Below are 48,931 nucleotides of genomic sequence, written 5' to 3' on the forward strand. Positions count from 1 at the left end.
ATGGTCACCACTTTTCCATAAAAAACTAACTTATTGGAGCTTAGATGTTAATGTTGCTTGGGCAAAAAAAATTGGTTTAAGTCATGCTTTTCGCGATTTCGCTACACCAGCTGATCTCATTGCTAGCTTCCTTTCAGAACAATATCATAGTACACAGCCGATTTATTTATCAATTGATAAAGATGTATTGAGTGAGGAAGTCGTACATACCAATTGGGATCAAGGTAAACTACAAACTTATCATATCCTTGATACTATCACATCAATCAAATCACGGCTTATTGGTAGTGATATTACAGGCGAACTTTCTATATGGAGGTCGTCAAATTGGTTTAAACGTTTTCTTAGTTCACTAGATAAACAACCAATGATATCATCTGATGATCTTTCCAATTGGCAGCAAGAGCAACATCAACTTAATCTAACGTTATTAGAAGCCCTTTCAGGATAAACTATTGTAAAAAAGTTTGAGAAAATATAGGTGTTTGAGTATAAAACTCAGACCTACTTTTCCAATATTCTAAACAAATCTAAGAATGGTGATTAGAAGAATTCTGTTTAGATAATTTGCTTTCCGCTAATGCTAAAAACAAAATACCAGAAACAATTAAAATTGTACCAATTAATTTAAATAACGTAATTGGTTCATTAAATAACCAAATTGATACAATCATTACTGTTACTAGTTCAAAGTGAGATGCGGCAAATGCTGGACCTACTGGTGCTTTTTTTAATAGCGTCATCCAAGTAAAAAAAGTGAAAATATATCCAGTAATTGAGATATAAATCCAAGGATTAGTAAAAACACGTACTAACCAATCAATACTCATTTCTAAAGGTTGTGCATGGATAGCTGTTAATTTAAAGCTGCATTGTGCAATAGTATCAAAAAAAAGTAATATTGAAAAACCAATAATATAGAATCTCGCCATATTAAGACATTCCTACAAAAATGACGCCAGCTGTAATTAATAGCATGCCAATTAAACGATAAAAGGTAAGCAATTCTTTGAAAATAATACGTCCAACAAGCATAATAGTAATAATATTAAATGAGGCCAGCAATACACCTTGTGAAAGTGGAACTAAGGTTAAAAACGCCAACCATAATAAAAATTCAGCAACATAAGATATAATGCCAATCCAAATCCAATGATTTTTTGATAAATCTAGCCAATAATACCAACCATCACGATTATTCGGTGAAGTAGCCGCAAATTTAAAAGCGACTTGCCCTAAGGTATCAAAACAGATGTTACTAACCCAAAGTATGATTACTAACGGTGACATTATGCTTCTATTCCTTCTGCTATGTTATTGAAGAATGTGATGCACTCTTTAATCACTTCTCGACGTTGACTATCAATTGTTATTAAATGATAACTCTCATTTAAGATCACTAGTTTTTTTGAGCCAGAAACGTGTTTTTCAACTAGTTTTGCATTGGTTTCAATATTGGCGATATCATCATTACCTGAATGCATAATTAAACATGGTGAAACAACTTTTGATAGCTGTGCTCGCACATTCTTGGCGAGTAATTGCATTTCAGCAAGTGCTGGGAATGGGTTTCCTGCAAGTCCTGCTGAAGCAGCATCACCATTTAACATGCTTTCAGATACGACGGCTCGAATTCGTTCATCTTTAAGTCCATAAGGCGGTTTTTCAATAAAAGAAACTTTTTGAAAAATCCCTAATTTTTTAAAATAGACTAACAAAAAGAAGAATTTTTTTGCCCAAAAAGGCATACTCCAGCCATCATAATAAAAAGTTGGTGCTAAAACTCCAACCCCCTTAATCTGATCAGGTCTGTCAGCAGCTAGTTTGAGTGCTAATAGCGCACCCATTGATAACCCAGCAACAAAAACATTATCAACATGTTGGGCTAAGTAATTAGCACCTTCTTGTACGCTTTGGTACCAATCTTGCCAAGATGTTTTACAAAGATCAGCTTCCGTACCACAATGACCAGCTAGTTGAATAGCATAAACTGTAAAACCAGCCTTGTGTAAACCATTAGCTAAGATTCGCATTTCATTAGGAGTACCTGTTAAGCCATGAATTAGTAATACACCATTTTTATTACCAGGTAAAAAATAAGATAAATCTTGCATTGTACTCATTATTCTTCCTTTATTATTTTACTATCATGATGGGAATTAAAGAATGTTGTGCTTGTTTTAACGCTTTGGTCACATCAGCAAAACTATTGATAGCACAGTGCATAATCTTATTTTTTTCGCAGTAGTTCACAAGCTTGTCTTTGGCAAAAACATAATCAACATTATGTGATACACAGTAATCTGAGGTACCATCTCCTACATAAAGTATTTGGGGAAAATATTGTTGTTTTTTAACATGATTGCATTTGCAATTACCACTTTGTTTAATACAATCCTTATTGGCATAAGGAAATTCAAGTCGCCAACTACGAGCATTATTATGAAGTAACTTATTGGCAAAAATGGGTAAATTTTCAATACTATGACGCTTTAATACAAACTGGATTGCGTAATCTAACCCATCACTCACCACGTGCACAGGAATATTATTTTGTTGGGTATAATTTATAAAAGATTTAAACATTGGGTCAATTTCAATTTTGGAAAGAACTTGATTGACTTCTTCTAAGCTAGCATCCATTAAAGCAATTTGTTTGCTCATGCATTCTTGAGAACCAATTTTGCCATTAACCCACAATTCTTCGAGCTCATCACAACCATCTTGACCGAAATAACTTAGTAATGTATCAGTTACATCTTTAACACTGATGGTTCCATCAAAATCACATAAGACGATAGGGGTCTGATACTGAGTATAAGATGGATGAAAAAGATGGGTAGCAATTGATGAAAAAGTATTCATTTTAAAATTAAAATAGTCTAATTATAGATAATGACATAAATTCTCTCATAAAGAAGATTTAAACTTTGTGGGCTCTTTGTATATATTTTGTAACGAGGGTGAAATTGTCTGTATAATGAGGTTTCACTAGGTATAAGCTATAGTAATGAGAACCTATAATGAGCGAACGTATATTAATCATTGAAGACGACCCAAGATTAGCCAACCTCATACAAGTATACCTTGTTCGGCAAGGGTATATCGTTGACTGGCATAATAGTGGCGAAGGTGCAGAAGAAAAAATTCACCAACTCAATCCAGATTTGGTCATATTAGATGTCATGTTACCAAAAAAATCAGGTTTTGATATTTGTCGTGATATACGTGGGTGGTTCGCCAACTTTATTTTGATCATGACAGCCAGTGAAGATAACATTGATGAAATTGTAGGACTCGAACTTGGCGCTGATGATTATTTGGCAAAACCAGTTGAACCAAGGTTATTGCTTGCTCGAATTCGCGCCTTATTACGACGAAAACAGATAGAAACTGAAAAAGATAATGGCAAAGAATTAGTTATACCTTTAAATAATAAAACCCTTATTTTTGATAATTTAGTTATAGATGGTGAAAATAGGAAAGTAATATTACAAGAGCAAGAGATAGATTTAACTACCGCTGAATTTGATCTTCTATGGTTATTAGCCAATAATGCTGGAAACATTCTATCTAGGGATGATATTTTTTCACAAGTTCGCGGTATTGATTTTGACGGTAGCGATCGTTCAATTGATTCCCGTATATCAAGACTTCGCCGTAAATTACTTGATGATCCTGACAATCCATCACGAATTAAAACAGTTCGAGGAAAAGGTTATTTATTTATGCGTGAAGGGGACAGTCATTGAGCCATTTATTAGCCAAACCACTATTTTTCAATCGACGAATTGTATTTTATCTGGTTATTTTACTTTCTTTGCAATGTATTATTGCTTATGGCGCTTTATTGGTGTTTGACTCTTTACCTTCCTCGTTAACCGATATGCCTGATGACCATGTTGTATTTCGTGAGTCACAACGAGGTACTGTAAACTTGATTCGGATGAGAATTAACGAAAATAAAAATCGACCTTTGCAAGAAGTTGTTGACGAGTTACAACCTTATTTTGGCTACTCAATAGAAATTTTACCAATCGATATTGCTTTGCCCCATTCAGTTTCTCACGAATTAAAAAATCTTGGTTTTTCTTATGATAGTGATAAAGAAGTCGTCTACATTGATTTAAATGATGGTAATTTATTACAATTAGGCCCTATCGTGATGCGCGATATTTTACAGTCTAACACTATGTCATTAAGTGTTTTTTTAATTATTTGGGCGCTATTTAGTGCGATAATCTTTTTCATTCTAATCTATTTCGCTTTTAGTGCAGTTTGGAAAGATTTAGTAAACATAAGACAAACTGCAGAACAGCTTGGGCTGGGCAATTTGAAAGCTAGAACTGAAAACGTTAAAGGTTGGTTATTTAAACCGCTAGCAAATGTACTGAATAATATGGGAACACATATAGAACATTTAGTTAGTACTAATCAAACTATTTCTCATGCTATGGCGCATGAATTGCGTACCCCGCTTGCCCGTATGCGATTTGAGCTCAGTATGCTTGAAGAATCTAATGATGAACAAGAAAAATTGCTTTTACAAAAAGGGATGAGTGATGATATTAACGAACTGGAAACCTTAATTAGTGCCAGCTTAAATTACTTTAAAATGCAACAAAGTAATATTGAGTTAAATTTAACACAAGTTTCATTAAAACAATGGGGTGAAAAAGTTTGCCAATCTTTAGCACTATTTAAACCTAAAGGATTTGAGTTAACATGCAATAGTCAAGATGTTTTAGCTATAATTGATACTAATTTAGCAGAAACAATTGTTAAAAATTTACTTCTTAATGCATTTAAATATGCAACACATAAAGCAGTTTTAAATATTACAAAACAAAAAAATAGTGTAATAATTGAAATTGATGACGATGGTCCAGGCATTCCGTTTGAAGCGCGTGAAAAGATTTTTATGCCTTTTGCCAGACTTGATACCAGTCGAACACGTTCTACTGGTGGTTATGGTCTTGGATTAGCTTATGTCAAATTAATGGCAGAGTTTCATAATGGTAATGCTTTCGTTGTTACCAGCCCTCTTGGTGGAGCAAGGTTTGTGGTTTCATTGAAGTCTAGCTATCCTTAATTATTTTTTTATAATTAATCCGTTATTATTAAAATTAATCATAATTGTGAAGTTCCTGTAATATATTTATAGGAAGCTATCATAAGATAATATTTACTCTATTGAACTGTGAGGTAAATATTATGATCGATGGCTCAAAGCATTCAACTCCTAAATCTTATTGGATTAGATTAGTTGTTATTTTCTTTTTGGGTTGGATTGTTATTTATGCCGGAAGATCTGTTTTAAGTCCTTTAGTAGGTGAGTTACAAACTCAGTTTGGTTTAACTAAAGCCCAAACAGGGGGCATTATGAGCTTGTTTTTTCTTGCTTATACATTGTTTCAAATACCATCAGGCGTTCTTGGTGATAGAATAGGTCGTAAACGTGTTTTAGTTACAGGATTTTTTCTCTATGCTATCTTTATAGCTTGTGTATATTTTGCGTCTTCATTCTCAACTTTCCTTATACTTTGGATATTAGCCGGTGCGGCACAAGGATGTTATTATGGACCACAATATGCCTTATCTACCGAAGCAATCCCCAAAAAATGGATAACATTAGGTAGTGCAATTATTGGTAGTGGTATGTCATTTGGTATCGCGATGGGATATTATCTTTCAAGTGTGATGATTTCGCTTTTCAATACTTCATGGAAAATACCGTTTGTGATGGTTGCAATTCCAATAGTAATAGTTACTCTTTTAATGATTTTTTGTATTAAAGAAAAAGGAAGTGCTTTAGTTGAAATATCAAGTTCTCAAAAAACTAATTTTTCTCAACTTTTTAAAAATCGTAATCTTGTTTTAGCTTATATCACCATCTTTTGTTCTATTTATGCTTTCTTTGTTATTATTACTTGGTTGCCAAACTATCTTGAAGTAGAAAGGGGCATGAACAAAATAGAAGCCTCACAAATTGCATCAATTGTGCCTTGGATCTCAATTATTGGGGCAATATTATGTAGTTATATTTCTGATAAATTAGGTCGTCGCAAACCTGTAATATTATTTATGATGCCATTATCACTAATTGCAATTTTTTCAATAGTGTATTGTCATTCTTATATTGAACTTATTGCAGTGCTTGTATTATATGGTTTTATTGGTAAAATTAGTTTAAATCCCGTACTAATAGCTTTAGTTGCTGATAATGCTCCTAAAGTATCATTAAGTACTGCATTTGGACTGTATAATTTTTTTGGCATGACTGCATCGATTTGTGCTCCTTATTTTACAGGTTTGATTGCCGATAAAACAGGAAGTTTAAATAGTGGTTTTTACTTAGCGGCAGTTATTACAATGGTTGGAATAACCGCAATGCTATTTGTCAGAGAAAGACAAACTGCTAACTAAATTTAACATATCGTAATGATATTATCTATTTTTAATCATCGTTACTTGCAGGTTATCTTATCAGAAATCACAGATATGCATAAATTGTAATAAAACATATTGTTTTATCAATATAAAAAGTCTGTTTTTTCCATTTCCGAAAAACAAAAAATTTGTTATATTCTTTGGTCAAAATGATAAAAAGTGATCGAACAAATTTTTAAATTCGTCGTTGAAATATATAATCAGAGGTTTTTTTATGAGCGGTTCACTACCGGCTGAGACTGATAATCGTCCAACAAATTTTATTCGCCAAATTATTGATGCAGATCTTGCAGCAGGAAAATATAAAACAACGCATACTCGTTTTCCACCGGAACCAAATGGTTATTTACATATAGGTCATGCTAAATCAATATGTTTAAACTTTGGTCTTGCTCAAGATTATCAAGGTAAATGTAATTTACGTTTTGATGATACTAATCCAGCTAAAGAAGATATTGAATATGTTGAGTCAATTAAAGAAGATGTGCGCTGGTTAGGTTTTGAATGGGATGGTGAAATTTGTTATTCATCTGATTATTTCGACCGTTTATATGAGTATGCTATTGAGCTTATCGAAAAAGGTCTTGCTTATGTTGATGAATTATCAGCTGATGAAATCCGCGAATATCGAGGAACTCTAACCCAACCAGGTAAAAATAGTCCCTACCGTGACCGTAGTGTTGATGAAAATTTAGTGCTTTTTAAACAAATGAAAGAAGGTAAATTTGCAGAAGGGAAAGCTTGTTTACGCGCTAAAATTGATATGGCATCCCCATTCATCGTTATGCGAGATCCTGTTTTATATCGCATTAAATTTGCAGAGCATCACCAAACAGGTAATAAGTGGTGTATCTATCCAATGTATGACTTTACCCATTGTATTTCTGATGCGATTGAAAACATTACTCATTCTCTCTGTACACTTGAGTTCCAAGATAACCGTCGTTTATATGATTGGGTATTGGATAATATCACCATTGAAGCACGGCCGCATCAGTATGAGTTTTCACGTTTAAATTTAGAATATGCAATAACTTCTAAACGTAAATTGACACTGTTAGTCACAGAAAAGATTGTTGATGGTTGGAATGATCCACGTATGCCTACTGTTTCAGGTCTACGTCGTCGTGGGTATACACCCGCTTCAATTCGTGAATTTTGTCGTCGCATTGGCGTAACAAAGCAAGAAAATACTGTTGAGATGAGCACGCTTGAGTTTTGCATTCGTGAAGATCTTAATGAAAATGCGCCACGTGCTATGGCTGTGCTTGATCCTATTAAAGTGATAATTGAAAACTTTTCAGAAACAATTGATGAAGTATTAAGCATGCCAAATCATCCTAATCGTCCAGAGTTAGGCAATCGTGAAGTAACTTTTACTCGTGAAATTTATATCGATCGAGCTGATTTTAGAGAAGAAGCTAACAAAAATTATAAACGTTTAGTTTTAGGAAAAGAAGTTCGTTTGCGTAATGCTTATGTGATTCGTGCAGATCGCGTTGAAAAAGATGCAGAAGGTAATATCCAAACTATTTACTGTACTTACGATCCAGCTACGTTAAATAAAAATCCTGAAGATGGGCGTAAAGTTAAAGGGGTGATTCATTGGGTGTCGGCTAAATTTGCTAAGCCAGCTGAAATTCGTCTTTATGATCGTTTGTTTAATACGCCAAATCCTGGATCGGCTGATGACTTTTTATCAACCATTAATCCTAATTCTTTATTGATCAAAAAAGGTTTTGTTGAACCAAGTTTACAATATGCAGAGGTAGGTAAGGCTTTTCAATTTGAACGTGAAGGATATTTTTGTTTAGACAGCAAATATGCCTCAGATGATAATTTGGTATTTAATCGAACTGTGGGTTTGAGAGATAGCTGGAACGATGCTTAAGCTATAATATGTATGATATTCGCCGATTTAGATCGGCGAATTATCAATAATTTTATCTTTAATCTTCAAATTTAAATAACTTTGTTTGTTGATCTAAATAGTTAAACAAATCGGGCATCCTATATTTACCTGCCATTAATTTTATATTTTCCGCAGCCTCTTCTAATGATATACCTAACGCGGTGACATATAAAGGATGCTTACTTTGCCCTCGAGCTACTTCAATTAAATATTCATTATTTTCATAAAAGGGCTTTTTAGCTACTCCAATAACGGGTATTTTCTTATCTAAAGTATTATATAAATAGCCTCCTAACCCTATCTTACCGTTATTCAAGTGTACATATCCATCAATAACAATAGTGGTAATCTTACTTAAATCAATTTTATTTAAAAGTGACATTATGCAAGGTAGCTCTCGTTGATAAAACTGACCTGATTGATAGGGGGCAACATTATTTTGATAGTCAATAATTATTTTTTCAATATCCGATTTATTATCAGTCCAATGATTAAATAAAATACCTACAGATTTTGCTTGGTTATTTATATAATAAACATCAATTGCAAGAATCATTTATCTTATTTTCCCTAAGTTATTTTATAAATCAATAGTATTGATATTTTACAATATCAAAATGTTAATATAGTTTTATCAAATCTGATAATACAATCTTTTTTATTATTCTACCTTTTTCATTTCTTTTAATAATTTCAAAGCTAAAAACATTAAAAATATTGAACCTGCAATTAAAACACCCCAAATTAACAATTTTAATAATATAGGTGATTTAGTTGAAACATTTTCTGTTTTAGATAATACTTTTTTGTTACCTAATTTGACATTATCACCTAAATAAGCTTCAGGCACATTTTGAGGGGATATTGAGTCATTAAGTAGTGCTTTTTCGCTTAATGAAGCGGGTTGAGCATTGGCTGACCCCCAAGCAAGAATGAAAGGTCCATTATTGGCACTGTTGAAAATAACACTCATTCGATAGCGATAAGCAGTCACGAGAGGAGCATCATTTAAAGAAGCATTAATGGCTTTGATTTTTAGCTGTTTAATATTTAGTACTGAATTATCAATTTTAATTGATTGACCTTTATCATCATTTATACGCCGAAAAATATAATCATCAAGTTTATGCCACGTTTTATCATTATCACTAATTTTATAATAGATACTTGCAGGTAAGACAGTTCGCTCATTTTTTAGTTTAATTGAGAGTTCTTTTATTGGTAGTGATGTTGGTAACTGATAAATAGCCTCTTGCTCATTTGCAGAAATTAAATCGAAATTAATAGGATAAAGAGCCTTTGTTGGCATTTGTTTTCTTGATGTAAATTCAACTCCTTTAATACTAGGAACTATTTTCTTATCGGATTTTAATCGTAAAATCCAATAGTTAGATTTGAAATTAATACCGGACGGTAAATCGATAGTATTAACTTTTAATGATTGATTATTGTTGTTATCGGTCAAGGACATTATAGGAATATCATTAATTGCAGTTTGCCATTTTTTTAAATCATTACTATAAAGTAGGTTAGCTGTTGCTTGCCAATTCAGATTTTTGGATGTATCAAAATCAATAGATAAACGACTGAATGGTTGTTCTAACTTAATTTCATTAGGGATTTGTAACAAGTAGGTTGCACTATATTCCTCCTGTTTACTCGTGTTATCAAGGTAAATTTGCACATTTTTATTATTGATATTAATACTGTATTGATCTATTGGAGGCTTATTTTGTTGTTCCTCTTTTTTATAAGATTGTTGAGTATTATCTAATGAGTATACAGTGACAGGAAAGGTGTCATTTTCATCATATTGTTGATAAACATTCACTAAGGCAAAAGGCACTAGTTGACCTTTATGATTGAAAACGCGTACATCATCTAATGTGTTTGATAATGTTTGAGTATAAACTTCACTGGTCAAGTCTATTCGATTATACATGCTAGTATTATCGCTAATTTCTATTATAGCGCCATAAGCATATTGATTAGTTTGATCAGTTGCTTGACACAATCCACTTATTAGCAAAAGGGAGCTGAATAAGATTTTCTTCATAATTTTCTATCCATTAATATAAATAATTATTTAGGAACTTAATTTTCTTTTAACTGCGAACAAATCAATTTTATTTTTCCTGAATTTTTCAAAATAATCACTTAAAGTCATTAAGTTAAATTGTATTTTTAATCTTTTTATATCATTTTTTAATTTTTTATGGCTATATTTTCATCACTTTGTTTTGGCGGTATAGGTGCTAAGTAACCGATTAATAACATTAATAATGCTATGCCAATAAATGCAAATGCACGTAATAAACCATCAGTTTCTTGTATATCAACAAATATTAGTTTAATAATTACGGTGATTTGAATTAACTGTCCGCTATACCATATTTTACGAAAAAAATAACGGTGTCCAATGGCGATTAGAATTACAGCGCTTAGCATCCAGAGAAGCGATGCGGTCATTTGTACAATATTATTGTGCCACAAAGTATGTGTGTTCCAAGTGATATCAAATATTTGACTCAAACAGCGCAATACGACACTATTACCCCAAAGAAATGTTAAGGTTGCTAACGATATTAAAACCCAATTAGGTAATGGAATGTTCCAGCTAACAAAGTCAGTTGTTTTATTGTCAAATTGCACATAATTTGTCATTAATTTTATCCAAACGCTAAACATGAGTAAGCTAAAAATAGCACTTTCTTCAAGTGGATTAATAATTGGAATATAACTCCAATAGATAATTTGACCACTCATGCTTAGACCCGCAACCAAATAGTATGCAATGTATCCAATTAGGGGAAGTAAGCCTACAGCCCAATAACTTTTTATTAATAAGAATGAAGTAATATATTGGCGTTTAATAAGAAAATAAAACAGTAAAATAATACTACATGCGATGGTTGCTATTAAACTCCATTTTATGACTTCATATCCCCATGGTAAGGCATCGAATATATGAATTAATTCTTGAAGTAACCAGTATAATAGCATCCAAAACAGACTAATATGTAGTAAAATTAGACGGTTATTATTTACTAGACTATTATTAATTTTTGCTGAATTTATTTTATATAAATAAACATAACAGCTTATGAACGTTGTGATCCAAGCTAAACTGCAAATCCAATAGTCGGATAAATAATAACATGAGGCGCTCTCACTTTTATATAAGCTTATAATCAGTGCAATCCAGAGTAATAACATCCCATTACATATAATACTCCAATTAATTTTTCTACCTATGAAATACCATAACCATAGTGAAGCAGTTTCACATAATAAAATTAATGAAATTTCAAAAGGAGTTTGATCTAAAAATAGTGGAACACTCAATAAAATCCATAATATCCAACCAATAATAGAAATCGATAAATAAGATAATTTTATCACTCTAGTTATTTCAGTTTTTTGTCCATAATAATGCCACAAACAAGCATTAATAAATAAAATAATACTGCTTATTCCTGAAAGGAAAGTGAATAATATTGGGGTTATTTGATTATATTCTAAAGATATCAGTACCGAAATGATACCTAGTAACGTGATTAATACACCAAACAAAGCTGTTCGGTAATATTTTTGAGACAGCGTAATCCAAGTAATGGCTGTTCCTTCAAACATCCATAATAAAGCGGTCCAATTGGCGCTAAGTGCAAGTGGGATAGATAATGTAATAAATGAAACCCCAATAGCTAGCCAAAATAATGATATTGTTTTAGCTAGTGATTTCCATTTATGTAAAATAATATAGGCACCAGCGAGATAGAATAATCCAAATCCTAATGATGAAAATGCAGGACCAAATTCCCACCGTTGAGTGATAGCATATTGTAATCCAAACCCACATAATGGTGCACCAAACAGTAACAGCAAATCAATTATATTTTGATACTCTTCTCTACGTATGCTTCGGACTGATAATAATACAGCTAAAATCCCGTAGATAACTAAATTAGCAAATATAAATATTTGACATTCAATATAAAATTCTGAGGTAAAATTATTTATTCCCCAAACTAACGAGATGACAAAAGTAAATAAAAATCCTAATAAATTAAGACTTCTCCAAGATTGTGTGATACTGATTACCAATATTGCTGCTGAAATCATTAAATAATAACTAAATAATGCAATATGGTTACCAGAACCGTTAGATAATAAAATTGGTGTTACATATCCCCCAACACAAGCAATAATTGCCAAGCTCATCGCTCTTTGCAATATTGCAAATAAAATACTGGTAGAACATATAACAACTAAAATAGCAAAGGTAAGTAAAGCTGGAACTAACTCGTATAACTTGAAAGCTGCAAAAATAGTAAGATATAAAACAGCAATACCCCCTCCCTGTAAAATAAGGGCATAAATTTGGCGTTTTAAGCGTAATTTCCATCCAGCAGCTAATAATCCAATACCTAATATTACGGCACCTAAAATTCTGATTTCAGGTGACATGTAGTTATGCTCAATACTATATTTAAATAGATAAGATAATCCTAAAAACAGGATCACAATTGCAACTTTCGCAATGATATTACCTTTAATTAACCAATTGAAAAAAACATAACCGATATTGATTTCATTGTCGTCTGATTGTTTATGGTTTGAATTAAATGTATCTTGTGACACCTCTTTAATTTCAGGTTGACTATCTGAGTTGGTTATAGGTATTGATGATGCTTGCTCTGTAACTGTTTGTTTTTCAGAATATTGTTCATTATGTTCAATACCCACTACTTTTTCAGCTATTGGTTCTAAATTAGTTTGATTAACTAAGTCATCTAAAGCTTGATCATTTTTTTCATTAAATGCCAAAGTTGAGAATGTTGATTCTTGATGGTAGTGACTTAAAGGCTGTTTTACTTCTATTTCTGGTATTAATGATTCCGAAAAGTTTTCTGTTTCATCACAATGAGTATTAATCATTGATTGAGTTATTTCGGCACTTTGTTTAATTTCAATAGAATTGTTTTTGTTTTGGGGATCAAGATTGTTATTAACTGTAGGGGTAGAAGATGTTTGATCTGTATAACTTTCTTCTTCTTCAACATTAGCTTTATTTGATACATAATGTTGCTGCGTAAAAGATAAAAGATGTTTTTGTAATTCCGTCAGTTGATTTTGTAATACCCAAATTTGTTCTTTTAAATTAGAAATATTAACAAATACTCCAATAAATAGAGCGATAATAATGAGGAATAAAACAATAAATTCCACTTTAAATTTTCCTTATAATTCATAAAAATGATAATTACTGTTTATAGTTTTTATCAGTAATATGTATTTTATTTTATAGTAAATTAATATTTTTGCATTAATTTACTTATATTTAGTTAATTTTGATATCATTTTTTTAAATTTGTAGTGCTTTAGATATCAGTTTCTATCATGGTGCTATCTATTTAGCTGGTCAAGTAATATTATCTGCAATGTTTGATTACGATTTTCACTTTTTCAAAAGTAGCCTCTTTTTCTCGATTTCCTAAAAATTTTCATTTAAATCAAGTATTTTTTCTCATTAATCGATGTTTTTTTATTGAGTAACTTAGGTTAGATTTTCTAATAGCAAAACAGGTGTACTTCTTTGTCGTAAATTAGGTAGGGCTAACTTTGTCTAGTAGAAATTTATTTAACATATAAATAGAATCTTGTTGATTAACACTGTAACTACTTTGGGTTTAGTTCTGTATAATTAAATAATATGTATAAAGTAGAATAAAGGGTTAATGTTTATTTATAAAAATAATTAAAACATGATGTTGTGAATTTCTCTATTATTTTATATTCAGTGTTTATCAAAAATTTATGTAATTTAATATTTTTTTATCAACTCAATATAAACTGTTTTTAAGATAGCCATAATGTACAGTTTCTTTTATACTATTGTTCTATTTTTTACCTGTTTTGGTTTCAAAAAGAGTAATTAGTATGAAAATTTTAGCTGGTTCTTCTGCTTTATCCGCATTTCGTATTAGTAAAATCCTATCTGTTTGTCATGAAAAATCCATTCCTGTTATTAACCTTGAAGCACAATTTGTCCATTTTATTGATTCAATTAGTGAGTTCACAGTTGAGCAACAATTAACACTTGATAAGTTATTACAATATGGTCCCAAATCTGTTCACATAGATAAAGATTGTAATACCAACAAACAACTTTTTTTAGTCACCCCACGTGCCGGTACGATTTCCCCATGGTCATCAAAAGCAACGGATATTGCTCACAATTGTGGATTAACTCAAATTCATCGTATTGAGCGAGGTATTGCTTATTATGTTGTAACAAGTTCGCCTTTGACGCAGCCTCAGCAAGATAAATTTGCCGAGTTGATTCATGATCGTATGATGGAAACCGTATTAACCAGTTTTGATCAAGCTGAACAATTATTTAAAGTCGATGAACCAGCGCCAGTAACTGTTGTGGATTTATTAGGTCAAGGGCGTCAAGCACTGGAAGGGGCTAATCTTAAGTTAGGTTTAGCGTTAGCATCTGATGAAATTGAGTATTTAGTTGAAAATTTTCAAAAATTAAATCGTAATCCGACAGATGTTGAGCTGTATATGTTTGCTCAAGCAAACTCAGAGCATTGTCGACATAAAATTTTTAATGCAGATTGGATTATTGATGGTGTTAAGCAACCTAAATCTTTGTTTAAAATGATCAAAAACACTTTTGAAAATACACCTGATTATGTGTCATCTGCTTATAAAGATAATGCTGCGGTTATGGATGGTTCTAAAGTAGGCAGATTTTTTGCAGATTATGGTAATCGAATTTACAGTTATCATCAGGAGTATGCTGATATTTTAATGAAGGTTGAAACTCATAATCACCCAACAGCAATATCCCCTTGGCCGGGCGCAGCAACGGGTAGCGGTGGGGAGATTCGTGACGAAGGTGCAACAGGAAAAGGCGCTAAACCAAAAGCTGGATTAGTTGGTTTTTCCGTTTCAAATTTACGAATTCCGAATTTTGAACAACCATGGGAACAAGATTTTGGTAAACCCGACAGAATTGTAAGTGCTTTTGACATTATGATGGATGGCCCTTTAGGTAGTGCCGCATTTAATAATGAGTTTGGACGTCCCGCGTTGTTAGGCTATTTTCGTACCTATGAGGAAAAAGTAAATAGCTTTAATGGTGAAGAAGTTAGAGGTTATCATAAACCTATTATGCTAGCTGGTGGTTTGGGAAATATTCGTCGTGAACATATCCAAAAAGGGGAATTCCCTATCGGCTCAAAATTAATTGTTCTTGGTGGACCAGCCATGAATATCGGTTTAGGAGGAGGGGCGGCCTCTTCAATGGCATCAGGGCAATCTCATGCTGATCTTGATTTTGCGTCAGTTCAACGTGATAACGCTGAAATGGAACGTCGTTGCCAAGAAGTAATCGATCGTTGCTGGCAACTTGGTGATGAAAACCCTATTTTGTTTATCCATGATGTTGGTGCTGGTGGCCTATCTAATGCTATGCCGGAACTAGTTAGTGATGGTGGCTGTGGTGGTCAGTTTGAACTGCGCAAAATATTAAGTGATGAGCTAGGCATGTCACCGTTAGAAATTTGGTGTAATGAATCACAAGAGCGCTATGTATTGGCAATACATCCAGAAAGACTTGAATTGTTTGATGAACTTTGCCAACGTGAGCGTGCTCCTTATGCAGTAATCGGTGAAGCAACAGTTAATAAATCAGTAGTTTTACATGATGAACATTTTAATAATAATCCGATAGATTTACCGTTAGATGTTTTATTAGGTAAACCCCCAAAAATGCTACGAGAAGTTAAATCTCAACAAGCTCATGGTGATAACTTTTCAACAGATGACATTAATTTATATGATGCGGTTAAACGTGTTTTACATTTGCCAACTATTGCTGAAAAGACTTTTTTAATTACCATTGGTGACCGATCAGTAACAGGAATGGTCGCACGCGATCAAATGGTTGGACCTTGGCAAGTGCCTGTAGCTGATTGTGCGGTGACTACAGCTAGTTTAGACAGTTATTATGGTGAAGCCATGTCTATTGGTGAACGTGCTCCAGTTGCTCTGCTTAATTTTGCTGCATCAGCAAGATTGGCTGTTGGTGAAGCAATTACCAATATCGCGGCGACTAACATTGGCGATATTAAACGGATTAAGCTTTCGGCTAACTGGATGGCTGCTGCGGGTCATCCAGGTGAAGATGCCGGTTTGTATCAAGCAGTTAAAGCTATTGGTGAAGAGCTATGTCCTGCTTTAGGGTTGGCAATTCCTGTTGGTAAGGATTCAATGTCAATGAAAACAACATGGCAACAAGATGGGGAACAAAAAACAGTTATTTCACCGTTATCTTTAGTGATTTCTGCATTTGCTCGAGTTGAAGATGTTCGTAAAACTGTCACACCACAATTATGTACAGATGAAGATAATTTATTATTGCTTATTGATTTATCCAAAGGTCATCAAGCATTAGGAGCAACTGCATTAGCTCAAGTTTATCGTCATTTAGGGCAAAGAACAGCTGATGTCCATGATGCTAATGAATTAGCGGCTTTTTATCAAGCTATCCAAACATTAATCGCTGAAAATATGTTGATTGCTTATCACGATCGTTCGGATGGTGGTTTATTGGTTACCTTAGCGGAAATGGCATTTGCCGGGCATTGTGGTATTGATGTTGATATTCATACGCTAGGTAGTGATGTGATTGCTTCACTATTTAATGAGGAACTGGGTGCCGTTATTCAAATTCATAGTAGGGATTTAGATAAGGTAATAGCATGCTTTAAACGCTTTGGACTTTCTCATGCGATTCATACGTTAGGTAAAGCTGAAGCAGGGCAGCAATTCATTATACGTAATAATGCTGCTGTAGTTTATAGTGAATCTCGTTTAACGTTAAGAACGTGGTGGGCAGAAACCACATGGCAAATGCAGCGTTTACGCGACAATCCAGTGTGTGCCGATGAAGAACATCAGGCTAAACAAAATGAGGACGATCCGGGCTTGAATGTACGACTTACGTTTGATCCAACGCGAGACATTGCCGCGCCTTATATTGCAAAAGGAGTGAAACCGAAAGTTGCAATTTTACGTGAACAAGGTGTTAACTCTCATGTTGAAATGGCGGCTGCATTTGATCGAGCTGGTTTTGAATCAATTGATGTCCATATGACTGATTTATTATCAGGTCAGGTGACATTGGATCAATTTAATACTCTTGTTGCTTGTGGTGGTTTCTCATATGGTGATGTTTTAGGAGCAGGAGAAGGCTGGGCTAAATCAATTTTATTTAATGAAAAAGTTAGACATGAATTTGAACAATTCTTTCATCGCAATGATACTTTATCACTCGGTGTCTGTAATGGTTGTCAGATGATGTCGAATTTGAAAGAGCTAATTCCTGGTGCTGATTTGTGGCCTCGTTTTGTGCGTAATTTATCAGAACGATTTGAAGGACGTTTTAGTTTAGTTCAAATTCAATCTAGCCCTTCATTACTGTTTACTGATATGGAGGGTTCACATATGCCAATTGCGGTATCACATGGAGAAGGGCGAGTTGAAGTTCGTGATGATGTTCACTTATCTAATTTAGAAGCATCAGGATTAATTACTGTTCGTTACATTAACCATTTCGGCGATGTAACGCAGCAGTATCCTGCTAATCCAAATGGCTCACCAAATGGTATTACGGCCGTAACTTCAAGTGATGGTCGTGCAACTATTATGATGCCTCACCCAGAACGAGTATTTAGAACTGTAACTAATTCATGGCATCCTGATAATTGGGGTGAAGATAGTCCATGGATGCGAATATTTCGTAATGCACGTAAACAATTAGGGTAAATGTAATATAAAAAAACACCGACATTTGTCGGCGTTTTTTTTGTTAAGTGAAAATGGTTACATTAAACGCTAGCATCTTGTGTTTGTCTTGCTACAAGTGGTTGTGATAACGTACTTGCCATTTTTCGAAGTAATGTTTCTGTTTCATTCCAGTTGATACAAGCATCGGTCACGGATACTCCATATTTAAAGTTTTCTTTTGGTTGCTCAGAAGATTGATTACCTTCAACCAAATTACTTTCAATCATCACTCCAATAATTGAGTTATTGCCATGTTTGATTTGCTCAATAATTGAATCGGCAACAATTGGTTGATTACGGTAATCCTTATTAGAATTGGCATGACTACAGTCGATCATTAAATTTGGTAACAACCCTGCTTTTTTCATCTGTATTTCACATAGTGCGACATTTTCAGCATCATAATTTGGAGCTTTACCCCCACGTAAGATCACATGTCCATGCGAATTACCGACAGTTTGTAAAACCGTCACTTGACCTTGCTGGTTGATACCTACAAAGCGGTGAGGCATAGAAGCTGACTTCATGGCATTAATTGCGACATCTAAATTACCATCTGTACCATTTTTAAAACCGACTGGCATGGATAAACCTGATGCCATTTCACGATGGGTTTGTGATTCTGTGGTTCTTGCACCTATGGCAGACCAGCTAATTAAATCGGCAATGTATTGTGGTGTGTTTGGATCCAATGCTTCGGTAGCGATAGGTAAACCAATTTTAGTGATATCAAGTAATAATTTACGGGCTTTTTTCAGTCCATGCTCAATATCAAATGAACTATCCATATGTGGATCGTTTATCATACCTTTCCAACCAACAGTTGTTCTAGGTTTTTCAAAGTAAACACGCATAACAATAAATAAATCATTACTGACTTCGTCAGATAATTTTTTTAATTTATGTGCATATTCAATGGCTGCTTGAGGATCATGGATAGAACATGGGCCACAGACAATAAGTAATCGCGGATCTTTTCTTTCTAGAATATCAACTACAGTTTTGCGTGATAAGGCAATTTGGTTTTCTAATTCTGTAGAAAGTGGATAAAGTTGTTTTATTTCATCAGGGGTGATTAACATATGCTCATCTCTAATTCGAACATTATTCAAAGTATCTTTTAACATTTTGCTTTCCTTATGAAAATCTTTTAAACATTTTATATGTAAAATATTAATTACATAAACGCCCACTATGTAAACACAGAATTACATAATAGTAAATAGAATTTTTAATTTTTATATCATTATAATGTTTTATACGCTATATAATGGCGTTTTTTATAAATTAGTAAATTTATAAGTTATCCGTTAGTGATGTAATAAAAAGTTTACAAATGATCTGCTTCTTAATTTATCATGGATACTAGACATTAGTAGCGACTGGTTTTTGTTAACAAATAGTTGTAATGTGTAAAATTGTTAATTTAGGAACAATAAGCAATGCATCAACAAAGACGATATATTCATATAATGGGAACTATAATTGAAATATGGTTGTTGGACGATAATGCAGAAGTGTTATTAAATGAAGCTGAAAACCGATTGATGGATTATGAGCGCCGTTTTAGTGCCAACAATCCTAAATCAGAATTAATGAAGATAAATCATAATGCTGGTGTTAAATTTGTGTCAGTGTCAGCAGACCTTTTTGCATTAATTAGGATTGGTAAAATCCAAAGTACTATTGATAATAGTTTTTTAAATATTGCAATAGGGCCTTTAATTCAAACTTGGCGAGTTGGTTTTTATGATGCTAGATATCCTTCTGATATAGAAATACAACAAAAATTAAAGCTTATTAATCCTAATAACATTGTTTTAGATGAATCTAATAATTCAGTCTTTCTTGCTCAACCGGGAATGGCTATTGATTTAGGTGCATTAGCTAAAGGTTTTTTTGCTGATAAAATCATTGAGTTTTTTAAACAACAAAATGCCAAAGCAGCATTTATTAATTTAGGCGGAAATGTTCTAACTTTTGGTGATTGTCCTTTTCATGATGATGGATACTGGCGAGTTGGTATTCAGAATCCTTTTCAACCGAGAGGAAATGTTATCACTGCGCTAAAAATTAAAAATCAGTCAGTGGTAACATCAGGTATCTATGAACGAACATTTAATTATAATGGCAAAACCTATCATCATATTTTTAATAGCCAAACCGGGTACCCCGTAGAAACAGATCTAGCCAGTATCAGTATTGTGTCAAAAAAATCGCTAGACGGTGAAATTTTGACTACTCAGCTTTATGGTGCAAGTGCTCAGTATGTTATATCAGCTATAAATAAAATACCTAACATTGAAGGAATGATTGTTACAGTTAATCATAAGTTTGCTTGCTCAGATGGTTTGCTTACTCAATAAAGTATTTTACAAATTAAATTGGTATTAGTTAAATGACATCGCTTCACGATTAAGGGATGATATAAAAATATCAACAAGTCCCTTTTCCGCTGAATTTAAAGTTTTATTTGCAGAGTATGCAATAAAATAATTAAGCGAAATCAGTTCTAATGGCAATGGTAATAAATTATAAGCTTGATCATTTTTTTTACTACAAATATTGACACTTTCTGGAATAAAAGTGATGCCAATCCCTTTTTTGGCTAACTCAACAAGTGTAAAAATATTACTACTTTCAAGAATTATTTGGGGGTCGATTTTATATTTTTGAATTAGATATTCAATCTGATGACGAATCGCTGAGCCATGCGCTGTTAAAATAAGTTTTTCTTGTAGTAACTTTTTTATAAAATCATCATTACATTCAAGTATTTTAGGATTTTCTTGATAAAGTTTTGAGCTTTGCGGGATTAGCGCATAATAGCAATGTTTGCCACAAGCATGGCTAATTAAGTTTTGTGATATTGTTTCGGGGTTTTGTCCAATAAAAAAATCCAACATATTATTTTCTGTTTTTTCTTCAAGACTTGTTGGCGTATATTCATGTAATTCAATTTTTACATTTGGATATTTTTGCATAAATGCAGGCAAAAATAGTGGCAGTAAATATGTACCTAAACTAGGTAATACACCTATTTGAATTACTGTGTAATTTGTATCCGTGTACTTTTTGATTTTTCGTTTAAATTGTTCTTGTTTGTCCACCAGTGAAACTAGATATTGATGATAAATTTTACCTGCTTCTGTTAATTGTAAAGGAATCGTTTGACGATTAATGATTTCAATACCAATTTGGTTTTCTACTTTTTTTATTGTTTGCGTTAAATATGATTGAGAAATATAAAGATTTTTTGCAGCTTTGGTGTAATTACCATGTTTAAGTAAAACATCAATGTATTGCAGCATATTTAATGAATTTATTTTAGTCATTTTATATCTCATTTCCTGTTTTACTTTGTTATAACAAATTGCTTATAACCCTATAATTAATCAGCTATTTCACAAATGGGTTTTTCTGTTCTAAACTAATTTTTATAAGCAAATTACCCAAATATAAACATACTAAATCTAATAATTAAATATACAACTGTTTTGCGGGATTTCTAAAGAATTTATTTTGAAAAAGTTAGATATTAATAAAATTTGTACTGAAAGGTACTAAGTGAGGTTTTAAAGTGAAATTTATTGGCATAGTTGGCACAAATTCGGATCGTTCAACTAATAGAAAATTACTCCATTTTATGAAAGCGCATTTTGCAGACAAAGTAGAAATTGAAGTCTGTGAAATTAAGTCGTTGCCCGCATTTAATGAACCTAAAGATAAAACGCCACCTTCAACAGTAAAAGAGTTATCAGATAAAATTGAAGATGCTGATGGGGTAATTATAGCCACACCAGAATATGATCATTCAATTACTGCTGCTTTAAAAAGTGCTATTGAGTGGTTGTCTTACACAACTCGTCCACTAATTAATAAATGTGTGATGATTGTGGGGGCTTCTCATGGCTCGTTAGGTTCTTCAAGAGCACAGGCACATTTACGGCAAATTTTAGATGCACCAGAGTTAAAAGCACGAATTATGCCAAGTTCAGAATTTCTTTTAGGGCATTCTCTCCAAGCTTTTGATGAAAATGGTGATCTTATCTACCACGATAAAGTTAAAGAATTAGATGAATGTTTCGATGAGTTCATTTTGTTTGTTACTCTTACTAATGAATTACTCAAGAAAGCAAAATTTAATACGGAACAAAATAAGAAATTTAGTTGGAAACAAGCAGCTGAAGAAGGAGCACTATAATGAAATTAATTGGAATTGTTGGAACAAATGCTCAGGAATCTTATAACCGTATCTTATTACAATTTATGCAAAAACATTTTGCTAATAAAGCTGAAATTGAAATATTAGAATTGATTGATGTGCCAATGTTTAATGAAACAGATGATCAATCTAATAATCCGGTTATTCAGAATTTTAATAAAAAAATTATACAAGCAGATGGTGTAATTATTGCTACTCCAGAACATAATCATTCTATTCCATCAGCACTAAAAAGCATTATTGAATGGCTATCATTTAATTTACATCCATTTGATGGCAAACCAGTGATGATTGTAGGTGCTTCTTATGATGTACAAGGTTCATCAAGAGCACAATTACATCTAAGACAAATACTTGATGCGCCAGGTGTAAATGCCACTGTTATGCCAGGCTATGAATTCTTGCTTGGACGAGCACATGAAGCATTTGATGAAAAAGGTGATCTCAAATCGGAACGTACTATTGATTTTTTAGATAGTTGTTTTTTCCGTTTTATTCGCTTTACCCAAGTTGTTAGCTTACTTAATGTTCCAGAGGAAATCTCTTTTGAACCGGGAAGATATTGTGTTACAGCACCAGGTCATAACGGTGATTTACCAATGGTGGTTGTACTGTCGAATGATCGTATTGAGTCAATTGATATTGATACTGAAGGTGAATCAGAAGGCATTGCTGATGTGGTATTTAAACGTATTCCATCACAAATCCTTGAAGGACAAACTCTTAATGTGGATATTTTATCAGGTGCCTCTGTCACCAGTAATGGTGTGATTGATGGTGTGGCTAAAGCAATTAAGATGGCTGGTGCTAATCCTGATGTTTTACGTAAACGACCAAAAGCTCCAAGTGCGATTGATAATAGCGATGTGCAATATGAAACTGATGTGGTTGTCGTGGGTGCTGGTGGTGCTGGTTTATCCGCTGCAGCAAGTGTTTTACAAGAAGGTAAAAAAGTTATAGTTGTTGAAAAGTTTCCTGCTGTCGGTGGTAATACTGTCCGTACGGGAGGACCAATGAATGCGGCTAATCCAAAGTGGCAAAATACGTTTGCTGCTATTGCTGGTGAGAGTCATACTTTACAAGAAATTGCCACAATGGATGAGTCGACTATTGATTCTGAATATCTTGATGATTTTAAAATATTAAGACAGCAAATTAATGATTATCTGGCTGAAAATAAAGATAAGACTGGTTATTTATTTGATTCTGCGTTGTTGCATCGTATCCAAACCTATCTTGGCGGTAAAAGAACTGACCAGTTAGGCAATGTAATTTATGGCCAATATGATTTAGTTAAAATTTTAACTGATGAAGCATTAGATTCCGTTAACTGGTTGGAAGATATTGGTGTTGAATTTGATAAACATGATGTGACAATGCCTGTTGGGGCATTATGGCGTAGAGGTCATAAACCACTAAAAAGTGAAGGTTATGCTTATGTTTCAGCATTACAAAAATATGTTGAAGAGCATGGTGGTATAATCATTACTGATACAGCAGTAAAAGAGCTATTTGTTGAAAATGGACAAGTTGCAGGAGTGATTGGCAGTGGTTTAAATGGTAAAAAAGTTACTGTGAATGCTGATGCAGTTATTTTAGCTTCTGGTGGTTTTGGTGCTAATACCAAAATGTTAAAAGAATATAATACCTATTGGACAGAAATTGACGATGATATTAAAACATCTAATTCGCCTGCTATTACTGGTGACGGTATTGTTTTAGGTCAAAGTGTTGGAGCTGATCTTGTTGGTATGGGCTTTTCACAAATGATGCCTGTTTCAGATCCTGAAACAGGTGCGTTGTTTAGTGGATTACAAGTTCCTCCTCAAAACTTCATTATGGTTAATAAGCAAGGTAGGCGTTTTGTTAATGAGTATGGTAGTCGAGACAAACTTACCCAAGCTGCAATTGATAATGGTGGGTTATTTTATTTAATTGCTGATGAAGCAATCAAGAAAACTGCTTATAACACTTCTCAAGAAAAAATTGATAAACAAATTGCGGCTGGCACATTATTTTGTGCTAATACTTTAGAAGAGTTAGCACAAAAACTGGGTATGGATGCAAACGTCTTCAAACAAACTATAACTAATTATAATAGTTATGTTGATGCTGGAAACGATCCTGAATTTGGAAAAGATGTTTTTGATTTAAAAGTCCAAATTCCTCCATTTTATGCTACACCAAGAAAACCAGCTGTTCATCATACTATGGGTGGACTAAGGATTGATACACAAACCCATGTGTTAGATAAATCAGGACAAAAAATTAAAGGCTTATATGCCGCAGGTGAGGTCGCTGGCGGTATTCATGCAGGTAATAGGCTTGGTGGTAATTCATTAACCGATATTTTTACTTTCGGGCGAATTGCTGGCAAGACTGCATTAAAGGATATAAATCTAAGAATGGAGTCTAATAATGGTAAAAGCGAAAAATTATGTTAACAGATGGATTATTCTAGTTGCATCAACATCAATATTACTTTGTACTGGTGCTATTTATGCCTTTAGTGTTTTTGCAGGACCGTTGAGTACTGCAAAAAATTGGAGTATGTCAGATGTTATGATTGCATTTGGCATAAATTCCGCCGTTGGGCCAATTCCTATGATATTAGGTGGTTTTTTAACGGATAAAGGTTTAGCTAAATGGTCTAGTGTTATTGGTGGTTTGTTGTTTGGGCTTGGGTTTTATTTGAGTGGTTATGTGACCAGTCCTTTGATGCTTTATATTACTTATGGTTTATTAAGTGGTTTTGGACAAGGATTAGCTTATTCAGGTTGCTTAAGTAATACAATTAAATTCTTTCCAGATAAACGTGGACTTGCGTCAGGCATTATTACTGCCGGTATGGGAGGTGCAGCAATTATTGCTGCACCAATCGGTAACTATTTGATTGAAAGTTTTGATGTGCTGTATGCATTTAAAATTTTAGGTTGTACCTATATCGTGGTTGTTATGGTTGCTAGTTTTTTTATCAAAGTAGCACCAGCTAATTATCAATCTGAAGGTTGGGTTCAAGCAAACAGTCAACAAAGTAAACCTATCATTAATAAAAACTGGCAAGAGATGTTAAAAACGCCATATTTTTATCTAATTTTCTTTATGTTAGGTACTGGCGCTTTTTCCGGATTGATGATTGCTTCAAATGCTTCTGGTATTGGGCAAAATATGTTTGGATTAACATCTGCCCTTGCTGCTTTTTATGTCAGTTTATATTCACTAAGTAATTGTGCTGGGCGAGTAGTATGGGGCACTGTATCAGATAAATTAGGAAGAAATAAAACATTAGATATTATCTTTTCGGTAATTATATTTGCTTTTATTTCTTTTTTATTTATTCCATCACAAGCAGGATTTGCCATTGGGATAATCGCACTTGGCTTATGTTTTGGGGGCGTAATGGGTGTTTTCCCACCAATGGTGATGGAAAATTATGGTCCTGCCAACCAAGGTGTAAACTATGGCATCATCTTTGTTGGTTACTCTTCAGCTGCATTTTTTGCGCCAAAACTAACTGCTGATATTCTAGTCAATAATGATGGTGATTATACTAAAGCATTTTATATTGCAATTGCGGTGGCGTTCTTGGGGCTAATATTAAATCTTATTTATAAACAGATTAAAAAAACAAAAATGTAAAATTAAGTTATTTTTATTATAAAAAATGAAAGGCGTAATGTATCACGCCTTTTATTTTATAACAGAAATATTTAATATTATTAAAAATAGAGATTTAAACTTGTTGTATAGATTCAAATACTATCTCTTTTTTAATTCCATCAATAATTTCAGCATGTCCAATTTTAGTTGGTATTACCAAGCGTAATTGTCCTGATAGGACTTTTTTATCGCGCATCATATGTGGAAGGTAAGACTCTATGGACATTTGTTTAGGTTTTATTACAGGAAGTTTAGCTTTAATTAATAAGTTTTTTATACGATCAATATCATTATCTGTTAATTTATTTAATAATTTAGCGGTTTGAGCTGCCATGAGTATACCAACACTGATAGCTTCACCATGTAACCAATTGCCATATCCAAGTTCAGCCTCAATTGCATGCCCATAAGTATGGCCTAGATTTAATATAGCGCGCATATCTTGTTCAGTTTCATCTGCTGCAACTATTTGGGCTTTAAGTTGGCAACAGCGATAAATACAGTAACTGAGTGCTTTGACATCTAGATTGAGTAACTCTTCAATATGTATTTCTAACCAATTAAAGAAATCTTCATCTAAAATAATCCCATATTTTATGACCTCGGCCAGACCTGCGGAAAATTCACGTTGAGGTAGAGTTTTTAAGCAATTTAAATCAATAACAACTGATTGAGGTTGATAAAAGGCTCCAATCATATTTTTGCCTAATGGATGGTTAATAGCTGTTTTACCACCGACTGAAGAATCAACTTGTGATAATAGTGTGGTAGGCACTTGAATAAACTTAATTCCTCGTTGGTATGCCGATGCCGCAAAACCTGCAACATCACCTATTACGCCACCACCTAAAGCAATAATTATGCTGTTACGTGTATGATTATTAGCAAGCAAAGCAGTTAAAATAGTATTCCATGTTTCCATAGTTTTATATTTTTCTCCATCTGGAACAATAATGGAATCGGTTTTCACACCATTCTTTTCTAGCATATCAATTAATGGTTGTAAATAAAGTGGAGCAATAGTTTCATTGGTAGCGATTAACACGCGCTGACCTGCCTGAAGTTTAAAATGGTGGAATTCATTTAGTAAATTTTCACCAATAATTATAGGATAACTACGTTTGGCTAGTGCTACATTTAAAATCTTTTGCATAATAATTTCCAATCCAGTCAAAGCTAATTTATTACTTCATGTTAACGATAAAAAAGTGGCAGCGCAACTTAGAATCATTTAAACTTAACGCCAATTTTTATTTGTGATTTTGAATTTTATATGTCTTTATCTACTGTTTTAGCACAAAAGAATTGGCGAGTTGGCGATATAGAGGGTAATACTGAACAAATTGTTGAGTTAATACATTGCCATTCATCTAATGACCTTATTATTTTTTCGGAACTTGCTATCTGCGGTTATCCGCCAGAAGATTTAATTTATCGTGCTGATTTTAAAGATCGGTGTGAAAAAGCGCTATCTTTAGTTCAACAGGCTAGCACTGATTGTGCTGTAATTATCGGTCATCCGCATTGGCAAGATGGACATATCTATAATGCATTATCCTTTTTTTATGCAGGAAAGTTATTAACGCGATATCACAAACAACAGCTACCTAATTATGATGTTTTTGATGAGAAACGTTATTTTACCGCAGATAATCAGAGTTGTATTGTCGATTTTAAAGGTAAAAGAATTGGATTATTAATCTGTGAAGATCTTTGGCAAAATCAGCCTATCGATCAAATTAGTGCCCAGAATGCAGATTTAGTAATAACTATTAACGCTTCTCCTTATGACTATGAAAAGCAGCAGCGTCGACACGATTTAATCAAAGCCCATGCCATTCGAACCCGATTACCTATTATTTATGTTAATCAAGTTGGTGGTCAAGATGAACTTGTTTTTGATGGTGGGTCTTTTGTTTGCAATGAATATGGTGATATTGTTTGCCAACTAAAATCTTTTGTAGAACAAGTCACTTGTTTTGAATTAGGTGTACCTAACCAAACTACCCTTGCTGAAGATGAAAATCATCCTTTAGCGTCTATATATGATGCATTGGTACTTGCAACACGTGATTATATTACCAAAAATGGTTTTCAAGGCGCAGTATTGGGTCTTTCTGGTGGCATTGATTCAGCGTTAACATTAGCTATTGCGGTTGATGCACTAGGCAAAGATAAGGTGCAGGCTGTTATGATGCCATTTCGTTATACGGCTGACATTAGTATTGCTGATGCCAAAGAAGAAGCTGAAATATTAGGCGTGGAATTTGATATTATTTCGGTTGAACCAATGTTTGATGCGTTTATGTCATCTTTAAAACCTATGTTCGCAGGGACACAAAAAGATACTACAGAAGAAAATTTACAAGCACGTTGTCGTGGCGTTATTTTAATGGCTTTATCTAATAAAAGGCGACGTCTGGTATTAACAACTGGTAATAAAAGTGAGATGTCAGTAGGTTATGCTACGCTTTATGGAGATATGGCTGGGGGCTTTGATGTGCTCAAAGATGTACCTAAAACTATGGTGTTTGCATTATCAAAATATCGAAATACCCGTTCATATGTTATTCCTGAAAGGGTAATTACCCGTCCTCCTTCAGCTGAATTGGCTCCAGATCAGAAAGACGAAGATAGTTTACCGCCATATGATATTTTAGATGGAATTTTGCGTGGTTATGTTGAACAAGATCTTTCTGTTGAACAACTCATTGAGCAAGGTTATGATGATATTACAGTTAGACGTGTTATTAAATTGGTTGACATTAATGAGTATAAACGACGTCAATCAGCAGTTGGTCCAAAAATCACAATACGCAATTTTGGAAAAGGTAGACGTTATCCAATAACATCTGCATTTGGATTTAAAAATTGGTGATCTCGAATTGAGGAAAAAATAAGTATGAAAAAAATTGAAGCTATTATCAAACCATTCAAATTAGATGATATTCGAGAAGCGTTAGCCGATCAAGGTATAACGGGTATGACCGTTACTGAAGTTAAAGGTTTTGGTCGTCAAAAAGGGCATACAGAACTTTATCGCGGTGCTGAATATATGGTAGATTTTTTACCAAAAGTAAAAATTGAGCTTGTAGTTTCTGACGATATTTTAGAAACGTGTATCGAAACCATTATGAAAACTGCTCAAACTGGCAAAATCGGTGATGGGAAGATTTTTGTTTATAATGTCGAGCAAGTTATTCGTATTCGTACTGGAGAAATGGATGACTCGGCAATTTAGTTAAATTTATTTGATATCAGGGCGTTCTTGTTTAAGTAATTCTACTGTGACAATACCTTGAATTGAACAAATTAGCAGATTCATATTTGCTCCTTTTTCAAGTAATAATAGCTTTTCAGTTGTATCCGGGGCAGGAATGGTTTTTACACCAACTACTGTACCGGTATTTTCATTCCATACATGTATTTCATCATTAATATTACGAATCATTGGATTAGCAATATAAAGCAAATTGTCTTCCATATTTTTCCAATCAATGAAATCCAACGTATCTTTAATTTCGTTTATATCATTGTCAATAATAAATCCCCAAAAATAATATTTCCCCATTTTTCCTAGATCCATGGCACTATCGTAATAACCTTTAATTATTAAATTTTTATAAGTCATAGGAATTTTGAAATAAGTATAGTTTTTATTGGTATCTGTACGATTTTCGACAGAAATATAAGCTTTATTCTTATCAAAGGTTTGGATATTTGTATATTTTTGCAATTCACTTTTGTTAGCATAAACTTCTTTGAAAAAATTAGGATTACAAAGAGTCAATGATTGTATTAATGCAAGTTTATCTGCAGTTGCAGCAGATGAACACAACAAAAAAAACAAAATAACAGCAATTTTGACCATGTTAATGTGAATTGACAATGATTGAAACCATATAATTCTTAGTACGTTGATTGTATAATTTTTACAACATAATAACAATGTTAAAGCATCTTTTCTTTTTAAAGAATTATTAAGATTTGTTTATTTATAATTAGTTTTATTTTAGAAACGAATATTAGAAATATAAAAATATATTTTATCAAGTATTAATCTCATTTATGTCTATTTATGGAAGATAGATCTCAAAAATATGAATTTATTAAAAAAAATAGTTTAATTATTAAATTATTTACTATAACTTAATTTAAGTAGTAAGTTAATTATGTTATTCAATTAATTAAGTTAAGTAGAGATAAATTATGAGTTCAACATTTACAAATAAAATCCTTAAGGATTTATCTTCCTTTGATGATATTTCAATCAAAACTTTTTTTGGGGGATTTAGTATTAATAGCAAAGGAGTAATGTTCGGTTGGATTGGCGAACAGGAGTTTTATTTAAGAGGTCATTCTCATTATCGATCTGTTTTTATCGAGTTAGGTATGACAACTTTAACCCTACCTTCAGGTATTTCGACAAAATCGTTAGATTATTACAAGGTAAGTGATGAATTATTTGAGGATTCACAAACATTTCATTCCATGGTTAAAATGGTTATTAAATATGCTCAGTTAGAACAAGATGAGAAACTCAAGTTAAAAAAGCAGCGAATTAAAACACTCCCTAATATAACACTATCATTAGAAAAATTACTATTTAGTGTTGGTATTACCAATATAGAAATATTTTATAAAGTAGGATATTTAGAAGCATATCACAGGATGAAAAATAAAAATTCTCGTATTTCAAATAATGTTTTATTTATTTTATATGGCTCATTGAATCATCGTCATGTTGCATCATTATCTAATGCAACTAAAAAACAGATTGAATTAGCATATGAAGATTTTTTAAAAGACAAAGAAGAAAATTAATGATTTAATTGTTAATTAATTTTGTTAACAGTTATCTTAATTATGGTTAATATTTTAAGATAACTGTATTTGATTATATTAATATATGTAAATTATATATTATTGTGTTATGTAGATGACCTTCTACGAGGTGCGCGTTTAAAAGTTTTTGGTGAGGGTAAATCAACTAATAATGCAGATGGATCATATTGACTAACGGGAATGGTATGATTAATTGCTTTTTCAATTGCCGGTAAATTTTGAGAATAACGTTCACAAGCAAGTGAAATTGAGTAACCTTCAGCCCCTGCACGTCCAGTTCTTCCAATTCTATGACGATAGTCATCACAATCATCCGGCAGATCATAATTAAAAACATGGGTAACATCAGGAATATGTAAACCACGTGCGGCAACATCCGTTGCGACTAAAATATCTAGATCGCCACGAGTAAACTGTTCTAAAATTGACAAACGTTTTTTCTGAGCAATATCGCCGGTTAATAGCCCTACACGATGACCATCTGCAATTAAATGTCGCCATATTTTTTCACAGGCCACTTTAGTGTTAGCAAATACGATGCAGCGATCGGGCCATTCTTCTTCAATAAGTGTTTGTAGTAGGGCAAGTTTATCTTCATTGGATGGAAAAAATAGCTCTTCTTTGATACGGTGACCAATTTTTTGCTCAGGCTCAACCTCAACATATTGTGGATTATTCATATGCTCAAAAGCTAATTCACGTACATTATGTGTTAATGTTGCTGAAAATAACATGGTCAATCGTTTTGAAGGGGGAGACATGTGTTTAAAAATCCAGCGAACATCGCGTATAAAACCTAAGTCAAACATACGATCGGCTTCATCCAAAACGGCAACCTGAATTGCTTCTAAATTTATATAATTTTGTTTGGCATAGTCGATTAATCGCCCTGTGGTAGCAATTAAAATATCTACGCCAGCTGATAACATTTTTAATTGTTTATCATAGCCATCACCGCCAAAAGCTAATCCTAATTTAAGACCTGTTTCTTCAGATAATACTTCTGCATCGTGATAAATTTGTACCACAAGCTCTCGAGTTGGGGCTATAATGATTGCTCTAGGTTGGTTTGCTTTATGATCCGGTAACGGTTCATGATTTAATAAATGATTAAACGTTGAGGCCAAAAAAGCAATGGTTTTACCTGTTCCTGTCTGTCCTTGCCCAGCTATATCAACTCCATTTGTTGTTAACGGTAATGTTTGTTCTTGAATTGGCGTACAATAAGTAAAGCCTTTCTTATCAAGTGCTTTTATCACTAGAGGATGCAATGGAAATTGACTAAAAGTTGTTTTGGTAAGATAAGATGGAATCATTGTGGTTTCAAATGTAATTATCAAAGTTTAAGAATTATAGCATATTAGTCATACAGACATCACTAATAATTATGTCCTATTATACTAATTACTAGTGGAAAAACAGAAAATTTATTAATATTATAAATATAAATATTTATTGGGGGATAAACAAATGAGTAATAATATTGTTTCACTTTCTGAAGCGACATTTGACAAACAAATCAATGATGCTGAAAAACCAGTATTGGTTGATTTCTGGGCCGAATGGTGTGGACCTTGTAAAATGATAGCACCAATTTTAGAAGAGGTTGCACAAGAATATGGTAATAAAGTGATCTTTGCTAAAGTAAATATTGAGGAAAATCCTAAAATAGCCCCTAAATTTAATATACGTGGAATCCCTACATTATTGATTTTCAAACATGGTAAAGTTGTTGCAACACAAGTTGGAGCCTTATCTAAAGCACAGCTTAAAAGCTTTATTGATGAGCAACTTTAATTGTGTTAAATAGTTATTACAAATAATAAGAGTAATGAAAATTACTCTTATTTTTTATTTTAAATAAATACATCTCTGTACATAAAGTATAATTAAGTATAGACATAGTACCTTTTTTAGTGTACATTGCTAACCTCTTACAAGAACTCCTTTCTGCAATCCATTGTTTTTATTGATTAAGTGGGTAAACAGTTTATATCTAAACGCATATTATCATAAGAAATTAATAATTGATTGCGTTTGTTTATTGCCAGAAAGAGGTTTTTATAAGTAAATTAAAAAATATACAAAAAATAAATAGCGGTAATTGCAAACATATCAATTTTATCCTCAAGAATTTTTAAAATTATGAATTTAACTGAATTAAAAAACACTTCTGTCTCCGAGCTTGTAACGCTTGGCGAAAAAACAATGGGTCTTGAAAATCTTGCTCGTCTTAGAAAACAAGACATTATTTTTGCAATTTTAAAGCAGCATGCTAAAAGCGGTGAAGATATTTTTGGCGATGGCGTACTTGAAATTTTGCAAGATGGGTTTGGTTTCTTACGTTCTGCCGATAGTTCATATTTAGCTGGACCTGACGATATTTATGTATCACCAAGCCAAATTAGGCGATTTAATTTAAGAACAGGTGATACAATTGCTGGTAAAATCAGACCACCAAAAGAAGGCGAACGTTATTTTGCTTTACTTAAAGTTAACGAAGTTAATCATGATAAACCTGAAGATGCTCGCAATAAAATCCTCTTTGAAAACTTAACCCCACTTCATCCAAACTCTCGATTACGTATGGAACGCGGTAATGGTTCTACTGAAGATATTACTGCTAGAGTACTTGATTTAGCTTCACCGATTGGTAAAGGTCAACGTGGTTTGATTGTCGCACCTCCGAAAGCTGGTAAAACCATGCTTCTACAAAATATTGCACAAAGTTTGGCTGTAAACCACCCTGAGTGTGAACTTGTGGTATTGATGATTGATGAACGTCCAGAAGAAGTCACTGAAATGCAACGTTTAGTAAAAGGTGAAGTAGTTGCATCAACTTTTGATGAGCCTGCTGCAAGGCATGTTCAGGTTGCTGAAATGGTTATTGAACGGGCTAAACGTTTAGTAGAACATAAAAAAGATGTTATTATTTTGCTCGATTCGATTACCCGCTTAGCTCGAGCCTATAATACGGTTGTTCCATCATCAGGTAAAGTATTAACTGGTGGTGTAGATGCAAATGCATTACATCGTCCAAAACGTTTTTTTGGTGCTGCGCGTAATGTAGAAGAAGGTGGTAGTTTAACTATTATTGCAACTGCACTGATTGATACTGGTTCAAAAATGGATGAAGTTATTTATGAAGAGTTTAAAGGTACTGGTAATATGGAGGTACATTTATCTCGTAAAATTGCAGAGCGACGTGTATTCCCTGCAATTGACTTTAATCGTTCTGGCACACGTAAAGAAGATTTAATGACTTCACCAGATGAATTACAGAAAATGTGGATTTTGCGCAAAATTCTTAACCCAATGGGTGAAATCGACGCGATGGAATTTTTAATTGATAAACTTGCCATGACTAAAACGAATGATGAGTTTTTTGAAATGATGAAGCGTTCATGATTTGCGTAATGAATACTAAATATCATTAAAGTTGCTAAAAAAGCCGTATTATATCTGATACGGTTTTTTTGTGGAAAAATATAACGTAATTTAAAAAACTTAAATAAGTTTTAGGTATTGTTAAAAAGCCTTAGTGTTTAAGGTTATATATAGATTTAATATAGGAGCCAAATCATGTCTAAACAACAAATCGGTGTTATTGGAATGGCAGTTATGGGGCGCAATCTTGCTCTCAATATTGAAAGTCGTGGATTTTCTGTTGCTATCTATAATCGTTCTAAAGATAAAACAGAACAAGTAATGGCGGAGCATTCTGATAAGCAATTGGTTCCTTACTTCACTATTGAAGATTTTGTAAATTCATTAGAAAAACCTCGCCGTATCCTTATTATGGTTCAAGCCGGTAAAGGAACAGATGCCGTTATTAATGAGTTACGTCCACTATTAGATAAAGGTGATATTATTATTGATGGCGGAAATGCGTATTTTGAAGATACCATTCGCCGAAATAAAATGCTTTCCGAAGAAGGTTTTAACTTTATTGGGGCCGGTGTTTCTGGTGGTGAAGAAGGTGCATTAAAAGGTCCTTCAATTATGCCTGGAGGTCAAAAAGAAGCATATGCATTAGTTGCACCTATTTTAGAAAAAATAGCCGCTAAAGCTAATGGTGAACCATGTGTTGCTTATATTGGTCCAAATGGTGCGGGTCATTATGTCAAAATGGCGCATAATGGGATTGAATACGGTGATATGCAGCTTATAGCTGAAAGTTATTCAGTTTTAAAACATGTTGTAGGCCTAACCAATGATGAATTAGCTAATGTTTTTTCTGATTGGAATAAGGGTGAATTAAATAGCTATTTAATTGAGATTACGGCTGATATTTTTAAATTTAAAGATGAAGAAGGCAATTATCTTGTTGATGTGATTTTAGATGCTGCAGGTAATAAAGGTACGGGTAAATGGACAAGTCAAAGTGCTTTAGATCTTGGAGAACCTTTATCATTGATAACTGAATCGGTATTTGCTCGTTATCTTTCTGCAATTAAAGATCAACGTGTGGCTGCATCGAAAGTATTAAAAGGTCCTAAACAGAATCCTTATGCTGGTGACAAGAAAGAGTTGATAGAAAAAGTGCGTAAAGCACTGTATATGGGTAAAATTATCTCCTATGCACAAGGGTTTGCACAGTTAAAAGCTGCTTCTCATAAATATCAATGGGATTTAAATTATGGAGAAATAGCCAAAATCTTTAGGGCTGGATGTATTATCCGTGCACAATTCTTGCAAAAAATTACAGATGCCTATGCAGATAATAATGAGATTGATAATTTGTTATTAGCACCTTATTTCAATCAAACTGTCGAAGTTTATCAACAGTCATTGCGTGATGTAGTCTCGTTAGCTATCCAACAAGGTATTGCGGTGCCAACGCTTTCGGCAGCTATAGCTTATTATGATAGTTATCGTTCTGCTGTATTACCAGCTAATTTAATTCAAGCACAGCGAGATTATTTTGGTGCTCATACTTATCAACGTATCGATAAAGAGGGTGTTTTCCATACTGATTGGTTAAACATTGAGTCATAATTATTTTTAATGTAAGCAATAATTTTTTTTAAAAGAGTGTAAGATTACCTTACACTCTTATAAGAATTGTTTTCTTATCATCCAATAAACTCATTCAAATTTTTTAAGCTACCTATAAAAAGACTTGTGGTGCTTGATCTTTGCTTTGTCAAGTAATTTTATTTACTAAAAAATCTGGAAAAACACAATATATGGTGTATAATTCAATTATATTTACTATATGTAGTATCATCTAAGCAATGTGAAAATTCCGGTCTATATCAAATAACGTCTAATATTCTAATAAAAAAATCAATTGTTTTAATCATTACAATTAACATGAGTATTAATATTGATATAAATCCTATGCTAACTACTATTTATTAATGAATGTTGAGGAGTATATATGCCTGTAGTAATTAAACGTGATGGTTGCCAGACCTCATTTAATGAAGGTCGAATCAGAGATGCTATCGTTAAGGCAGCAGTTGCTGCTAATGTTAATGATCCAGATTATTGTGCTGCTGTTGCCCAAGAGATTACTAAGCAAATGGCTGAGCGTGAGAGTGTCGATATTAACGAAATTCAAAACGCAGTTGAAAATCAGCTGATGTCAGGCCCTTATAAAAAGTTAGCAAGAACCTATATTGAGTATAGACATGATCGCGATCGAGAACGTGAACAACGCAGTCGATTAACTCAGGATATTCGTGGTTTAATTGAACAAAGTAATGTTGCAATCTTAAATGAAAATGCTAATAAAGATAGTAAAGTTATTCCTACGCAACGAGACTTGCTTGCGGGGATTGTGGCAAAGCATTACGCTAAACAATATCTATTACCTAAAGAAATTTCACGAGCCCATGATTGTGGTGAAATTCATTATCATGATCTCGATTATGCACCATTTTTCCCGATGTTTAACTGTATGCTAATCGATTTAGATGGTATGTTAACAAATGGCTTCAAAATGGGTAATGCTGAAATTGAACCGCCAAAATCAATTGCAACGGCTACGGCAGTAACAGCGCAAATTATTGCTCAAGTTGCTAGTCATATTTATGGTGGAACAACTATAAATCGTATTGATGAAATTTTAGCTAAATTTGTCACTATCAGTTATCAAAAACATAAACAAGTAGCAGAAGAATGGAATATTTCAAATCCAGAAGCTTATGCTGAAAGTCGTACTCAAAAAGAGTGTTATGATGCTTTTCAATCTTTAGAATATGAGGTTAATACTTTACATACTGCTAATGGTCAAACTCCATTTGTTACTTTTGGCTTTGGTCTAGGGACAAGCTGGGAGTCACGCTTAATTCAAGAGTCAATTCTTAAAGTTCGTATAAAAGGTTTAGGTAAAAATCATAAAACGGCTGTTTTTCCAAAATTAGTTTTTGCAATTAAAGATGGAATTAATCATAAACCAAACGATGTAAATTATGATATTAAGCAACTTGCATTAGAGTGTGCAAGCAAACGTATGTACCCAGATATATTAAATTACGATAAAGTCGTTGAAGTTACTGGTTCATTCAAAACGCCAATGGGATGTCGAAGCTTTTTAGGTGTTTATGAAGAAGATGGTCATAAAATTCATGACGGTCGTAATAATTTAGGCGTAATTAGTTTAAATCTTCCACGTATTGCAATTGAAGCGCATGGCGATGAATCGCAGTTTTGGAAAATTTTAGATAACCGTTTAGCTCTATGCAAAAAGGCCTTAATGACACGTATTGCTCGTTTAGAAGGGGTTAAAGCCCGTGTCGCACCTATTTTATATATGGAAGGCGCTTGTGGTGTGCGACTAAAAGAAGATGATAGCGTGTCTGAAATATTCAAAAATGGTCGTGCTTCTATTTCATTAGGCTATATCGGTATTCATGAAACTCTAAATGCACTTTATGGTAATCAAACTCATCCATTTGATAATGAAACTTTACGTCAAAAAGGTATTGCCATTGTTGAACATTTACGTAAAGCAGTAGAACAATGGAAAGATGAGACTGGTTATGGTTTTAGCTTGTACAGTACGCCAAGCGAAAATTTGTGTGATCGTTTCTGTAGACTTGATACTGCTGAGTTTGGCATCATTTCTGGTGTCACTGATAAAGGTTATTATACAAACAGTTTTCATCTTGATGTTGAGAAAAAAGTTAATCCATACGAAAAAATTGAGTTTGAGAAAGCTTATCCACCAGTAGCAAATGGCGGATTTATCTGTTATGGAGAATATCCTAATATGATAAATAATATTAAAGCATTAGAAGATGTTTGGGACTATAGCTATAGCCGAGTACCTTACTATGGCACTAATACACCTATTGATGAGTGTTATGAATGTGGTTATACGGGTGAATTTTCTTGCACCAGTAAAGGCTTTGTTTGCCCAAGTTGTGGTAATCATGATTCATCTAAAGTCTCAGTAACTCGTCGTGTTTGTGGTTACTTAGGTAGTCCTGATGCCCGTCCATTTAATGCTGGAAAACAAGAAGAAGTCAAACGTCGAGTTAAACATTTAAATAATGGTCAAATTGGTTAATCATTGTTTTAAAAAATATGAATTATCATCGCTATTATCCTGTTGATGTTGTAAATGGCGAAGGAACCCGTTGTGTACTTTTTGTTGCTGGCTGTGAACATCAATGTCCGGGTTGTTATAACAAAAGTACATGGGGAGTTAATTCAGGTTCGCCGTTTACACAATCACTTGAAGATCAAATCATTAAAGATTTACAAGACACAGAAATAAAACGTCAAGGATTATCGCTTTCTGGCGGTGATCCTTTACATCCAAAAAATGTTCCTGCAATATTAAAACTTGTTAAACGTGTTAAATCTGAATGTGATAACAAAGATATTTGGTTATGGACAGGGTATAAACTTGATGAATTAAGTGCCGATCAGCAAGAAGTTGTATCTTATATTGATGTGCTAATTGATGGTAAATTTGTTCAAGAACTAGCTGATCCTCGACTATTATGGCGAGGAAGCAGCAATCAAATCATTTATCGTTTTAAGTAAAGCTTTAGAATTATTGTTGTGATTTATGTAAATTTAAAAGATAAGAAATTGCTTCTCGATAATTAATTTCGAGATTTTCACTACTAGATGATGTGATATGTAAATCTGTAATTTTGCCATTATCAATACCATAAACCCAGCCGTGTAAATTTGCTCTTTGACCGCGTTGCCATGCTGATTGAATAATTGTTGAATGGCCTAAATTATAAACTTGTTCAATAACGTTAAGTTCACACAAAATATCTAATCTGATATCTGGTGGAAACTCACCAATAAGAGAACTATTACGAAACCATAAATCACGAATATGCAGCAACCAGTTATTAATTAATCCTATGTCAGGGTTTTCAACTGCAGCTCGTATTCCACCACATCCTAAATGTCCACATACTATAATATCTTCTATTTTAAGCACATCGACGGCATATTGCACAACAGATAGACAATTAAGATCTGTATGAATAACCAAATTACCGACATTTCGATGAACAAACAATTCGCCGGGTTTTAGCTTAATTAATTTTTCAGCAGGAACTCGGCTATCTGAACAACCAATCCATAAAAATTTTGGATTTTGTGCAATGGCAAGTTGTTTAAAAAATTCGGGATCTTCTTGCTCTATTTTTTCTGACCATTCGTGATTAAAACGGATTAAATCATTAACATCAAACATGGCAACTATTCCTTATTTTTTAGATATTTATTATTATTCAGTTATTTAATTGGTATAAATTCTACACTAATTAATTCGTTTTTATATGTTGAATCTTACTTTTCATAATAAGTTTTCGCCAAATTGGAGTAGTTAATATTTTGGCTTTAATAATCTTGCTATATAGTTTAAGGCGTAGTGGTATTGTTTTTTGATAATATCGCTTATTTGGCTTCGGTTGACCACTATTTAATATTTTGCTTAAAATTTCAGCACTGTCAAGTGCATAACTGATTCCCTCTAAAGAACTTGCACTAATAAATCCTGCCGCTTCACCTATTAAAAATATATTTTCATTGCCAGTATAAAAGTCACGGAAACGATTAGGATAGATAACTAAACATTTTTCAGCTTTCACTGGCTCACCAAAGATAAAACCTTGTTGTGTTAATTTTTGTTTTAATTGCTCAAAATGTTTATTGGCATTTTTTTTAGGAAATGCTCCACCAAGTATAAAATAGCCATCTTTAGACAAACTCCAAGCATAGCAATTGGTTAATTGGTTATCAAAAATACAAGAATAAAAAGGATTTGGGTGTTTTTCAGTAAACCATTGTTGAATTGCTACATATTGTCTGATGGAATGATTGGGATAGCGCATTCGTCTAACAACTGAATTTGCACCATCAGCACCAATTACATATTGAGCGGTAACATTCTGTTCTATTTGATTTTCATCGACAAAAGTAATTTGATAACCATCAATGATTCTTCTTACTTCTTTACACAGAGTGTTATGTAAAACTGTAACTGTGGTAGGAATAAGTGACTTTAACCATAGATCAAACTTATGTCTATCAAAACTAATATAGCTACGTTGATAGTTACGGACTAATTTAGTTTGTAAATCTATAGTTTTGACACTGAAAATTTGTGGATTGGTTAAAATATCAGTTGGAATATTTAATTTTTGTCTAATGAAAGATTTTTGAGCATCGTTTGCCAATAATCCTCCACAAGGTTTATGAAAACCTTTATCACCAGTTTGATATTTTTTATCTAAAGCAATAATCTTAAAAGATGGGTTAAGTAAACGCGCTAACGTACTACCTGCAGGGCCAAGACCAATGATTGCAATATCGTAATCCATATTATTATATTACTTACTCAATAAATTTAAAAAAGCTTGTCATATTATCATATATAAAATAAAAAATGACTATTATGGTTATACTCTTGCTAATTTTGGTTTTTGTAAAGATCTTTCAGGTTAACTATACGTTTGAGTATAAAAAAGATGGTCAAATCACCAATAAAAGAAATTATTTTTTATTGTGTTAAACATCTTCTAATTTTTAGCTAGCAATAGTTTTTAAAAATTCTTGATTCAAATCATCAAATGGCAAAATACGACTAATTACGACTAATCGAGATATTTTTTCAGAAGGATCTTGCCATGAAGAACCATAATCGAAACCAACAACTTTATGTACTCCTTGAACAATCAAACGTTGCGGGTTATCTTTAATCGCTAATACACCTTTATACCGTAACATGTCATTACCATATTGCTCAACCAAGTTTTCCACAAATGAACCTATCTTTTTCAAATCAAGTTCACCAGCTTCAAAAAGATAGGAGCAAATATTATCTGTCCATGATTGAGTTTGATTTTGTAATGGAAGAATTTTAAAGTTAGTTTCAATTTTTTTTAATGGATTGACAACAAAAAAACCTTTATTAATGATTAAATCATCATTTAAATCGAATGAATGAATATCAATCCATTGTGATTTTGGTATTTGTCCATTTATCGCAACAATGATTGCAGCTTTATTATTAATTTTATTAATTCTACTAATAATCTCATTTTTTTGCTGTTCATTTACACAGTCGGTTTTAGTAACGATAATTCGATCAGCAAATCCAATCTGTGAAAGCGCTACTCGATGTTCATTTAAGTGTTGCAAAATATGTTGAGCATCAACTAAGGTAATAATAGCATCAAGTTTAATCGTTTCACGAATCAAGTCGTCAATAAAAAATGTTTGAATAATTGGGGCCGGATCGGCAAGTCCTGTTGTTTCAATAATAAGACGATCAAATGTTAATTCACCAGCTATGCGCTGGGCATGTAATTTATGAAGCGCATCGGTAAGCTCACCTTGTACGGTGCAGCAGATGCAACCATTGGTCATCTCAACAATTTGAATATCGCAATGGGTATTTAATAAATCGCTATCAAGATTTATTTGACCAAATTCATTTTCAATAATGATTATTTTTTCGTTACGATTATTTTCTAATAAATAATTGATTAATGTCGTTTTACCTGAACCGAGAAATCCTGTTAATAAAGTAACAGGTAGCGGTTGTAAAATAATTGGGTTTGTCATTTGTTATCTCTAAATTTTAGCAACATTTAAATCCACCTTTACCACCATAACGTGCATCTTGTCTTTCTTTAAAAAATTCCTCATAAGTCATAGGCGTTTGTTCAGGATGGGTTAGTTTCATGTGTTGAACATAATTATCATAATCAGGGATTCCGACCATAAGCTTAGCAGCTTGGCCGAGATATTTTCCTGCTTTGGCAAGTGAATCGAACATGTTATATCTCTTAATTATTTTGAATAAGAATATTAGAAGTTCTAATTTTTTCTCGTAAGCGACTGTATTAATAATTAACACATTTTCAATATAAGGTGCTATCAAAATTGAGTCAATCCTTGATTTTAAGTAATTTATAACATTACATAAAAAACGACAATATTATTGAATAATAATCGATAAAATTTTTCCTAAACTCTTTTAATGAATTAAATATATTTTACTAAATTGATTTATATATTATTAAATAACTTTTATAATATTAACCAATTTATTATTTATTAGAGTTTTATAATGGAAAAGTTTCTCCTTAAAGGTCCAACTTCTTTAAACGGTGAAGTTATTATTTCAGGTGCTAAAAACGCGGCTTTGCCTATATTATTTGCGGCTATTTTAGCTGAAAAGCCTGTAGAGCTAAAAAATGTACCTAAATTAAAAGATATTGATACTACACTAGAGCTATTAAGTCAGTTAGGTGTGAAATGTCAACGCAATGATTCTGTCCACCTTAATGCGGCTCATCTTAATAATTATTGCGCACCTTATGAACTGGTAAAAACTATGCGTGCTTCCATTTGGGCGTTGGGACCGTTGGTTGCCCGTTTTGGTCAAGGTCAGGTTTCATTACCTGGCGGTTGTGCGATTGGTGCAAGACCTGTTGATCTTCATATTACTGGGCTTCAACAATTAGGTGCAACAATTGTTTTGGATGAAGGATATGTTAAAGCTACTGTAGATGGTCGATTAAAAGGCGCTCATATTGTTATGGATAAAGTGAGTGTTGGCGCTACAGTGACGATTATGTCTGCTGCAACTTTAGCCGAAGGTAAAACGGTAATTGAGAATGCAGCATGTGAGCCAGAAATTGTTGATACAGCTAAATTCTTAAATATGCTTGGTGCTAAAATTACTGGTGCTGGAACAATGCGTATTGAAATTGAAGGTGTTGAAAGTTTAGGTGGTGGTACGCATGAAATTGTTTCAGATCGAATTGAAACTGGAACTTTTTTAGTAGCTGCTGCTATTTCAAAAGGAAAAATTACTTGTCGTAAAACTGATCCAAACCTGCTTGATGCTGTCATATCAAAATTAAAAGAAGCGGGTGCACATATTGAAGTCGGTGACGATTGGATTTGTTTAGATATGCAAAATAAACGAGCAAAAGCTGTAAATATTCATACTGCCCCACATCCCGGTTTTCCTACAGATATGCAAGCACAATTTTCATTATTAAATATGGTTGCTGAAGGTACTGGAATTATTAAAGAAACGATTTTTGAAAATCGATTTATGCATGTGCCAGAATTAATTCGTATGGGTGCTAGAGCAGAAATTGAAGGTAATACACTAATTACTCATGGCGTAGAAAAACTCAGTGGTACACAAGTAATGGCGACAGATTTACGGGCGTCAGCAAGTTTAGTGTTGGCTGGTTGTATTGCAGAAGGTTCTACAATTGTTGACCGTATTTACCACATTGATAGAGGTTATGACAATATTGAAGAAAAACTAAGAAGTTTAGGAGCCAATATTGAAAGGGTGAAATAAAATTCATCATAATTAAAACTTAAATAAGTTATTTATTGGTTGAAAGGAGTACAATAATGATGAAACAAGCACTAGTTTTTTTATCTGAAGGTTGTGAAGAAACAGAAGCCGTATCAACAATTGATTTACTCACCAGAGCTGACATTAAGGTCATAACTGCTAGTATTTCAAATTGTTGTGAAGTTAAATGTTCTCGTGGAGTAATAATTTTAGCCCAAAAAACTATTTCAGAAATTCAAAATGAAAATTTTGATGTGGTTATTTTACCTGGTGGTGTGAAAGGAGCAGAAAATTTTCGAGATTGTTTGTTATTAATCGAAATATTGAAAAAAACTCATCAAGCTGGGGGTGTTATAGCGGCAATTTGTGCTTCTCCTGCAATAGTTCTGCAACATCACAATTTATTTCCAAATGCATATATGACAGGTTACCCATCTACTAAAAGTGCATTTAAACTTTGGAAAACGGATAGAGTATATTTTGATGAGCAAAATAAAGTTATTACTAGTCAAGGTCCTGCGACATCAATTGATTTTGCTTTAAAAATTATTGATGTTTTGGTCGGGCAAAAAAAGGCCGCTGAGGTTGCTCAGCAATTAGTCCTTCCAATGGGAGTTGAATCCTATCAATAAAAAGGTACCAAATGTCAAATTCACATTTGTACGAAAAATTAGTTAAAAGAGCAACATTAATTGCTGTTTTAACATCTATCTTTCTAATTTTTATAAAATTTATTACCTGTTGGATAACAGGTTCAATAAGTTTATTTGCATCATTGTTAGACTCAAGTATTGATTTACTTGCTTCTGGTCTTAATTTCTTTTTGGTACGTTATGCTTTAAAACCAGCTGACGATGATCATACCTTTGGTCATGGTAAAGCTGAATCACTTGCAGCGCTAGCGCAAAGTACATTTATTATAGGTTCGGCGACAATTTTATTACTTTCAAGTATTAAGTCTATTGTTCATCCTAGTGAACTACAAGCACCATTGTTGGGAATTACTGTTTCTGCCATATCTACGGTAATTACTTCTATACTTGTTTTATACCAAAGACATGTTGTAAAACTTACTCAAAGTAAGGCCATTCAAGCTGATATGCTACATTATTCTTCTGATATGTTAATGAATATTGCAGTTATCATTGCTCTCTTTTTAAGCTGGTATGGAATTTCTTTTGCAGATGCTGCATTTGCATTCTTGATTGCTTTATATATTTGTTATAATGCTTATAAGATTTCTTACAATGCGATACAGGATTTACTTGATAGAGCATTACCAGAAAGTGATAACGAGAAAATTGCTAATATTGTTGAATCATATCCGAATGTTCATGGTTTTCATGATTTAAAAACTAGGCAAGCTGGCCCCATAAAATTTATTCAATTGCATATAGAACTTGATGATAATATGCCTTTAGTTAAAGCACATGCTATAGCTGATTCAATAGAAAAGCATATTGCTGAGATCTTTTCTCCTGCAACAGTAATTATTCATCAAGATCCAATTTCTGTTGTACCAATTGAAACGACACGGTAGAAAAAAACACCAAAATACCTTTTATCATCTATTGTTAGAAATCTGTTAAGACTCTATAATAATCAAAAGTTAATTATTAGGAGTTATTTTCTATGATAAAAAAAATAGGTATTTTAACTAGTGGTGGTGATGCACCAGGGATGAATGCAGCCATACGAGGAGTAGTTAGAACTGCTTTAACGGAAGGGTTAGAAGTTTTTGGTATTTATGATGGTTACTTAGGTCTTTGTGAAGATCGAATTACTAAGTTAGAACGTTCTAGTGTGTCAGATATCATTACTCGTGGTGGTACATTTCTCGGTTCTGCTAGATTCCCAGAATTTAAAGATAAAGCAGTAAGACAAAAAGCTATTGAAAATTTGAAAAAACATCAAATTGATGCTTTAGTCGTGATTGGTGGTGATGGTTCTTATATGGGGGCTATGCGTTTAACAGAAGAAGGTTTCCCATGTATTGGTTTACCAGGTACCATTGATAATGATATTCGCGGAACCGATTATACGATTGGTTATTTCACCGCACTAAGTACTGCTGTTGAAGCTATTGATAGATTACGTGATACCTGTTCTTCACACCATAGAATATCTGTGATTGAAATTATGGGGCGAGATTGTGGTGATTTAACATTAAATGCTGCAGTGGCTGGTGGTTGTGAATTCATGATTATTCCAGAAATGTCTTATACGAAAGAAGATTTAATCGAAGAAATTAAATTAGGTTTTGCAAAAGGTAAAAAACATGCAATTGTAACCGTTACAGAGCATATGTGTGATGTTAACCAGCTTGCAGCAGACATTGAAGCAGCTGTTCACCATGAGACTCGTGCAACAGTATTAGGTCATGTTCAACGAGGTGGTTCTCCTGTTCCTTACGATCGTATTTTAGGTTCACGCATGGGTGCTTATGCTGTTGAATTATTACAACAAGGTCATGCAGGAAGATGTGTAGGCGTTCAAAATGGTAAATTGGTACATCATGATATAATCGACGCTATTAATAATATGAAGCGTCCATTTGATGTAGATCTTTATAATACTGCAAAACGTTTATTTTAGTTATTAATATTATGTCGATTAAATAATCTACATAACTATAAATAATTATAAAACATTTTTAAGAATTGAATGATTGATAGAACGCATTTTCAATCATTCATTTATTAAATTTTTTCTTAATGTTCAGCTAATTTACATACTATCAATAAACTTAATTTATCTTTTTGATAATAATTTTATATTCACTTATTGATATGTATTTTTTTATTCAGTTTATTAAATTTCAAATTCCAAATAATAGTTTAAATAGCAGGAAAACATTATGTCATTGAGTTATTTAGAAGATAACGAACGCTTTTATGTCTGTGATACAAATAATAAACAGATAGCCGAGATGACTTTTACTCGAATAGGAGAGAATCAAGCTACTATCAATCACACTTACATAGATCCCGATTATCGAGGTCAAGGTATTGCTGAGAAATTATTAGATCTTGTTGTAAAAAAGTTACAACAAGAAAACCGTAAAATTATTCCTATTTGCTCTTTTGCTATTAAAAAATTGAACAAATAAAATTAAATCTACTAATTTAAATAATTTACAGATTTTAATTAACAAATTGTCAAGTTTTATTTTAAATATTATTTTTTTAAATGTTAGTTCCAGTTATTTGAATATGTGGTAATGTATAACTATATATATCTTAGCATAGTATTTTGATTTTAAGATGGAATCTGCCAAACCTCAAAAAATTTATTCTATTCACATATTGCGCGGTGTTGCAATTATTATGATTGTTTTTAGCCACTGTTTAGGTGTGTTTAAAAACTCTAGTCTAATTGCGAATAGTTATTTATTCTCTTTTTTAAATTTGTTTGCATTTAATTTCACAACTTTTTTTGTGTTAATTGCTGGATTTTTGTTTCAACATTTGACGTACAAATATGATACTAAAACATACTATTTATCAAAATTTAAAACAGTAGTATGCCCTTATATTTCAGTGTCTATTTTTTGTTTTTTCTTTTATCACTATCAATATCTATCGGGATTACCATGGTACTCCTCAACTGAACCTAGCATTATCAGCTCAATAATTAAAATGATGTTAACTGGCACGCAGCTTTTACCTTTGTGGTTTATGCCAATGATAATTATTGTATACCTAATGGGACCACTTCTTTTTTATTGGTCGAAAAAGAATTTAATTGTGGCAGGTCTAATAGCTATGTTTTGGGTGGTAATGTTTACCAAACCTGATTTTACAAAGCCACTTCTAAACTTGTTACATTATGGTCCAGTTTATTTAATTGGTATGATGCTTAAACAAAATTATGAAACTATTATGAAGTCTGTGAAAGATAACTTGTTATTAATTATCCTTCTTTTCGGTTTATGTTTTTTTATTCCATTTGCCTATCGTTATATGGATTATTTTGGTATTCAAAATCTTTATTTTGATACTTTGCAAAAAATTATTTTATTTATACTCGCCCTTTATTTTTTAGATGGATTAAATCATAAAGTTAATGAAGGAAAGATTTATAAATTCTTTTCCTATATGGCAAACGTAAGTTTTCCTATCTATTTTATTCATGAAATTATAGTTATAGAACTTGAGCGTCAGCTTTATATGTCACCAATGGGTGATATTATTAAGACAAGTAATGGTGAATTAGCATCATTAGGGGCAATTAGCTTTTTAGTTTCAACTTTAGTGATAAGTGTCATCATTGCTAACATAATAAAATTAGTTTTCAAAGACAAAGCAAAATATCTTATTGGGGGAATGCGTTAAAACAGGTTTAATAAACTTCCAACGTTAACCGTTTTAAAATAAATGTCCGAGTCCATTAGATAAGAAAATATCTGAAGCTTATTATATATTGAATATTATTTTCAGATTAGCAGAAAAAACTACCACCCATTAATTATCACATGGGTGGCACTTAATCTTTCCAAAAATAATTTTTTTACTGATTGTAATAAAACTATCCTATTAACCAATTTAGTATCATTATATAAATCTTGATAAGAAAAACTTTAAGCATTGAATAATGTAAAACATGGTCAGTTTAATAACCAGAGCATTAAAAAATAACGTTCTTATACAATTTTAGTCGATTAAATGCTTTTCTACTAAAAACTACAAAAGCCTAGTAGTCATCTAATCTTTTCGTTCTATTATTTATCTTGAAAATTAGAAAAATGCGTGCACAGCTAAATTTTACTTGGTTTGTGTGTGTAAAATCATGTTTTTTATTGTTTAATTTTCATTTTTATTACTAGTTTGAAAGGTTTTCTATAAAAGAATTAGGCCAAAAAAAATGCAAACAGAAAAAAAATAGCAATAAACACTTGCAGTAAAATTTAAAGTGCCTATAATGCGCATCCACTGACACGGCGTCAGCGATAAGCAGACGAAAAAGGTGTGAGTGAGCAAGGTCAAAAATTTTGAAAAAAGATCTTGACGAATAAAAAGGTGTAGCGTAGTATACGCATCCCTTGAGACAGCAAACTGAGCGATAAGCTTAGTTAACTTAAAAAAGCTGTCAGCTCTTTAAAAAGAAGAAACAGACAATCTGTGTGGGCACTTGCGAGACGAAAGATTAAAGTCTACGGACTAAA

Annotated in this window: 40 protein-coding genes (1 of these 40 running past the window's edge); 24 read left to right on the top strand and 16 right to left on the bottom strand. The window is 32.8% G+C overall.

Translation table 11 applies throughout. The features are described 5' to 3' along the window. A protein-coding gene (locus H3S88_RS03680; protein ID WP_198227538.1) for an arginase family protein crosses the window boundary here: on the top strand, nt 1-451 show its 3' portion. Its footprint begins 422 nt before the window's first position; only the last 451 of its 873 coding nucleotides appear in the window; its start codon lies beyond the left edge, outside the window; it ends in the stop codon at nt 449-451. A gap of 79 nt (nt 452-530) precedes the next feature. Here H3S88_RS03680 and H3S88_RS03685 read toward each other — a convergent pair whose 3' ends face one another. From H3S88_RS03685 to H3S88_RS03700, 4 genes are read right to left on the bottom strand one after another with little or no spacing between them, the layout of a single operon-like run. Then, the gene (locus tag H3S88_RS03685; RefSeq protein WP_198227536.1) at nt 531-932 is read right to left on the bottom strand and encodes a multidrug efflux SMR transporter; all 402 of its coding nucleotides are present in this window, start codon (nt 930-932) and stop codon (nt 531-533) included. A 1-nt stretch (nt 933) separates the two neighbouring features. Continuing rightward, nucleotides 934-1,290 carry an EamA family transporter gene (locus tag H3S88_RS03690; RefSeq protein WP_065603399.1) on the bottom strand — a complete coding sequence of 119 codons (357 nt, stop codon included), beginning with the start codon at nt 1,288-1,290 and terminating at the stop codon, nt 934-936. Beyond that, on the bottom strand, nt 1,290-2,123 hold the full coding sequence (locus H3S88_RS03695) for a carboxylesterase (RefSeq protein WP_198227535.1): 834 nt from the start codon (nt 2,121-2,123) through the stop codon (nt 1,290-1,292). The genes H3S88_RS03690 and H3S88_RS03695 overlap by 1 nt, the downstream gene beginning before the upstream one ends. A 13-nt stretch (nt 2,124-2,136) precedes the next feature. Then, nucleotides 2,137-2,865: an MtnX-like HAD-IB family phosphatase gene (locus tag H3S88_RS03700; RefSeq protein WP_198227534.1), complete on the bottom strand. Its 729-nt coding sequence runs from the start codon at nt 2,863-2,865 to the stop codon at nt 2,137-2,139. Between the two features lie 158 nt (nt 2,866-3,023). Between H3S88_RS03700 and H3S88_RS03705 the strand changes: the two genes are divergently transcribed. From H3S88_RS03705 to glnS, 4 genes are all read left to right on the top strand, one after another. Continuing rightward, nucleotides 3,024-3,752: a winged helix-turn-helix domain-containing protein gene (locus H3S88_RS03705; RefSeq protein ID WP_198227533.1), complete on the top strand. Its 729-nt coding sequence runs from the start codon at nt 3,024-3,026 to the stop codon at nt 3,750-3,752. Further along, a complete protein-coding gene (locus H3S88_RS03710) occupies nt 3,749-5,092 on the top strand; it encodes an ATP-binding protein (RefSeq protein ID WP_198227532.1) in 1,344 nt (447 codons plus the stop codon). Before H3S88_RS03705 ends, H3S88_RS03710 begins: the two co-directional genes overlap by 4 nt. A gap of 122 nt (nt 5,093-5,214) precedes the next feature. After that, nucleotides 5,215-6,426 carry an MFS transporter gene (locus H3S88_RS03715; protein ID WP_198227531.1) on the top strand — a complete coding sequence of 404 codons (1,212 nt, stop codon included), beginning with the start codon at nt 5,215-5,217 and terminating at the stop codon, nt 6,424-6,426. 238 nt (nt 6,427-6,664) lie between these two features. Then, nucleotides 6,665-8,341, top strand: a complete 1,677-nt coding sequence (gene glnS, locus H3S88_RS03720; protein WP_039125995.1) for a glutamine--tRNA ligase — start codon at nt 6,665-6,667, stop codon at nt 8,339-8,341. Between the two features lie 58 nt (nt 8,342-8,399). Here the strand turns inward: glnS and H3S88_RS03725 are convergent, their stop codons facing one another. The 3 genes from H3S88_RS03725 to H3S88_RS03735 all read right to left on the bottom strand — a co-directional run bounded on the left by H3S88_RS03725 (nt 8,400) and on the right by H3S88_RS03735 (nt 13,591). Beyond that, nucleotides 8,400-8,918: an endonuclease V gene (locus tag H3S88_RS03725; protein WP_198227529.1), complete on the bottom strand. Its 519-nt coding sequence runs from the start codon at nt 8,916-8,918 to the stop codon at nt 8,400-8,402. Nucleotides 8,919-9,023: 105 nt separating this feature from the next. After that, complete coding sequence (locus H3S88_RS03730) at nt 9,024-10,418, bottom strand: DUF3999 family protein (RefSeq protein WP_144091968.1); 1,395 nt, start codon at nt 10,416-10,418, stop codon at nt 9,024-9,026. A gap of 149 nt (nt 10,419-10,567) precedes the next feature. Further along, nucleotides 10,568-13,591 (bottom strand): DUF2339 domain-containing protein, encoded by a 3,024-nt coding sequence (locus H3S88_RS03735; protein ID WP_198227527.1) that lies wholly within the window; start codon nt 13,589-13,591, stop codon nt 10,568-10,570. A gap of 711 nt (nt 13,592-14,302) precedes the next feature. On the opposite strand from H3S88_RS03735, the gene purL reads away from it, so the two are divergent. Then, complete coding sequence (gene purL / locus H3S88_RS03740; RefSeq protein ID WP_198227525.1) at nt 14,303-18,205, top strand: phosphoribosylformylglycinamidine synthase; 3,903 nt, start codon at nt 14,303-14,305, stop codon at nt 18,203-18,205. Nucleotides 18,206-18,267: 62 nt separating this feature from the next. Here the strand turns inward: purL and H3S88_RS03745 are convergent, their stop codons facing one another. Further along, nucleotides 18,268-19,353, bottom strand: a complete 1,086-nt coding sequence (locus H3S88_RS03745) for a 3-deoxy-7-phosphoheptulonate synthase (RefSeq protein WP_198227523.1) — start codon at nt 19,351-19,353, stop codon at nt 18,268-18,270. 315 nt (nt 19,354-19,668) lie between these two features. On the opposite strand from H3S88_RS03745, the gene H3S88_RS03750 reads away from it, so the two are divergent. Further along, nucleotides 19,669-20,592, top strand: coding sequence for an FAD:protein FMN transferase (locus tag H3S88_RS03750; protein ID WP_198227521.1), 924 nt, complete (start codon nt 19,669-19,671; stop codon nt 20,590-20,592). A 24-nt stretch (nt 20,593-20,616) separates the two neighbouring features. Here H3S88_RS03750 and H3S88_RS03755 read toward each other — a convergent pair whose 3' ends face one another. Further along, entirely contained in the window at nt 20,617-21,561 is a 945-nt protein-coding gene (locus H3S88_RS03755) for a LysR family transcriptional regulator (RefSeq protein WP_198227519.1), read from the bottom strand. A gap of 245 nt (nt 21,562-21,806) precedes the next feature. Here H3S88_RS03755 and H3S88_RS03760 point away from each other — a divergent pair, with 245 nt between their 5' ends. The 3 genes from H3S88_RS03760 to H3S88_RS03770 are packed head-to-tail and all read left to right on the top strand — an operon-like array spanning nt 21,807 to nt 26,090. Beyond that, nucleotides 21,807-22,430, top strand: a complete 624-nt coding sequence (locus H3S88_RS03760; protein ID WP_198227517.1) for an NADPH-dependent FMN reductase — start codon at nt 21,807-21,809, stop codon at nt 22,428-22,430. Then, complete coding sequence (locus H3S88_RS03765) at nt 22,430-24,895, top strand: flavocytochrome c (RefSeq protein WP_198227515.1); 2,466 nt, start codon at nt 22,430-22,432, stop codon at nt 24,893-24,895. The genes H3S88_RS03760 and H3S88_RS03765 overlap by 1 nt, the downstream gene beginning before the upstream one ends. Then, a complete protein-coding gene (locus H3S88_RS03770; protein ID WP_198227512.1) occupies nt 24,870-26,090 on the top strand; it encodes an OFA family MFS transporter in 1,221 nt (406 codons plus the stop codon). Before H3S88_RS03765 ends, H3S88_RS03770 begins: the two co-directional genes overlap by 26 nt. Nucleotides 26,091-26,184: 94 nt before the next feature. On the opposite strand, the gene aroB is transcribed toward H3S88_RS03770, so the two are convergent. Continuing rightward, the gene (aroB, locus tag H3S88_RS03775) at nt 26,185-27,264 is read right to left on the bottom strand and encodes a 3-dehydroquinate synthase (RefSeq protein ID WP_198227510.1); all 1,080 of its coding nucleotides are present in this window, start codon (nt 27,262-27,264) and stop codon (nt 26,185-26,187) included. A 120-nt stretch (nt 27,265-27,384) separates the two neighbouring features. On the opposite strand from aroB, the gene H3S88_RS03780 reads away from it, so the two are divergent. Next, the gene (locus H3S88_RS03780; RefSeq protein ID WP_198227508.1) at nt 27,385-28,989 is read left to right on the top strand and encodes an NAD+ synthase; all 1,605 of its coding nucleotides are present in this window, start codon (nt 27,385-27,387) and stop codon (nt 28,987-28,989) included. 24 nt (nt 28,990-29,013) lie between these two features. Beyond that, entirely contained in the window at nt 29,014-29,352 is a 339-nt protein-coding gene (gene glnB, locus H3S88_RS03785; protein WP_039126013.1) for a nitrogen regulatory protein P-II, read from the top strand. A gap of 6 nt (nt 29,353-29,358) precedes the next feature. Here glnB and H3S88_RS03790 read toward each other — a convergent pair whose 3' ends face one another. Next, nucleotides 29,359-30,000 (bottom strand): hypothetical protein, encoded by a 642-nt coding sequence (locus H3S88_RS03790; protein WP_198227506.1) that lies wholly within the window; start codon nt 29,998-30,000, stop codon nt 29,359-29,361. Between the two features lie 320 nt (nt 30,001-30,320). Between H3S88_RS03790 and H3S88_RS03795 the strand changes: the two genes are divergently transcribed. After that, nucleotides 30,321-30,935, top strand: coding sequence for a TfoX/Sxy family protein (locus tag H3S88_RS03795; protein WP_198227504.1), 615 nt, complete (start codon nt 30,321-30,323; stop codon nt 30,933-30,935). Nucleotides 30,936-31,042: 107 nt separating this feature from the next. Here H3S88_RS03795 and rhlB read toward each other — a convergent pair whose 3' ends face one another. After that, on the bottom strand, nt 31,043-32,272 hold the full coding sequence (gene rhlB, locus H3S88_RS03800) for an ATP-dependent RNA helicase RhlB (protein ID WP_198227502.1): 1,230 nt from the start codon (nt 32,270-32,272) through the stop codon (nt 31,043-31,045). A gap of 154 nt (nt 32,273-32,426) precedes the next feature. Here rhlB and trxA point away from each other — a divergent pair, with 154 nt between their 5' ends. From trxA to nrdG, 5 genes are all read left to right on the top strand, one after another. Continuing rightward, nucleotides 32,427-32,753, top strand: a complete 327-nt coding sequence (trxA, locus tag H3S88_RS03805; RefSeq protein WP_198227500.1) for a thioredoxin TrxA — start codon at nt 32,427-32,429, stop codon at nt 32,751-32,753. Nucleotides 32,754-33,101: 348 nt separating this feature from the next. Then, a complete protein-coding gene (gene rho, locus H3S88_RS03810; protein ID WP_065565045.1) occupies nt 33,102-34,364 on the top strand; it encodes a transcription termination factor Rho in 1,263 nt (420 codons plus the stop codon). 174 nt (nt 34,365-34,538) lie between these two features. Next, the gene (gndA, locus tag H3S88_RS03815) at nt 34,539-35,954 is read left to right on the top strand and encodes an NADP-dependent phosphogluconate dehydrogenase (RefSeq protein ID WP_198227498.1); all 1,416 of its coding nucleotides are present in this window, start codon (nt 34,539-34,541) and stop codon (nt 35,952-35,954) included. A gap of 385 nt (nt 35,955-36,339) precedes the next feature. Further along, entirely contained in the window at nt 36,340-38,475 is a 2,136-nt protein-coding gene (gene nrdD / locus H3S88_RS03820) for an anaerobic ribonucleoside-triphosphate reductase (protein ID WP_086326909.1), read from the top strand. 17 nt (nt 38,476-38,492) lie between these two features. Continuing rightward, nucleotides 38,493-38,957, top strand: coding sequence for an anaerobic ribonucleoside-triphosphate reductase-activating protein (gene nrdG, locus H3S88_RS03825; RefSeq protein WP_039126027.1), 465 nt, complete (start codon nt 38,493-38,495; stop codon nt 38,955-38,957). A 10-nt stretch (nt 38,958-38,967) separates the two neighbouring features. On the opposite strand, the gene can is transcribed toward nrdG, so the two are convergent. The 4 genes from can to H3S88_RS03845 form a co-directional block, all read right to left on the bottom strand. Then, nucleotides 38,968-39,630, bottom strand: a complete 663-nt coding sequence (gene can, locus H3S88_RS03830) for a carbonate dehydratase (RefSeq protein ID WP_198227496.1) — start codon at nt 39,628-39,630, stop codon at nt 38,968-38,970. Nucleotides 39,631-39,700: 70 nt separating this feature from the next. Continuing rightward, entirely contained in the window at nt 39,701-40,759 is a 1,059-nt protein-coding gene (locus H3S88_RS03835; RefSeq protein WP_198227494.1) for an FAD-binding protein, read from the bottom strand. Between the two features lie 205 nt (nt 40,760-40,964). After that, nucleotides 40,965-42,005: a GTP-binding protein gene (locus H3S88_RS03840; protein ID WP_198227492.1), complete on the bottom strand. Its 1,041-nt coding sequence runs from the start codon at nt 42,003-42,005 to the stop codon at nt 40,965-40,967. 16 nt (nt 42,006-42,021) lie between these two features. After that, entirely contained in the window at nt 42,022-42,219 is a 198-nt protein-coding gene (locus tag H3S88_RS03845) for a YbdD/YjiX family protein (RefSeq protein ID WP_025314505.1), read from the bottom strand. A 294-nt stretch (nt 42,220-42,513) separates the two neighbouring features. Here H3S88_RS03845 and murA point away from each other — a divergent pair, with 294 nt between their 5' ends. The 6 genes from murA to H3S88_RS03875 all read left to right on the top strand — a co-directional run bounded on the left by murA (nt 42,514) and on the right by H3S88_RS03875 (nt 48,101). Beyond that, entirely contained in the window at nt 42,514-43,767 is a 1,254-nt protein-coding gene (gene murA, locus H3S88_RS03850) for a UDP-N-acetylglucosamine 1-carboxyvinyltransferase (RefSeq protein ID WP_198227490.1), read from the top strand. Between the two features lie 56 nt (nt 43,768-43,823). Beyond that, on the top strand, nt 43,824-44,399 hold the full coding sequence (locus tag H3S88_RS03855; protein ID WP_198227488.1) for a DJ-1 family glyoxalase III: 576 nt from the start codon (nt 43,824-43,826) through the stop codon (nt 44,397-44,399). Between the two features lie 11 nt (nt 44,400-44,410). Next, entirely contained in the window at nt 44,411-45,307 is an 897-nt protein-coding gene (locus H3S88_RS03860; protein ID WP_198227486.1) for a cation diffusion facilitator family transporter, read from the top strand. A 92-nt stretch (nt 45,308-45,399) separates the two neighbouring features. Next, nucleotides 45,400-46,362, top strand: coding sequence for a 6-phosphofructokinase (gene pfkA, locus H3S88_RS03865; protein ID WP_039126051.1), 963 nt, complete (start codon nt 45,400-45,402; stop codon nt 46,360-46,362). Between the two features lie 262 nt (nt 46,363-46,624). Further along, nucleotides 46,625-46,876 (top strand): GNAT family N-acetyltransferase, encoded by a 252-nt coding sequence (locus H3S88_RS03870; protein ID WP_198227484.1) that lies wholly within the window; start codon nt 46,625-46,627, stop codon nt 46,874-46,876. 154 nt (nt 46,877-47,030) lie between these two features. Next, entirely contained in the window at nt 47,031-48,101 is a 1,071-nt protein-coding gene (locus H3S88_RS03875; protein ID WP_198237258.1) for an acyltransferase, read from the top strand. Nucleotides 48,102-48,931: the final 830 nt, after the last annotated feature.

It is taken from the genome of Gilliamella sp. B14448G11 (genome assembly GCF_016101765.1).
GTDB lineage: Bacteria > Pseudomonadota > Gammaproteobacteria > Enterobacterales > Orbaceae > Gilliamella > Gilliamella apicola_N.

Coding starts and splice junctions, on each gene's coding strand:
- H3S88_RS03765 (WP_198227515.1), top strand. CDS start 22,430: ATGAAATTAATTGGAATTGTTGGAACAAATGCTCAGGAATCTTATAAC.
- H3S88_RS03835 (WP_198227494.1), bottom strand. CDS start 40,759: ATGGATTACGATATTGCAATCATTGGTCTTGGCCCTGCAGGTAGTACG.
- H3S88_RS03685 (WP_198227536.1), bottom strand. CDS start 932: ATGGCGAGATTCTATATTATTGGTTTTTCAATATTACTTTTTTTTGAT.
- H3S88_RS03700 (WP_198227534.1), bottom strand. CDS start 2,865: ATGAATACTTTTTCATCAATTGCTACCCATCTTTTTCATCCATCTTAT.
- H3S88_RS03755 (WP_198227519.1), bottom strand. CDS start 21,561: ATGACTAAAATAAATTCATTAAATATGCTGCAATACATTGATGTTTTA.
- H3S88_RS03705 (WP_198227533.1), top strand. CDS start 3,024: ATGAGCGAACGTATATTAATCATTGAAGACGACCCAAGATTAGCCAAC.
- H3S88_RS03745 (WP_198227523.1), bottom strand. CDS start 19,353: ATGTTAAAAGATACTTTGAATAATGTTCGAATTAGAGATGAGCATATG.
- pfkA (WP_039126051.1), top strand. CDS start 45,400: ATGATAAAAAAAATAGGTATTTTAACTAGTGGTGGTGATGCACCAGGG.
- H3S88_RS03725 (WP_198227529.1), bottom strand. CDS start 8,918: ATGATTCTTGCAATTGATGTTTATTATATAAATAACCAAGCAAAATCT.
- glnS (WP_039125995.1), top strand. CDS start 6,665: ATGAGCGGTTCACTACCGGCTGAGACTGATAATCGTCCAACAAATTTT.
- H3S88_RS03845 (WP_025314505.1), bottom strand. CDS start 42,219: ATGTTCGATTCACTTGCCAAAGCAGGAAAATATCTCGGCCAAGCTGCT.
- H3S88_RS03715 (WP_198227531.1), top strand. CDS start 5,215: ATGATCGATGGCTCAAAGCATTCAACTCCTAAATCTTATTGGATTAGA.
- H3S88_RS03770 (WP_198227512.1), top strand. CDS start 24,870: ATGGTAAAAGCGAAAAATTATGTTAACAGATGGATTATTCTAGTTGCA.
- H3S88_RS03795 (WP_198227504.1), top strand. CDS start 30,321: ATGAGTTCAACATTTACAAATAAAATCCTTAAGGATTTATCTTCCTTT.
- murA (WP_198227490.1), top strand. CDS start 42,514: ATGGAAAAGTTTCTCCTTAAAGGTCCAACTTCTTTAAACGGTGAAGTT.
- aroB (WP_198227510.1), bottom strand. CDS start 27,264: ATGCAAAAGATTTTAAATGTAGCACTAGCCAAACGTAGTTATCCTATA.
- H3S88_RS03695 (WP_198227535.1), bottom strand. CDS start 2,123: ATGAGTACAATGCAAGATTTATCTTATTTTTTACCTGGTAATAAAAAT.
- can (WP_198227496.1), bottom strand. CDS start 39,630: ATGTTTGATGTTAATGATTTAATCCGTTTTAATCACGAATGGTCAGAA.
- purL (WP_198227525.1), top strand. CDS start 14,303: ATGAAAATTTTAGCTGGTTCTTCTGCTTTATCCGCATTTCGTATTAGT.
- H3S88_RS03750 (WP_198227521.1), top strand. CDS start 19,669: ATGCATCAACAAAGACGATATATTCATATAATGGGAACTATAATTGAA.
- rho (WP_065565045.1), top strand. CDS start 33,102: ATGAATTTAACTGAATTAAAAAACACTTCTGTCTCCGAGCTTGTAACG.
- rhlB (WP_198227502.1), bottom strand. CDS start 32,272: ATGATTCCATCTTATCTTACCAAAACAACTTTTAGTCAATTTCCATTG.
- glnB (WP_039126013.1), top strand. CDS start 29,014: ATGAAAAAAATTGAAGCTATTATCAAACCATTCAAATTAGATGATATT.
- H3S88_RS03875 (WP_198237258.1), top strand. CDS start 47,031: ATGGAATCTGCCAAACCTCAAAAAATTTATTCTATTCACATATTGCGC.
- gndA (WP_198227498.1), top strand. CDS start 34,539: ATGTCTAAACAACAAATCGGTGTTATTGGAATGGCAGTTATGGGGCGC.
- H3S88_RS03855 (WP_198227488.1), top strand. CDS start 43,824: ATGATGAAACAAGCACTAGTTTTTTTATCTGAAGGTTGTGAAGAAACA.
- nrdG (WP_039126027.1), top strand. CDS start 38,493: ATGAATTATCATCGCTATTATCCTGTTGATGTTGTAAATGGCGAAGGA.
- H3S88_RS03780 (WP_198227508.1), top strand. CDS start 27,385: ATGTCTTTATCTACTGTTTTAGCACAAAAGAATTGGCGAGTTGGCGAT.
- nrdD (WP_086326909.1), top strand. CDS start 36,340: ATGCCTGTAGTAATTAAACGTGATGGTTGCCAGACCTCATTTAATGAA.
- H3S88_RS03730 (WP_144091968.1), bottom strand. CDS start 10,418: ATGAAGAAAATCTTATTCAGCTCCCTTTTGCTAATAAGTGGATTGTGT.
- H3S88_RS03870 (WP_198227484.1), top strand. CDS start 46,625: ATGTCATTGAGTTATTTAGAAGATAACGAACGCTTTTATGTCTGTGAT.
- H3S88_RS03690 (WP_065603399.1), bottom strand. CDS start 1,290: ATGTCACCGTTAGTAATCATACTTTGGGTTAGTAACATCTGTTTTGAT.
- trxA (WP_198227500.1), top strand. CDS start 32,427: ATGAGTAATAATATTGTTTCACTTTCTGAAGCGACATTTGACAAACAA.
- H3S88_RS03840 (WP_198227492.1), bottom strand. CDS start 42,005: ATGACAAACCCAATTATTTTACAACCGCTACCTGTTACTTTATTAACA.
- H3S88_RS03860 (WP_198227486.1), top strand. CDS start 44,411: ATGTCAAATTCACATTTGTACGAAAAATTAGTTAAAAGAGCAACATTA.